At 64.2% G+C, this 53,732-nt stretch carries 59 protein-coding genes, 1 tRNA gene and 1 pseudogene (2 of these 61 running past the window's edge); 31 read left to right on the top strand and 30 right to left on the bottom strand.

All coding sequences use genetic code 11. The annotated features are described in order from the left end of the window. Window positions 1–996, top strand: partial view of a LacI family DNA-binding transcriptional regulator gene (locus tag FJ957_RS20535; protein WP_140709223.1) — the 3' portion only. 24 nt of this gene lie to the left of the window's left edge; only the last 996 of its 1,020 coding nucleotides appear in the window; its start codon lies off the left edge, out of view; the stop codon is at window positions 994–996. On the opposite strand, the gene FJ957_RS20530 is transcribed toward FJ957_RS20535, so the two are convergent. From FJ957_RS20530 to FJ957_RS20505, 5 genes are all read right to left on the bottom strand, one after another. After that, window positions 986–1,786: an inositol monophosphatase family protein gene (locus FJ957_RS20530; protein WP_140834583.1), complete on the bottom strand. Its 801-nt coding sequence runs from the start codon at window positions 1,784–1,786 to the stop codon at window positions 986–988. The two genes, FJ957_RS20535 and FJ957_RS20530, sit on opposite strands and share 11 nt — an antisense overlap. Before the next feature lie 72 nt (window positions 1,787–1,858). Further along, complete coding sequence (locus FJ957_RS20525; RefSeq protein ID WP_140834581.1) at window positions 1,859–2,857, bottom strand: LLM class flavin-dependent oxidoreductase; 999 nt, start codon at window positions 2,855–2,857, stop codon at window positions 1,859–1,861. 3 nt (window positions 2,858–2,860) lie between these two features. Then, window positions 2,861–3,682, bottom strand: a complete 822-nt coding sequence (locus FJ957_RS20520) for an arylamine N-acetyltransferase (protein WP_140834576.1) — start codon at window positions 3,680–3,682, stop codon at window positions 2,861–2,863. A gap of 89 nt (window positions 3,683–3,771) precedes the next feature. Then, window positions 3,772–4,941: an AI-2E family transporter gene (locus FJ957_RS20515; protein ID WP_140834571.1), complete on the bottom strand. Its 1,170-nt coding sequence runs from the start codon at window positions 4,939–4,941 to the stop codon at window positions 3,772–3,774. A gap of 440 nt (window positions 4,942–5,381) precedes the next feature. Continuing rightward, entirely contained in the window at window positions 5,382–6,443 is a 1,062-nt protein-coding gene (locus FJ957_RS20505; RefSeq protein ID WP_140834566.1) for an LLM class flavin-dependent oxidoreductase, read from the bottom strand. Window positions 6,444–6,674: 231 nt separating this feature from the next. Between FJ957_RS20505 and FJ957_RS20500 the strand changes: the two genes are divergently transcribed. After that, a complete protein-coding gene (locus FJ957_RS20500; RefSeq protein WP_140641967.1) occupies window positions 6,675–7,103 on the top strand; it encodes a DUF6481 family protein in 429 nt (142 codons plus the stop codon). Window positions 7,104–7,341: 238 nt separating this feature from the next. Here FJ957_RS20500 and sugE read toward each other — a convergent pair whose 3' ends face one another. Continuing rightward, window positions 7,342–7,656, bottom strand: a complete 315-nt coding sequence (gene sugE, locus FJ957_RS20495) for a quaternary ammonium compound efflux SMR transporter SugE (protein WP_140834561.1) — start codon at window positions 7,654–7,656, stop codon at window positions 7,342–7,344. Window positions 7,657–7,849: 193 nt separating this feature from the next. Further along, a complete protein-coding gene (locus FJ957_RS32485) occupies window positions 7,850–7,975 on the bottom strand; it encodes a hypothetical protein (RefSeq protein WP_095819016.1) in 126 nt (41 codons plus the stop codon). 222 nt (window positions 7,976–8,197) lie between these two features. On the opposite strand from FJ957_RS32485, the gene FJ957_RS20485 reads away from it, so the two are divergent. Further along, the gene (locus tag FJ957_RS20485; RefSeq protein ID WP_140834557.1) at window positions 8,198–9,157 is read left to right on the top strand and encodes a cation diffusion facilitator family transporter; all 960 of its coding nucleotides are present in this window, start codon (window positions 8,198–8,200) and stop codon (window positions 9,155–9,157) included. 36 nt (window positions 9,158–9,193) lie between these two features. Further along, a complete protein-coding gene (locus FJ957_RS20480) occupies window positions 9,194–9,598 on the top strand; it encodes a GFA family protein (RefSeq protein ID WP_140834552.1) in 405 nt (134 codons plus the stop codon). Between the two features lie 2 nt (window positions 9,599–9,600). Here the strand turns inward: FJ957_RS20480 and FJ957_RS20475 are convergent, their stop codons facing one another. Continuing rightward, window positions 9,601–10,854 (bottom strand): DNA recombination protein RmuC, encoded by a 1,254-nt coding sequence (locus tag FJ957_RS20475; RefSeq protein ID WP_140834549.1) that lies wholly within the window; start codon window positions 10,852–10,854, stop codon window positions 9,601–9,603. A gap of 103 nt (window positions 10,855–10,957) precedes the next feature. On the opposite strand from FJ957_RS20475, the gene def reads away from it, so the two are divergent. Then, the gene (def, locus tag FJ957_RS20470; protein ID WP_140834547.1) at window positions 10,958–11,488 is read left to right on the top strand and encodes a peptide deformylase; all 531 of its coding nucleotides are present in this window, start codon (window positions 10,958–10,960) and stop codon (window positions 11,486–11,488) included. A gap of 4 nt (window positions 11,489–11,492) precedes the next feature. On the opposite strand, the gene FJ957_RS20465 is transcribed toward def, so the two are convergent. After that, entirely contained in the window at window positions 11,493–11,750 is a 258-nt protein-coding gene (locus FJ957_RS20465; RefSeq protein WP_140834535.1) for a hypothetical protein, read from the bottom strand. 155 nt (window positions 11,751–11,905) lie between these two features. On the opposite strand from FJ957_RS20465, the gene FJ957_RS20460 reads away from it, so the two are divergent. Genes FJ957_RS20460 through truA form a run of 5 tightly spaced genes read left to right on the top strand, consistent with a single transcriptional unit; the run spans window position 11,906 to window position 14,905 of the window. Further along, entirely contained in the window at window positions 11,906–12,193 is a 288-nt protein-coding gene (locus tag FJ957_RS20460; protein WP_181180643.1) for a plasmid stabilization protein, read from the top strand. Further along, entirely contained in the window at window positions 12,190–12,615 is a 426-nt protein-coding gene (locus tag FJ957_RS20455; protein WP_140834530.1) for a type II toxin-antitoxin system VapC family toxin, read from the top strand. Before FJ957_RS20460 ends, FJ957_RS20455 begins: the two co-directional genes overlap by 4 nt. 36 nt (window positions 12,616–12,651) lie before the next feature. Further along, window positions 12,652–13,587, top strand: coding sequence for a methionyl-tRNA formyltransferase (gene fmt, locus FJ957_RS20450; protein ID WP_140834528.1), 936 nt, complete (start codon window positions 12,652–12,654; stop codon window positions 13,585–13,587). Next, on the top strand, window positions 13,584–14,090 hold the full coding sequence (locus FJ957_RS20445) for an N-acetyltransferase (protein ID WP_140834525.1): 507 nt from the start codon (window positions 13,584–13,586) through the stop codon (window positions 14,088–14,090). The genes fmt and FJ957_RS20445 overlap by 4 nt, the downstream gene beginning before the upstream one ends. A gap of 23 nt (window positions 14,091–14,113) precedes the next feature. Further along, on the top strand, window positions 14,114–14,905 hold the full coding sequence (truA, locus tag FJ957_RS20440; RefSeq protein WP_140834523.1) for a tRNA pseudouridine(38-40) synthase TruA: 792 nt from the start codon (window positions 14,114–14,116) through the stop codon (window positions 14,903–14,905). On the opposite strand, the gene FJ957_RS20435 is transcribed toward truA, so the two are convergent. Continuing rightward, the gene (locus tag FJ957_RS20435; protein WP_140834814.1) at window positions 14,902–15,507 is read right to left on the bottom strand and encodes a transporter; all 606 of its coding nucleotides are present in this window, start codon (window positions 15,505–15,507) and stop codon (window positions 14,902–14,904) included. The genes truA and FJ957_RS20435 overlap by 4 nt on opposite strands. A 2-nt stretch (window positions 15,508–15,509) precedes the next feature. Next, a complete protein-coding gene (gene dapE, locus FJ957_RS20430) occupies window positions 15,510–16,709 on the bottom strand; it encodes a succinyl-diaminopimelate desuccinylase (RefSeq protein WP_140834520.1) in 1,200 nt (399 codons plus the stop codon). 176 nt (window positions 16,710–16,885) lie between these two features. Here dapE and FJ957_RS20425 point away from each other — a divergent pair, with 176 nt between their 5' ends. Next, a complete protein-coding gene (locus FJ957_RS20425; protein WP_140834516.1) occupies window positions 16,886–17,920 on the top strand; it encodes a 2-dehydropantoate 2-reductase in 1,035 nt (344 codons plus the stop codon). Here FJ957_RS20425 and FJ957_RS20420 read toward each other — a convergent pair. From FJ957_RS20420 to dapD, 3 genes are read right to left on the bottom strand one after another with little or no spacing between them, the layout of a single operon-like run. After that, window positions 17,895–18,596 carry a hypothetical protein gene (locus FJ957_RS20420; RefSeq protein WP_140834514.1) on the bottom strand — a complete coding sequence of 234 codons (702 nt, stop codon included), beginning with the start codon at window positions 18,594–18,596 and terminating at the stop codon, window positions 17,895–17,897. The genes FJ957_RS20425 and FJ957_RS20420 overlap by 26 nt on opposite strands. 7 nt (window positions 18,597–18,603) lie before the next feature. Then, window positions 18,604–18,975, bottom strand: a complete 372-nt coding sequence (locus FJ957_RS20415) for a DUF805 domain-containing protein (RefSeq protein ID WP_140641942.1) — start codon at window positions 18,973–18,975, stop codon at window positions 18,604–18,606. 24 nt (window positions 18,976–18,999) lie between these two features. Beyond that, window positions 19,000–19,854, bottom strand: coding sequence for a 2,3,4,5-tetrahydropyridine-2,6-dicarboxylate N-succinyltransferase (gene dapD / locus FJ957_RS20410; RefSeq protein ID WP_140834510.1), 855 nt, complete (start codon window positions 19,852–19,854; stop codon window positions 19,000–19,002). A gap of 143 nt (window positions 19,855–19,997) precedes the next feature. Here dapD and FJ957_RS20405 point away from each other — a divergent pair, with 143 nt between their 5' ends. Beyond that, on the top strand, window positions 19,998–20,837 hold the full coding sequence (locus tag FJ957_RS20405; protein WP_140834507.1) for an LOG family protein: 840 nt from the start codon (window positions 19,998–20,000) through the stop codon (window positions 20,835–20,837). A gap of 23 nt (window positions 20,838–20,860) precedes the next feature. Here FJ957_RS20405 and FJ957_RS20400 read toward each other — a convergent pair whose 3' ends face one another. Both FJ957_RS20400 and FJ957_RS20395 read right to left on the bottom strand, forming a co-directional pair. Beyond that, on the bottom strand, window positions 20,861–21,199 hold the full coding sequence (locus tag FJ957_RS20400; RefSeq protein WP_181180642.1) for a response regulator transcription factor: 339 nt from the start codon (window positions 21,197–21,199) through the stop codon (window positions 20,861–20,863). Window positions 21,200–21,228: 29 nt separating this feature from the next. Beyond that, on the bottom strand, window positions 21,229–21,936 hold the full coding sequence (locus tag FJ957_RS20395) for a pyrimidine 5'-nucleotidase (RefSeq protein ID WP_140641931.1): 708 nt from the start codon (window positions 21,934–21,936) through the stop codon (window positions 21,229–21,231). A 150-nt stretch (window positions 21,937–22,086) separates the two neighbouring features. Between FJ957_RS20395 and FJ957_RS20390 the strand changes: the two genes are divergently transcribed. From FJ957_RS20390 to FJ957_RS20385, 3 genes are all read left to right on the top strand, one after another. After that, complete coding sequence (locus tag FJ957_RS20390) at window positions 22,087–22,848, top strand: GGDEF domain-containing protein (RefSeq protein WP_140834503.1); 762 nt, start codon at window positions 22,087–22,089, stop codon at window positions 22,846–22,848. Window positions 22,849–23,021: 173 nt separating this feature from the next. Beyond that, complete coding sequence (locus tag FJ957_RS31870; protein WP_181180641.1) at window positions 23,022–23,180, top strand: hypothetical protein; 159 nt, start codon at window positions 23,022–23,024, stop codon at window positions 23,178–23,180. Further along, window positions 23,177–24,616, top strand: coding sequence for a GMC family oxidoreductase (locus FJ957_RS20385; RefSeq protein WP_140834502.1), 1,440 nt, complete (start codon window positions 23,177–23,179; stop codon window positions 24,614–24,616). The genes FJ957_RS31870 and FJ957_RS20385 overlap by 4 nt, the downstream gene beginning before the upstream one ends. A gap of 45 nt (window positions 24,617–24,661) precedes the next feature. On the opposite strand, the gene phhA is transcribed toward FJ957_RS20385, so the two are convergent. Then, on the bottom strand, window positions 24,662–25,498 hold the full coding sequence (phhA, locus tag FJ957_RS20380) for a phenylalanine 4-monooxygenase (protein WP_140834500.1): 837 nt from the start codon (window positions 25,496–25,498) through the stop codon (window positions 24,662–24,664). A 135-nt stretch (window positions 25,499–25,633) separates the two neighbouring features. Between phhA and FJ957_RS20375 the strand changes: the two genes are divergently transcribed. Both FJ957_RS20375 and bchE read left to right on the top strand, forming a co-directional pair. Beyond that, window positions 25,634–26,110, top strand: coding sequence for an Lrp/AsnC family transcriptional regulator (locus FJ957_RS20375; RefSeq protein WP_140834498.1), 477 nt, complete (start codon window positions 25,634–25,636; stop codon window positions 26,108–26,110). A gap of 290 nt (window positions 26,111–26,400) precedes the next feature. Next, a complete protein-coding gene (gene bchE, locus FJ957_RS20370) occupies window positions 26,401–27,969 on the top strand; it encodes a magnesium-protoporphyrin IX monomethyl ester anaerobic oxidative cyclase (RefSeq protein ID WP_140834496.1) in 1,569 nt (522 codons plus the stop codon). 43 nt (window positions 27,970–28,012) lie between these two features. Here bchE and argB read toward each other — a convergent pair whose 3' ends face one another. Then, a complete protein-coding gene (gene argB, locus FJ957_RS20365; protein WP_140834494.1) occupies window positions 28,013–28,906 on the bottom strand; it encodes an acetylglutamate kinase in 894 nt (297 codons plus the stop codon). A 452-nt stretch (window positions 28,907–29,358) separates the two neighbouring features. Further along, entirely contained in the window at window positions 29,359–30,873 is a 1,515-nt protein-coding gene (locus tag FJ957_RS20360; protein ID WP_140834492.1) for an amidase, read from the bottom strand. A gap of 142 nt (window positions 30,874–31,015) precedes the next feature. On the opposite strand from FJ957_RS20360, the gene FJ957_RS20355 reads away from it, so the two are divergent. The 4 genes from FJ957_RS20355 (at window position 31,016) to msrB (ending at window position 33,778) form a co-directional block, all read left to right on the top strand. Then, complete coding sequence (locus FJ957_RS20355) at window positions 31,016–31,555, top strand: sigma-70 family RNA polymerase sigma factor (protein ID WP_140834490.1); 540 nt, start codon at window positions 31,016–31,018, stop codon at window positions 31,553–31,555. Beyond that, a complete protein-coding gene (locus FJ957_RS20350; RefSeq protein ID WP_140834488.1) occupies window positions 31,552–32,274 on the top strand; it encodes an anti-sigma factor in 723 nt (240 codons plus the stop codon). The genes FJ957_RS20355 and FJ957_RS20350 overlap by 4 nt, the downstream gene beginning before the upstream one ends. A gap of 208 nt (window positions 32,275–32,482) precedes the next feature. Beyond that, entirely contained in the window at window positions 32,483–33,040 is a 558-nt protein-coding gene (locus tag FJ957_RS20345) for a fasciclin domain-containing protein (protein WP_140834486.1), read from the top strand. Between the two features lie 234 nt (window positions 33,041–33,274). Continuing rightward, entirely contained in the window at window positions 33,275–33,778 is a 504-nt protein-coding gene (gene msrB / locus FJ957_RS20340) for a peptide-methionine (R)-S-oxide reductase MsrB (RefSeq protein ID WP_140834484.1), read from the top strand. A gap of 93 nt (window positions 33,779–33,871) precedes the next feature. On the opposite strand, the gene FJ957_RS20335 is transcribed toward msrB, so the two are convergent. Next, window positions 33,872–35,485: a DHA2 family efflux MFS transporter permease subunit gene (locus FJ957_RS20335; protein ID WP_140834482.1), complete on the bottom strand. Its 1,614-nt coding sequence runs from the start codon at window positions 35,483–35,485 to the stop codon at window positions 33,872–33,874. A 118-nt stretch (window positions 35,486–35,603) separates the two neighbouring features. After that, window positions 35,604–36,797, bottom strand: a complete 1,194-nt coding sequence (locus FJ957_RS20330) for an HlyD family secretion protein (protein ID WP_140834480.1) — start codon at window positions 36,795–36,797, stop codon at window positions 35,604–35,606. Window positions 36,798–36,930: 133 nt separating this feature from the next. Here FJ957_RS20330 and FJ957_RS20325 point away from each other — a divergent pair, with 133 nt between their 5' ends. Further along, window positions 36,931–37,629, top strand: a complete 699-nt coding sequence (locus FJ957_RS20325) for a TetR/AcrR family transcriptional regulator (protein WP_140834478.1) — start codon at window positions 36,931–36,933, stop codon at window positions 37,627–37,629. A gap of 221 nt (window positions 37,630–37,850) precedes the next feature. Then, complete coding sequence (locus tag FJ957_RS20320) at window positions 37,851–40,313, top strand: DNA translocase FtsK (RefSeq protein WP_140834476.1); 2,463 nt, start codon at window positions 37,851–37,853, stop codon at window positions 40,311–40,313. Between the two features lie 103 nt (window positions 40,314–40,416). Here the strand turns inward: FJ957_RS20320 and yihA are convergent, their stop codons facing one another. The 3 genes from yihA to FJ957_RS20305 all read right to left on the bottom strand — a co-directional run bounded on the left by yihA (window position 40,417) and on the right by FJ957_RS20305 (window position 42,140). Then, entirely contained in the window at window positions 40,417–41,085 is a 669-nt protein-coding gene (yihA, locus tag FJ957_RS20315) for a ribosome biogenesis GTP-binding protein YihA/YsxC (RefSeq protein WP_140834474.1), read from the bottom strand. Between the two features lie 14 nt (window positions 41,086–41,099). Then, window positions 41,100–41,738 (bottom strand): CatB-related O-acetyltransferase, encoded by a 639-nt coding sequence (locus tag FJ957_RS20310; protein WP_140834472.1) that lies wholly within the window; start codon window positions 41,736–41,738, stop codon window positions 41,100–41,102. 87 nt (window positions 41,739–41,825) lie between these two features. After that, window positions 41,826–42,140 (bottom strand): hypothetical protein, encoded by a 315-nt coding sequence (locus FJ957_RS20305; protein WP_140834470.1) that lies wholly within the window; start codon window positions 42,138–42,140, stop codon window positions 41,826–41,828. A 166-nt stretch (window positions 42,141–42,306) separates the two neighbouring features. On the opposite strand from FJ957_RS20305, the gene FJ957_RS20300 reads away from it, so the two are divergent. From FJ957_RS20300 to FJ957_RS20290, 3 genes are read left to right on the top strand one after another with little or no spacing between them, the layout of a single operon-like run. Beyond that, window positions 42,307–42,771, top strand: coding sequence for a MarR family transcriptional regulator (locus FJ957_RS20300; protein WP_140834468.1), 465 nt, complete (start codon window positions 42,307–42,309; stop codon window positions 42,769–42,771). Next, window positions 42,764–44,047, top strand: a complete 1,284-nt coding sequence (locus FJ957_RS20295; protein ID WP_140834466.1) for an efflux RND transporter periplasmic adaptor subunit — start codon at window positions 42,764–42,766, stop codon at window positions 44,045–44,047. The genes FJ957_RS20300 and FJ957_RS20295 overlap by 8 nt, the downstream gene beginning before the upstream one ends. After that, window positions 44,044–45,588, top strand: coding sequence for a DHA2 family efflux MFS transporter permease subunit (locus FJ957_RS20290; protein ID WP_140834464.1), 1,545 nt, complete (start codon window positions 44,044–44,046; stop codon window positions 45,586–45,588). Before FJ957_RS20295 ends, FJ957_RS20290 begins: the two co-directional genes overlap by 4 nt. A 548-nt stretch (window positions 45,589–46,136) precedes the next feature. Here the strand turns inward: FJ957_RS20290 and yidC are convergent. Genes yidC through rpmH form a run of 3 tightly spaced genes read right to left on the bottom strand, consistent with a single transcriptional unit; the run spans window position 46,137 to window position 48,473 of the window. Beyond that, window positions 46,137–47,957 carry a membrane protein insertase YidC gene (gene yidC, locus FJ957_RS20285; protein WP_140834462.1) on the bottom strand — a complete coding sequence of 607 codons (1,821 nt, stop codon included), beginning with the start codon at window positions 47,955–47,957 and terminating at the stop codon, window positions 46,137–46,139. Between the two features lie 14 nt (window positions 47,958–47,971). After that, window positions 47,972–48,322, bottom strand: a complete 351-nt coding sequence (gene rnpA, locus FJ957_RS20280) for a ribonuclease P protein component (protein WP_140834461.1) — start codon at window positions 48,320–48,322, stop codon at window positions 47,972–47,974. Window positions 48,323–48,338: 16 nt separating this feature from the next. Continuing rightward, the gene (gene rpmH / locus FJ957_RS20275) at window positions 48,339–48,473 is read right to left on the bottom strand and encodes a 50S ribosomal protein L34 (protein WP_008833937.1); all 135 of its coding nucleotides are present in this window, start codon (window positions 48,471–48,473) and stop codon (window positions 48,339–48,341) included. 255 nt (window positions 48,474–48,728) lie between these two features. Between rpmH and FJ957_RS20270 the strand changes: the two genes are divergently transcribed. The 5 genes and pseudogenes from FJ957_RS20270 to FJ957_RS31865 all read left to right on the top strand — a co-directional run bounded on the left by FJ957_RS20270 (window position 48,729) and on the right by FJ957_RS31865 (window position 51,631). Continuing rightward, the gene (locus tag FJ957_RS20270) at window positions 48,729–50,219 is read left to right on the top strand and encodes a HAMP domain-containing sensor histidine kinase (RefSeq protein ID WP_140834459.1); all 1,491 of its coding nucleotides are present in this window, start codon (window positions 48,729–48,731) and stop codon (window positions 50,217–50,219) included. 188 nt (window positions 50,220–50,407) lie between these two features. Continuing rightward, window positions 50,408–50,484: transfer RNA gene (locus tag FJ957_RS20265), tRNA-Arg, on the top strand. A 118-nt stretch (window positions 50,485–50,602) separates the two neighbouring features. Beyond that, window positions 50,603–50,707: pseudogene (locus FJ957_RS32075) on the top strand (LysR family transcriptional regulator); the annotation flags it as partial. Window positions 50,708–50,841: 134 nt separating this feature from the next. Next, a complete protein-coding gene (locus FJ957_RS20255; RefSeq protein ID WP_140834457.1) occupies window positions 50,842–51,372 on the top strand; it encodes a dihydrofolate reductase family protein in 531 nt (176 codons plus the stop codon). Window positions 51,373–51,457: 85 nt separating this feature from the next. Continuing rightward, a complete protein-coding gene (locus FJ957_RS31865; RefSeq protein WP_181180640.1) occupies window positions 51,458–51,631 on the top strand; it encodes a hypothetical protein in 174 nt (57 codons plus the stop codon). Between the two features lie 204 nt (window positions 51,632–51,835). On the opposite strand, the gene FJ957_RS20245 is transcribed toward FJ957_RS31865, so the two are convergent. The 3 genes from FJ957_RS20245 to FJ957_RS20235 form a co-directional block, all read right to left on the bottom strand. After that, window positions 51,836–52,732: an RNA polymerase sigma factor gene (locus tag FJ957_RS20245; RefSeq protein ID WP_140834455.1), complete on the bottom strand. Its 897-nt coding sequence runs from the start codon at window positions 52,730–52,732 to the stop codon at window positions 51,836–51,838. 41 nt (window positions 52,733–52,773) lie between these two features. Further along, window positions 52,774–53,094, bottom strand: coding sequence for a hypothetical protein (locus FJ957_RS20240; protein WP_246674299.1), 321 nt, complete (start codon window positions 53,092–53,094; stop codon window positions 52,774–52,776). Between the two features lie 96 nt (window positions 53,095–53,190). After that, window positions 53,191–53,732, bottom strand: the 3' portion of a protein-coding gene (locus FJ957_RS20235; RefSeq protein ID WP_140834453.1) for a 2-dehydropantoate 2-reductase N-terminal domain-containing protein. Its footprint extends 424 nt past the window's final position; the window shows 542 of its 966 coding nt (coding positions 425–966); the start codon falls outside the window, past its right edge — the gene reads right to left on this strand; it ends in the stop codon at window positions 53,191–53,193.

The raw sequence follows: 53,732 nt of genomic DNA, 5'->3' as shown, positions 1-53,732 counted from the left end.
CGTGTGTCCGTGGCCACCGTGTCGGCATTGCTCAACGGCACCGCCACCGTCAGTCCGGAGCTTACCCGGCGTATCGAGCAGGCGATCCGCGACATCGGCTACAAGCGCAACGCCATTGCCCGCAGCCTCAAGATGGGCACCACGCGGACCATCGGGCTCACCGTGCCGCACATCACCAACCCGTTCTTCACCGATGTCGTCTCGGTCATCCAGCAGGCGTTCGACCGCGCCGGCTATGCCGTCATGCTGTGCTGCACGGACGAGGATCTGAACACGCAGGACGAGCAGATACGCCTGCTGCTCGACCGCATGGTCGACGGGCTGATCGTGGCGCGCGTCGGCGACGGCGGCATTTTGAAGAGCATCGTCGAGGACGCCAACGTGCCGGTGGTGCTGCTCGACCGCCTCTGCGAAGGCGTCGACACCGACGCGGTGGTGCTGGACAACCAGCGCGCCGTGTTCGACGCCGTCACCTATCTGATCCACCTTGGCCACCGGCGCATCGGCTACATCACCGGCACCTCCGACATATCGCCCATGCATGACCGCATGATCGGCTACCGCGAGGCGCTGCAGGCCGCCGGCCTGCCGGTGGCTGAGGAGCTCGTTCGCTCCGGCAATTTCCACGAGATCGACGGCTACAACGCCACCATGCAGCTTTTGTCGCTGCACGACCGGCCAAGCGCGATCTTCTCGGCCAACAACCCGATGGTGATCGGCACCATGAAGGCGATCCGCGACATCGGCCTATCCTGCCCCGAGGACATCTCGGTCGCCTGTTTTGACGATTTCCCCTGGTCGGACGTGTTCGTGCCCCAGCTGACCACCGTGGCACAGCCCGTGCAGGCGATCGGCGAGCAGGCGGCGAACCTTCTGCTCGACCGGCTGGCCGGCAACCGCGACGCGCTGCCGCGCAAGCTCGTCCTCAAGGGTCGGCTGATGATCCGCAATTCCTGCCGGCCGCTGGGCGCGGTCGCGCAGACCGTCAGCGCGTAAATCCGAAGGCGGTCTCGCAAAGCAGCTGCAGCTTGGGGAAGATGTGTTTGCCGCCGGTGATCACGCGGGTGCCTTTGCCGATCACGGTCTTGGGGTCCGCTTTCAGCACCGTGCCGCCGGCCTCCTCGACCAGCAGCATGCCGGCCAGGCAGTCCCAGGCATTCATGTGCTCCTCGACATAGCCGAGCAGCCGGCCCGAGGCCGCATAGGCAAGCATCAGCGCGCCCGAGGCATTGCGGTAGAAGACACCGCCCTCCCCCAATATCAGGATGATGAGCACGACGACGTTCTTGGTCGAAGCGCGGTTGGAGAGCCCGGTCCCGACCGAACCTTCCGAAAGCGAGGTGGCATCGCTGGCCTTGATCGGCTTGCCGTTGAGGAAGGCGCCGCCGCCGAGCTGGCCGTAGAAGGTCTCGTCGGTCGAAGGCTCATGGATGACGCCGACCTCTGTCTCGCCATCCCTGGCGCAGGCGATCACCACGCACCAGGCGGGAATGCCACGCACGAAATTGGCGGTGCCGTCGATCGGGTCGATCACCCAGATATGACCGGTTGTTCCGGCCACGGCCGCGTGCTCCTCGCCGACGATGCCGTCTTGCGGATAGGCCTTGGCGATCGCCGCGCGGATGAACAGCTCGACCTCGCGGTCGCCTTCGGAAACCAGGTCCTGGTGGCCCTTGCTCTCGACGGTCAGATTGTCGAGGTCGCGAAAGTATTTGAGGCCCAGCTCGCCGGCGCGCCGCGCCAGGTCGATGGCAAAATGCATGCGGTCGTCGAGGTCGTGGGTCACGGGGAACTCTTTGTTGAGGAAAGGTCGTCCCCGCCCTTAGCAGACCGGTGTGTCATTCAAAAGCGGCCCCTCTCAGGCGGCCTTCGACATCGATTTGTGCACGTCGGCGAGGATCTCGAAGGAACGCACGCGCGCCGCGTGATCGAAGCACTGCGCCGTCACCATCAATTCGTCGGCGCCGGTGCGGCGGATGAAGGCGTCGATGCCCTGGCGCACCGTTTCCGGCGAGCCGACGACGGCGCAAGACAGCGCCTGGGCAAGCATGCTCTTCGCGACGGAATCGAGATCACGGTCGTAATTCTCGACCGGCGGCGGCAACTGGCCGGGCCGGCCGCTGCGCAGATTGACGAAAGCCTGCTGCAGCGAGCTGAACAGAAGCTTCGCTTCGGCGTCGGTCGGCGCGGCAAAGACGTTGAGGCCGAGCATGACATAAGGCTTGTCGAGCTGCGCCGAGGGCTGGAACCGCGTGCGATAAACCTCCAGCGCATGGTCGAGCTCGGCCGGCGCGAAATGCGAGGCGAAGGCGTAAGGCAGGCCAAGAAGTGCCGCGAGCTGCGCGCCATAGAGGCTGGAGCCGAGGATCCAGACCGGCACGGTCTGGCCTTCGCCGGGCACCGCGCGAATGCGCTGGCCTTCCTCGGCCGGCTGGAAATAGCCCATCAGCTCGACCACGTCCTGCGGGAAGTTATCGGTGGACTCCAGGTTGCGGCGCAGCGCTCGCGCGGTCAGCATGTCGGTGCCCGGCGCGCGGCCGAGACCGAGGTCGATGCGGCCGGGAAAAAGCGCGGCCAGCGTGCCGAACTGCTCGGCGATCACCAGTGGCGCATGGTTGGGCAGCATGATGCCGCCGGCGCCGACGCGGATCGACTTGGTGCCGCCGGCGACATGCGCGATCACGACGGACGTCGCGGCGCTCGCAATGCCCGGCATGTTGTGGTGCTCGGCCAGCCAGTAACGCTTGTAGCCCAGCCGCTCGGCATGGCGGGCAAGGTCGAGCGAATTGGCGAGCGACTGCGTTGCGGTGCTGCCTTGCGTGATCGGCGACAGGTCGAGAACCGAAAGGTCCGTCATTGGTCAAATCTCCACGATGCGTTTTTCCCGCAGCCTAGCCTCGAAGGCGGCGCGGTCGGGAACGACGATGGCGAGCTGGTTCTCCAGCACGTCGGCGAGTTCGGCGGCCGTCGCGATCTCGCGCTGCTCGCTGCGGCCGCCGGCATGATGCGTCGACAGCCGGTTGTTGCGCAGCGCATAGCGCCGGTCGGGCAAGGCGAGCGCGGCCACCAGCGTGGTCAGGAAATGCGAGCTCGGATGCGTCGACAGGAAATGGCTGGCGACCCGGCAATCGACCTCATAGGCTTGGCTCATGTCGAAGCGGTAGAGCGTGCGCCAATCACCGCCGATATTGGCCTGCAGGCGGAATTGTCCGCCGGTCTCGACGAGACGGAAGGCTTCGTGCGGCGTCCGCTGCTCCAGCCCGGCTTTCAAAAGCAACGGCGCCGTCAGCGTCAGGCCGCCGAAGCCGACATCGGCGATATAGGCACGGCCGCCGAACTCGATGCGCAGCAGCATATGGCTGCGCGCCGTAATCGCGTCATCAGGCTGGCCCCAGAGCACGCGGGCGGCAAGCCCGCCGACGGTGAAGCCCAGCGCGTCAAGCGCATGCATGAAGATCAGATTATGCTCGAAGCAATAACCGCCGCGGCCCTGGCTAAAAATCTTGTCCTGCAGCGAAGCGATGTCCAGGCCGACCGAAACGCCCATCAAGGCGTCGATGTTCTCGAACGGGATCGCCCGCGGGTGGACGGCGTGCAGCTCCTGCAGCGTGGCGAGCGAAACGTCGGTTGGCCCGTCATAGCCTATGCGGGCGAAATAGCCATCGAGATCGAAGTCGCTCATACAGGCAGGATCCGGCTTGACCGGACCGATATAGGCACTCGCCGGCGGTGCCGCAAACAATGTGCGAGGTTTGAGATTATGCCGGGGTTTCAGGGCGCGGATTTATGATTGTTCTCGGTCGCTTCCTCGTCCACGGCCATGGACTGCTGCGCCGCAAGGAAGTTGCCGACATGGCTCAAGCCCTCGAAATGGTCGCAGAAGACCTTGATCACGACCAATAGCGGCACCGCCATCAGCGCGCCGACGAAGCCCCATAGCCAAGACCAGAAGGCAATGGCGATGAAGATCGCCACCGCGTTGATCTCGAGGCGCCGCCCGACCACCATCGGCGTCACGAACTGGCCTTCGACGATGTCGCACAACACCACGAAAGCCGGCGCCAGCAGCGCATAGGCGATCGTGTCGAAGCTGATCAGCGCGATGATGGCGACGAGCAGGACGGTCATCAGCGCGCCGACATAGGGCAGGAAATTGAGCAATGCCGCCGCCGCGCCCCAGACCAGCGGGGTGGGCATGCCGAGCCCCCAGAGGCCCAGCCCGATCACCGTGCCGAGACCCGCATTGATGAGGGAGACCGTAAGCAGATAGTGCGAGATCTCGCGCTCGACGTCATAGACGACGCGCAACGCCCGCTTCTTCTGGGTCATGCTGGTGAAGGACTGGACGATCTTCTCGTAGAACAGCGTGCCCGAGGCGAGCAGGAACAGCGACAGCACGAAGACGATGGTGATCGAGGTGCCGGCTTCCAGGATATTGCTGGCCGCCGTGGACAGGATGCCGGAAGGCGCCACCGCGACCCGCTGCACGCCTGGCTCCTGCGAGGTCTCGGTCAGCGCCTCCAGCTGATGCGCGAGATCCATCACCCGCTCGAGCGGCCGCTTGAATGGTGCCAGCCGCTCGGTGAGCTGCTGGCCGATCGAATAGCTGTTGTTGATGAGGTCGATGACCGGACCGCTGAGCAGATAGCCCGCGACGACGAAAACAAAGATGGAAAGCAGCACCAGCAACGTCGCCGAAACCACCTCCGGTACGCCGTGCTTGCGCAGGAAGCGCACGATCGGCGTCAGCGTCAGCGCCAGCAGGAAGGCGAGGATCACCGGCATAAAGAAGTCACGGGCGAAGTAGAGCGCTGCGATCGTCAGCAGAATGAAAATCCCGATCACCAGCGACCGCGTCAAGCGCATGTCCGCCCGGGCGTCGGCACGCGGATCAGGGCTTTCGGCAACGCTTGCGCCCGAAGCGATCGGCTCGGCTTTCATCGGTTCCCCTTGCAGCCCGCCACCCAACAATGAATGCATGGCAGGCTTGTGCCGAAACGCGGGAGTTCCGGGCAAGGTTCCATGAGCTGGCTTTCGCCGGCATCGCTCATCCGGTCGCGCTATTACATGACGTGTAATTGAGCCGCCGCGCCGGCCGGGCCTAATACGGGCAGGCTTTCGCGACGACAGATCGAGCCGCAAACCGTCGCCGCCCAGGAACTGCGTGTCGAGTGCATGTTCCCGGCCGATGAGGCAACCGAGACGCTCCATGCCGAAATGATGGCCGTCGGCGCCGGGCATCCAGAGGCCTAGCGCATTTCACCGTTTCACGGAAACGGCGAACCGCTCTATCTCTTTGTTTCTACGCAATTCCGGACGGAAAACCGCTCACACTTTGCCTGGAATTGCTCTGGCATCTGGAGGCCGGCTTCGACTGCCGCTCAGGCGACCGGCGCCAGGATGGCGGGGGCGGCCTTCGCCGTTTCCTCGCGCACGATCGGAGCCACCCTGGTGCCGTAGAGCTCGATCGCCTTCATGATCTTGGCGTGCGGCATGGTGCCGATCGCCATCTGCAGCAGGAAGCGGTCGTTGCCGAAGATCTTGTGCTGGGCGACGATCTTTTCCGCCACAGCTTCAGGATTGCCGACGAAGAGCGCGCCGTTGGGTCCGCGTGCCTGGTCGAAATGGGCGCGCGAGGTTGGGCCCCAGCCGCGCTCGCGGCCGATGCGGTTCATTACTTCGGCCTGCGGTCCGTAGAAATCGTCGGCCGCCTGTTCGGTCGTTTCGGCGATGAAGCCGTGCACGTTGATGCTGGTGGCAAGCGTTGCCGGGTCGGTGCCGGCGCGCCGCGCCGCCTCGCGATAGATATCGAACAGCGGCGCGAAACGCGCCGGCTCGCCGCCGATGATGGCCAGGGCCAGCGGCAGGCCGAGCACGCCGGCGCGGGCGGCGGATTGCGGCGTGCCGCCGATGGCGATCCAGATCGGCAGTTTTTCCTGCAACGGTCGCGGATAGACGCCGCGGCCGTTGATCGGCGCGCGCAGCTTGCCCTGCCACGTCACGGTCACCTGGTCGCGGATGGCGAGCAACAGGTCGAGCTTCTCGGCGAAGAGCTCGTCATAGTCCTCGAGATTGTAGCCGAACAGCGGGAATGATTCGATGAAGGAGCCGCGCCCGGCCATGATCTCGGCGCGGCCGCCGGACAGGAGGTCGAGCGTCGCGAATTGCTGGAAGACGCGCACCGGATCGTCGGAGGAAAGCACCGTGACCGCGCTGGTCAGGCGGATGCGCTTCGTGCGCTCGGCCGCCGCGGCCAGCGCCACGACCGGCGCCGAGGCGGCATAGTCGGGGCGGTGATGCTCGCCGAGGCCGAACACGTCGAGGCCGACCTGGTCGGCCAGCTCGATTTCCTCGATGAGGTTGCGCAGCCGCTCATGCGGGCCGATCGCGCCGACACCCGACTCCGGGCTGACATCGGCGAAAGTGTAGAGACCGAGTTCCATCTGGTTTTATCCTGAGGTGTTCATATGGGTGTTGCTTGTCGGCATTAGAGGTAGCCATCTACCGTTCTGCCCGCCAGAGGTGCGATCTGTGAACAGTGCATCGCGCGCTGCCGAGCCGTATCCCTGCGGCAACAAGCCCGGATTTTTCATGGCTGGTATACCGTTTTGGCGCTTGAACTTGCCGCTTTCACGCGTATGTAAGCGTCGCGAATAGACTGCAGGGAAGTGCACTTGGCTATCTACAGGGAAAAAGACATTTTCGAGCGGCGCAATGCCGCGAACGAGGCAAAGAAGGCGCTGCTCGAGCGCTTCAAGGCAAAACCGGCGGCGGATGATCCGACAGTGCTGGCTCGCCAGGCCGAACGCAAGGCTATCCTTGAGGCCCGCGCCATCCGCGAGGCGGAAAAGGCAAGACTCAAGCAGGAAAAGCTGGCGCGCGAAGCGGCCCAGAAGGCCGAGCGCGAGGCGATCGCTGAAGCGGCGCGTCTTGCGGCGGAAGCCGCGGCGGCCGAAGAGGCCAAACGCCGCGAGGCCGAGGACTCCGAGCGCATCGCTTTCGAACTTGCCGATGAGGCCGCGCGCAAGGCCAAGCGTGACGCACGCTACGCCGCTCGCAAGGCACGTGTCGGCCGCACGCCTCCGGGCTTCTCCGCCCGCTAGAGCAATTCCAGGAAAATGGTTCAGGGTCGCCGAAAGCGGCCCTGAACGCGTTTGTGCTGCGGATAACGACCTAATGCATGTCGCGCAAAAGTGTGCAGCGGTTTTGCGATAACGACATGCATCAAGCAACGACCTAATGCATGTCGCGCAAAAGTGCGCAGCGGTTTTGCGATAACGACATGCATGAAAACAAAGGCTTAAAAGCGTGTCGCCTGAATCCGCTTCAGCGCGACGCGCTTTAGGCGACCAGCTTCAGCCCGACGATGCCGCAGACGATCAGGCCGATACAGGCGAGCCGGACAATCGTCGCCGGCTCGCCGAGCAGCCAGATGCCGAGCAGCGCCGTGCCGACGGTGCCGATGCCGGTCCACACCGCGTAGGCCGTGCCGACGGGCAGCGTCTTCAGCGCCAGCCCGAGCAGGCCGAGGCTGACGATCATCGAGGCAAGAGTGAGAAGGGTCGGCAGTGGCTTCGAAAAGCCGTCGGTATATTTGAGGCCGATCGCCCAGCCGATCTCGAACAGGCCGGCGAAGAAAAGAAGAATCCAGGACATCGAAGACACTCCGTCATTTCAGCATCGCTTGAGATGCTTGGTGGCGGGTCGTCCCGGCCGGTTTTCGGGGAAGCGAGGTCGTCCTCGCCCTTTGATATGGGGCGGCCTGTTTCCCGATCAACAAAACACCGGCAGCATTGTCATGCCGCCGGTTCAAAGTCTGCATTGAGCCGGATCGACCGAATTTGGCCGCTTACTTTTCCTTTATGCGCATCGCCTTGACCGGCGGCGCCTTCGGCGCCGGGGCTGCGGCGGGCTTCTTGGCGTCCTTCTTCGGCTTGCGGGCTTCCTTGCCCGCCTTCATCGCACCTTTAGCCATGATTCGCTCCTCCGATTGTGGACGTGCGAGTGAAACAAGAGAAATGCCGGACCGCAAGAGGCGGCGTCTCGCTTGCGAAGCCGTCCAGCCGGATGTCAACCGGTTTCCCGACGCCATGCTCGCTCGAGCGCGCTGTGGTAGCTTGAACTTCGGACTGCCGGGCGCATTGTCTGTGGACTTTCGCCTGGGCGGGCATCAAGCTCGGGCGCGCCGGGAGATCGAATGGCAGGACATGGCGGGTCAAGACGAGTGATCTATGCCGCGCTCGCCGGCAATTTGGCGATCGCGCTGACCAAATTCGCGGCGGCGGCCTTCACCGGTTCGTCCGCCATGCTGTCGGAAGGCGTGCATTCGCTGGTCGACACCGGTAATGGCGGGCTCCTGCTCTATGGTATGCACCGCGCCGCGCGGCCGCCCGACCGCACCCACCCGCTCGGCCATGGACGCGAGCTCTATTTCTGGAGCTTCATCGTGGCGCTTCTGGTGTTCGCGCTCGGCGCCGGCGTCTCCTTCTATGAGGGCGTCATCCACATCATGGCGCCCGAACCGGTCGTCAATGCCAAGGTCAACTACGTCGTGCTTGCCCTCTCCTTCGTCTTCGAGGGCAGCTCATGGCTGGTGGCGCTGAAGGAGTTCCGGCAGCAGAAGGGCCGCCAGGGCTGGTTCGAAGCCGTACGCCGCAGCAAGGATCCGAGCGTCTACACGGTGCTGTTCGAGGACAGCGCCGCGCTGCTTGGCCTTGTCGTCGCCTTCGCCGGCATCCTGTCGGCCGACCTTCTGGAAATCCCCGAGCTCGACGGCGTCGGCTCGATCGGCATCGCCATCATCCTGGGCGCCACGGCCATCTTCCTGGCGCGCGAGAGCAAGGGCCTGCTGCTGGGTGAACCTGCCTCGCCCGAAGTGCAGAAGAAGGTGCTGGCGATCGTCCAGGAGGATCCGGCCGTCCAGCGGGCGAACGGAATTCTGAGCGTCCATATCGGGCCGGAGGAAATCGTCGCGGGTTTGAGCATCGAATTCGAGGATCATCTCACGGCTCCCGAGATCGAGGCCTGCGTCGAGCGCCTGGAACTAAGGCTCAAGCAGGAAATGCCGCAGATATCCAGGCTCTTCGTCAAGCCGCAAACGACTGGCACATGGGAGCAGCGGCGCGAGGCCATCGCCGAGGCTTCGGACGAGAGCTAGGCTTGAAGCGGCGAAGTTTTCTAGGGAGAAAAGGCAATGAAAATCGACGGCGGATGCCACTGCGGCGCCATAACCTATGAAGCCGAGGTTGACCCCGAAAAGACTTCCATTTGCCACTGCACGGACTGCCAGAAGTTGACCGGCACAGCCTTCCGCGTGACGGTGCGCGTGCCTGAAGAGGACTACCGCATCACCAGGGGTGAGCCGAAGGTCTATATCAAGACGGGATCAAGCGGCGCAAAGCGGGCGCAGGGTTTCTGCGGCAATTGCGGCTCGCATCTTTATGCCACCTCCGTCGGCGACGGGCCTAAGATCTACGGCATCAGGGTCGGCACTTCGCACCAGCGCGACCAGTTGGTGCCCCGAACGCAATACTGGCATCGCTCGGCGCTGCCGTGGCTGCCGGAATTCGAAGGCACCAGGGTGGTCGAGGAGCAGTAGGCTCAATCGTCGCCTTCGACGACGCGCAGCCTGAGTTGGCCGGTCTTGGAATCGGCCACGCGCGCCCCGGCCTCGACCTTGGCCGGCCCGTTGCGCGGCGGCTCGGCCTCGCCCTCGGCAAACTCCAGCGCCTCGATCTTCTGGCCGCGCTTGGTCACTTTCGACGTCGACACCAGGATGTCGTCGATGTCCTTGGTCGCCTGGCCGAAATGCGTCTGCAGCCGGCGCACCCGCTCGTCGACCCGCGCCACATCCTCCATCAGCCGGATGACCTCGCCCTGGATCAGATGTGCCTGCTCGCGCATGCGGGCATCCTTCAGGATCGACTGGATGACCTGGATCGACAGCATCAGCAGCGAGGGCGAGACGATGACGACGCGGGCGCGATGCGCCTTCTGCACCACCGCCTCGAAATTCTCGTGGATTTCGGCGAACACCGATTCCGACGGCACGAACATGAAGGCGGTGTCCTGCGTCTCGCCCTGGATCAGGTATTTTTCGGCGATATCGCGGATATGCACCTCGATGTCGCGCCGAAAAGCCTGCGCCGCCGCCTTCTGCATGTCGGCGCCCTCGGCGGCACGGATGGCGTTCCAGGCTTCGAGCGGGAACTTGGCGTCGACGGCCAGCATAGGCGCGCCGTTGGGCATCCGCACCAGGCAATCGGGCCGGCTGCCATTGCTCAGACTGGCCTGGAACTCGTAGGCGCCGTGCGGCAGGCCGTCGGCGACGATCGCCTCCATCCGCGACTGGCCGAAGGCGCCGCGCGTCTGCTTGTTGGAGAGGATCGCCTGCAACTGCACGACCTGGCCGGCCAAGGACTGGATGTTGCCTTGCGCGGTGTCGATCACCGCCAGCCGCTCCTGCAGCTTGGCCAGGCTCTCATGCGTCGACTTGGTCTGCTCGGCCATGGTCTGGCCGAGACGCCCGGTCATGGCGTCGAGCCGTTGTCCGAGCGACTGGGTTAGTTCAGCCTGCCTCGCCCCAAAAACTTCGGCGATCGCGCCCATGCGCCCCTGCATCTCGGCCTGCGCCTGCATAATGTCGGCCATCCTCGCCTCGGCATCGCGGGCATGGTCGGCGGCTTCGGCGGCCGCCACCGCGCGCGCGCCGGCCGCGCGCCACAAGGCGACCACGAGCGCCACGAACAGCGCAAGCAGAAGGATTGCGCCGAAAGCCAGCGCCTGGCCAAGCGTGATGGTCGTGGCGCCAAGCCGCGCGATGGGCTCGGAAAGCATGGAGGTCATGTCGTTCATTTGGGCAGCATAACCGATTCGGCCTTCTGGCACAGATCAAAACGTGAACAAGCCAAAGATGCCCCGGTTGACGCTTTTCGAGCGAGGTCTTAGGTGAGACGCCATGTCGATCAAGCCTCTCATCATCCTTCCCGATCCTGTCCTGCGCCAGGTTTCCGAGCCGGTCGAGCGCGTCGATGCCGATTTGCGCAGGCTGGCCGACGACATGCTCGACACCATGTATGACGCGCCGGGCATCGGCCTTGCGGCGATCCAGGTCGGCGAGCCGCGGCGGCTACTGGTCATCGACCTCGCCAAGGAAGGCGAGCCGCCGGAGCCGCATGTTTTCATCAATCCGGAAGTGCTCGAAAGTTCCGACCAGCGTTCCGTCTATGAGGAAGGCTGCCTGTCGATCCCAGACTATTATGCCGAGGTCGAGCGCCCGGCCTCGGTGCGGGTGAAGTACCTCGACCGCGACGGCAAGTTGCAGGAGATGCAGGCGGAAGGCCTGATGGCCACCTGCCTGCAGCACGAGATCGACCATCTCAACGGCGTGCTGTTCATCGACCACATCTCGAAGCTGAAGCGCGACATGGTGGTGAGGAAGTTCAAGAAGCTCGCCAAGGACAAGGTGCCGGGCAAGATGGTGGGGTAGGCTATCATTCAATCAGTCCACGCAGGATCCAGTCTTTCCCCAATTCGATGGCTTTGGAGCCTAATTCCAGCGCAAGCGCGCGAGATTCGGGCGAGAATATTAGAACTGTGGCCAAGGCCCCTGCAAATAGCGGCGTGAAATAGATACGGAGCGCTCGCTCACTCCGTTTGGATAGTTCGCCTTGTGTGAATTCCTCCTCACTCGATTCAAACTCGGCGATTGGAGGACGACGTGTCCCAAATGGTTTTTGACGAGTCTTCATATGAATGGCTCCGAGGAAGCAGGCGGCTCGAATCATATGAGGAAGTTATTCGAACTTAGTTAACGATTAGTCTTCGGTGCTGCACAAACCCCTTACTGGGCTTGGTTGAGTAAGGCTCCTCGTTGTGATATCGTGATATCAAATTGGAGGTTGGCGTGAGCGATCTACTAATTAGAAATGTTCCCGAGCCCCTGAAACGCGAGATCGAGCAGGCCGCCCGAAAGGTTGGTCAGAGCCTATCGGGCAAAGCCATCGATCTTCTGTGGAAAGGTATGATTGCAGAACAGGAGACAAGGTTAGAACCTAATCTCTCAGCATGGGACAGTATTCGCTCTGCATTTGCAAATGAAAGCGCTATTGACAACGAGTTTGCTGAGATAATGGCTGATATCGAAGCTGCCAGGAAACGAGATTTTGGTCGATTGATTGAGGGCTTCGATTGATAGTTCTCGATACTAACGTCATTTCCGAAGCGAGCCGGACGACACCCAACTCGAACGTGATCGAATGGTTTGGCAGGCAGGATCTGCTCAATCTTTATCTGTGTGGTCCTGTCGTCATGGAACAATCTTTCGGCGCCGAAAGATTTCTTAACAAGACCGGTTCTGATCGTCACATTCGTGCCCTTGAACATCTGATCTCGAAACAGTTTTCGGGGCGCATCGTCGAGTTTGCAGGCGCGATCCCACGGCTTGCCGGCAGGCTCCGGGCAACTAGGGAAAGGGTCGGTCGGCCAATCAGTCTTTCGGACGCCATGATTGCCGCTATCTGTCTGGCGCATGACGCCACGCTGGCAACGCGCAATGTTCGCGACTTTGATGGGCTCGACCTGAAACTCGTAAACCCGTTTGAAGCGGTCTCCTGAGCGCACCATCGGGCACAACCAGATATTGGAAGAAAAATGCCGCTTCGCGTCATCTTCATGGGCACGCCGGATTTTTCCGTGCCGACCTTGCGCGCCATCGCCGAGGCCGGCCACCAGATCGCGGCCGTCTACACGCAGCCGCCGCGCGCCGCCGGCCGGCGCGGGCTGGAATTGACGCCCTCGCCGGTGCAGCGCGAGGCCGAGCGGCTAGGGCTCGAAATGCGCACGCCGACATCGCTGAAAGGCGAGGCCGAGCAGCAGGCCTTCGCCGCCTTGCGGGCCGATCTCGCGGTCGTCGTCGCCTACGGATTGCTGTTGCCGAAAGCCGTTTTGGGCGCGCCGAGGCTGGGTTGTCTGAACGGCCACGCCTCGCTTTTGCCACGCTGGCGTGGTGCGGCTCCCATCCAGCGCGCGATCATGGCCGGCGATGCGGAGACCGGCATGATGATCATGCGCATGGAAGAAGGTTTGGACACCGGGCCGGTGGCAATGGTTGAAAAAGTGGCCATCGCACCCAATATGACGGCCGGCGAATTGCACGACCTCCTGATGGTTCAGGGCGCTTCGCTGATGGTTGAGGCGCTCGCCCAGTTGGGGATAAATTGTCTGACATTTACCCAACAGGCGACGGCAGGGGTGACCTACGCCCGAAAGATCGATAAATCGGAGACGCGCGTAGACTGGACGCGGCCTTCTGGCGAAGTCCACGATCACATTCGCGGCCTCTCGCCCCTTCCGGGCGCGTGGTGCGAGGTCGAAATTGGCGGCCGCATGGAGCGGCTGAAACTGCTTCGCTCGACGCTCTCGGAAGGCGTCGGCGAGTCGGGAGGAATTCTCGATGACCGGCTAACGGTCGCCTGCGGGACAGGCGCGGTCCGCCTGGTCGAAGTTCAACGGGCGGGCGGAAGGCCTGCCGCCGCGCAGGAGTTTTTGCGCGGAGCCAAGATCGAAAAAGGAACGAAACTCACATGAGCATGATGTCGATACGCGCGGCGACGCCGCGGGATCGCGAGGCGATCCGCCTCGTCGAAGAGCATGCCTTTGGCCAGCAGGCGGAAGCCGGCCTGGTCGATGCCCTTGTCACCGGCGGCGATGCCGTCGTCGAGTTGGTTGCCGAGGAAGACGGCCAGGTCGTCGGCCATATTCTTTTCTCGCGGCTTTTCGTGCAGAACGGCGCCAAGCAGTTCGCCGCTGTCGCGCTGGCGCCGCTGGCGGTCGAGCCTTCTTTCCACGGCACTGGCATCGGCGGCGCGCTGATCCGCGAGGCGCATGTCCGCCTCAAGGAAGCCGGCGAGACGCTGGCCGTGGTTCTGGGCGATCCGGTCTATTACGGCCGCTTCGGCTACAGCCATGCCCGCGCCGCAGGATTCGAGAGCGAATACCAGGGCGAGGCGCTGCAGGCGCTGGCCTGGGGCGACGCGCCCGAGACCGGCAAGCTGGTCTACGCTTCAGCCTTCACCGCTTTAGCCGCCTAGGTCAAGGCGAAAGCACAGCTGGCATGCCGCGTTTTCGGCTCGATATCGAATATGACGGCAGCCAGTTCGCCGGCTGGCAGCATCAGGCCGACCAGCCCTCGGTGCAGCAAGCGATCGAGCAGGCGATCGAAAAGTTCTGCGGCGAGGCCGTGAGAATACGTGCCGCCGGCCGCACCGATGCCGGCGTGCACGCCACTGCCCAGGTGGCGCATGTCGACCTGGCCAAAGCGTGGTCGGGCGACAAGGTGCGCGATGCGGTGAACGCCCATCTGCAGGCGGCCGGCGCGCGCGTCGCCATCCTGAAAGCGGCCGTCGTCGCCGATGGTTTCGACGCGCGCTTTTCGGCCACCGGCCGGCACTATCTCTATCGCATACTTAATCGCCGGGCGCCGGCGGCGCTGGAAAAGGGCAAGGTCTGGTGGGTGCCGAAGTGCCTCGACGCCGAGGCCATGCATGAGGCTGCCAAGGTGCTCCTCGGTCGGCACGACTTCACCACCTTCCGCTCCACCCAGTGCCAGGCCGAAAGCCCGGTCCGCACGCTTGCACAGCTGGATGTCAGCCGCGTTGGCGATCTGATCGAGGTACGAACCTCGGCGCGCTCCTTCCTGCACAACCAGGTGCGTTCGATGGTCGGCTCCTTGCGGCGCGTCGGCGACGGCTCTTGGGGCGCCGCCGATCTCAAGGCGGCGCTCGAAGCGCGCGACCGCGCCGCCTGCGGCCAGGTTGCTCCGCCCGATGGCTTGTTTCTCGTCGGGGTGGACTATGCGACGGCAACCCAAGAGCCAAACGCCGCAGCCGAGGATACGGTGACCTAACCGGTCGTGCCGTCCGGTATGTCGATGCCGAGCAGTGCCTGCAAGCCGAACAGGACGAGCAGCGAGGTGATGAACATGCCGACAAAGACGGCTGTGCCCACGGCGGCGCCCTTGCCGATCGATGCATTGGTCATGCGCCAGGTCAGCACCATCGAGAGCGCGAACAGGAACAGCGACACGAGGCTGTTGACGTCGCTGGTCGAAGGCAGGAAGAGCCTGAGCAGCGCCGAGGGCAGCATCAGCCAGGCGATGATCGCCGACGTCCAGTTGGAAGCGACGACATAGTGGACGAAGCGGCCGCCGATGCCGGCGCGCGGCGCGACCAGCGCAAGCGCCACCAGCGGCAGCACCCAGGAGCCGAGATCGACGGTCGCCAGCCGTATCAGCATGCCGAGGCGTCCGGCGAAGGCGTCCGGATCGCCGATCTCATTGGCTATCCCGACCCAGCCGACGATCAGCGCCGGCGCCGCCACGACAATGGCGAAGAAGGAATTCCAGAAACCGTCGGCCGAAAGGTCGAGCAGGCGCAGGCCGTCGGCCTTGCCGAACATCAGCCGCCAGGCGCCGGCCAGCGAAGCATAGGTTTCGTCCGCCGAAAGCATGGTCACGAAAGGCCTTGTCCGAACCAGTCCTCGATGAAGCGTTCGTAGATTTGCGTCAGCGTCTCGAGGTCGGCAAGCGCTACGCGCTCGTCCACCATATGCATGGTCTTGCCGACCAGGCCGAACTCGACCACCGGGCAATAATCCTTGATGAAGCGCGCGTCCGACGTACCGCCGGAGGTGGAGAGCGCCGGCGTCTTGCCGACCACCGCCTTGACCGAGCTGCCCAGCGTATCGATCAGCTTTTCGTCACGCGTGAGGAAGACATGGCTCGGCCGATCGCGCCAGACAAGCTCGTACTCGATCGGCGCCTTCTTGCCCGGCCGGTATTTCTTGCGGCCCGCCGCCTGGTCGAGCCGGTTGTGGATCTCGGCCTGGACCGTCTCTGCATCCCAGCTGTCGTTGAAGCGGATGTTGAAAATGGCCGTCGCCTTGGCCGGAATGACGTTGGTCGCCGGATTGCCGACATCGATCGATGTCACTTCGAGGTTGGTCGGCTGGAAATCCTTGGTTCCCTTGTCGAACACCGGATGGAGCAGGGCGTCGACCAGGCTGATGAGCCCGCGCACCGGGTTGTCGGCAAGCTGCGGATAGGCGGCATGGCCCTGGCGTCCGTTGACGGTCACGCTGCCCGACAGCGAACCGCGCCGGCCGATCTTGATCATGTCGCCGAGCGCATCCGGATTGGTCGGTTCGCCGACGATCGAGGCATCCCACTTCTCGCCCTTGGCCGCCGCCCAGCCGAGCAGCTTCGTCGTGCCGTTGATGGCCGGTCCTTCCTCGTCGCCGGTGATCAGCAGCGACACCGAGCCCTTCGGCCCGCCATTCTTCGCGACATGGCGCGCCACCGCCGCGATGAAGCAGGCAATGCCGCCCTTCATGTCGACGGCGCCGCGGCCATACATCTCGCCATTGGCGATTTCGGCGGCGAAGGGCGGATGCGTCCAGGCCGCCTCGTCACCCACCGGAACGACATCGGTATGGCCGGCAAACATCAGATGCGGGCCGTTGCCCGAGCGCCGCGCATAGAGGTTTTCGATGTCCGGCGTGCCGTCCTCCGAGAAGACCGGTCGCTCGACCGAGAAGCCGAGCGGCCTCAGCATATCCTCCAGCGCGGCAAGCGCCCCGCCTCCGGCGGGCGTCACGGAAGGGCAACGGATCAGGGCGGCAAGATTCGCGGCGGGATCGGTCGGCAATGTCATGGGCAAAGCGATAGTCGAAAGCGTTTGTCGTGTCACGATGGCAGATCATCGCCGGTCATGCCGCCGACAATATGGTTTTCGTGGCGTATTAATGCATGTCGCCCGGAAGTGTGGGCAGCGGTTCCGGGAAAACGACATGCATAATAGCAAGTGGCGGGCCAAGCGAGGACGAATGCATGGCCAGTGAAACAAGCACCATCGCGATAGCCGGCGCCGGCAGCATCGGCTGCTATGTCGGCGGCTGCCTCGCGCTCGCCGGACGCAAGACCGTCTTCCTGGGCCGCGGCCGTGTCGTCGAGGCCATGCGCGAAAGCGGGCTGCGCGTCAGCGATCTTGACGGCCGCGACCGCCGCGTCGAGGCGCAAGCGATCTCGGCCACGGACGATCCGGCGGCAGCACTCCCCGACGCGGACGTCATCCTGGTGACGGTGAAGAGCGGCGCAACCGCAGAGATGGCCGGGCTGATCGCCGCCCATGGGCGCCCGGATGCCGTGGTGGTCAGCCTGCAGAACGGCGTCGACAATGCGGATAGGTTGCGCGCCGCGCTCCCTGGACGGCGGGTGCTGACCGGCATGGTCATGTTCAACGTCGTCCAGTCGCCCGACGGCGAGGCGCCGTTGCGTGCGCATCGCGCCAGCCAGGGCGAGGTGATGATCGACGATGGCGCCGATGGCCTTGCCGATCTGCTCGACGTCGACGGGCTTGCCGTCGAAGCGCGCGCCGACATGAAGGCGGTGCAGTGGGGCAAATTGCTGATGAACCTCAACAATGCCCTGGTGGCGCTCTCCGACCTGCCGCTGGCGAAGCAACTGGCCGACCGAAGCTGGCGCGTCATCCTCGCCGCCGAGATCGACGAGGCGCTCGCCGCGATGAGGGCGGCGGGCATAGCGCCGGCGCGCATCACCGGCCTGCCGCCGGCGTTGCTGCCGAAAGTGCTGCGGTTGCCCGACTGGCTGTTCGGGCTTCTGGCGCGCCGCATGCTGGCGATCGACCCTCAGGCGCGCTCGTCGATGTGGGACGACCTTAAACGCGGCCGCCCGACCGAGATCGACGAATTGCAGGGCGCGGTCATTCGCCTGGCCAGGCGAACGGGCGCCCCGACACCGGTCAACGAACGCGTCACTGCGCTGGTGCGTCAGGCGGAAGCGGCAAAGCGCGGTCCGCCTGGTCTTAGGCCGGAAGTGGTCAGCGGCGGTCCTCGATCAGCGTGATCTTCTGCCAGATCTTGCGCGACAGGTTGGAGGACAGGTTCTCGATGTCGTTGACCGCATTGACGACGACATCGTCGTTGACCGACTGCGCGAACAGCGCCGCGATCTTGCCGGTGATCGACAGCATCTCCGAGCAATAGTCGAGATAGCGGGCAAGGTCGGCGGGGTCGGTGATGCGAGCGGGCGAGTGCGAGGTCGGCTTGAAGTCGGGCGACAGCGTCGCCGGATCCTTGGTCAACTGATGCATGTCGATGACATGGATGAGCGAGCGCAGTCCGTGCAGTTGCCGGAACACTTTCTTGCGCTTGATTCGCTCCTCGGTGCGGATCAGCGCCAGTAAGCCGAGCACCGCCAGAATCACGGTGTTGATCGTCGCCTCGATGCCCTGCATCGACTGCACGGCATCGTCGGCGCCCGAAATGCGGTCGAGCGGCAGGATGGTGCCGACGAACAGGAACATCGCCACGCCGGCGATGAAGGCCGCGACGATGACGCCGCGCAGCCACCAGATCGGCGCTTCCAGCTCCTTGGCGGCCTTGGCGAGGTCCCGCGACAGCGACACCAGTTCGGCGGCGACGGCGCGCAGGCCCCTTTCCGGGAAACGCTCGGCGACACGCTCCTCCAGCCTTTGGGCGGTCTCGATGATCCGCGTCGGATCGAGCTTGCGGTAGCGCATGGCGCCCTCAGCTATCGCCCGGCGCGTTGGTGCGCCTGCCGTAGCGGTTCGGTCCGGGATCGCTGCGGAAACAGGCGAGGATGATGAGCAGGATAGGACCGATGATCAGCGAGATCAGCGCAAAATAGGTCGGCTTGCCGAAATCATGGAAGCGCTTCGCCGTCACCGCGAACGTGGCCCAGGCCGAGATCAGCAGTACGCCCCAGCATATCATCGCCCAGTTCTGGCTGGCGCTCGTGTTCAGCTCCACCCGCGCGAACTGGTAGAACGGGAAAAACTGGACAAGCACCAGCAAAATCCCGGCCAGCGCATAGGCAACCGGGCTCAGCCGCCCCGAAAGGCTGAAGAACAGCCAGAGGAATTGCGATCTTTCAGACACTGGCGTCCGCTCCGTCGTGGAGGATCAATCGCGCAGCAATTCGTTGATCGAGGTCTTGGAACGGGTCTTGGCGTCGACTCGCTTGACGATGACGGCGCAGTAGAGGCTCGGGCCCGGCTCGCCATTGGGCAGCGGCTTGCTCGGCAGCGATCCTGCCACCACCACCGAATTCGGCGGCACTTCGCCATAGAAAACCTCGCCGGTGGCGCGGTCGACGATCTTGGTCGACTGGCCGATGAACACGCCCATGCCAAGCACCGAGCCTTCGCGCACGATGCAGCCTTCGACCACTTCGGAGCGCGCGCCGATGAAGCAATTGTCCTCGATGATGGTCGGGCCGGCCTGCATCGGCTCCAGCACGCCGCCGATGCCGACGCCGCCCGAAAGATGCACGTTCTTGCCGATCTGGGCGCAGGAGCCGACAGAGGCCCAGGTGTCGACCATCGTGCCCGAATCGACATAGGCCCCGACATTGACGAAGGACGGCATCAGCACGGCGCCCGGCGCGACATAGGCCGAGCGGCGCACGACCGACGACGGCACGGCGCGGAAGCCGGCTCTCTCGAAGTCGACGGCGCTCCAGCCGTCGAACTTGGACGGCACCTTGTCCCACCACACGGCCTGACCGGGACCGCCCTTGATGATCTCCATCGGGTTCAGCCGGAAGGAGAGCAGCACCGCCTTCTTCAGCCACTGGTTGACCTGCCACTTGCCGTCGTCCCGCCGCTCGGCGACGCGGGCGACGCCGCGATCGAGCAGGTCGAGCGCCGCCTGGATGGCGTCGCGCGTCTCGCCGCGCGTCGCGGTCGAAATCGTGTCGCGCTCCTCGAAGGCCTTTTCGATGGTCTTTTCGAGGCTCGCCAGATCGGGCTTCGACATGATTTCGCTCCATTACCAAGCTGTTAAGGGCTGCGCCTTAACCTGTTTAAAAGTCGCGCGGACCCTATGTTAAGGCTCAATGGGGGTCAATCGCGCCAGCGTCACGGGACGGCGCAAGTAAGGGAATTGGACGGGTGGATTCGATGACTCCCATGGAAAAGGCGGGATGGACGCCGCTGCCGCATTCGGACGAGGACCTGGAACGCTCGAAAGGCGTGCCGGATACCCCGCAGACACGCGCCGAAACCTACCGGCTGGCTTGGAACGATCCCGACTTCATGACCAGGCGCGAATTGCGCGCCGTGCGGCTGCAGCTCGAGCTGCTCAAGCCGGAAATGATCCTGGCCGAACGCGGCATTCGCTCGACCGTCATCCTGTTCGGCGGCGCCCGCCTGCCCGAACCGGGTGGCGAGGCCTGGGCGGCGAAGAACGAGACGCAGAAGAAGAACCTCGAGGCGAACAGCAAATATTACGAGGAAGCGCGCAAATTCGCCCGCCTGTGCTCGCAGCAGTCGGCCATCTCCTATTATCGTGAATATGTCGTGGTGACCGGTGGCGGGCCTGGCGTCATGGAGGCCGGCAACCGCGGCGCCGACGATGTCGGCGCGCCGTCGATCGGCTTGAACATCGTTTTGCCGCACGAACAGGCGCCCAACGCCTATGTCACGCCGGAGCTCTGCTTCAACTTCCACTACTTCGCCATCCGCAAGATGCATTTCGTCATGCGCGCCAAGGCGGTCGCGGTGTTTCCGGGCGGCTTCGGCACGATGGACGAGTTCTTCGAGACGCTGACGCTCATCCAGACGGGACGCATGGAGCGCGTCCCGGTCATCCTGTTCGGCAAGGCGTTCTGGCAAAGGGCGATCGATCTCGATTTCCTCGCCGAGCAGGGCACGATCTCGCCCGGCGATCAGGACATCATCGATTTCGTCGACACGGCCGACGAAGCCTGGGACATCATCCGCCGCTTCTACAAGCTCTGAAAGCGCGGTCCCGGAAGCGAAACCTACCGGTTCGCCTGCACCGGCGGTTCGATCGGCCATCCATTCGAGTGCGCGAAGCGCACGATGGCGGCGCGGGAATGAAGTTCGAGTTTGTCGGTTGCCTTGGTGCGATAGGTTTCGATCGTCTTTATGCCGAGGCTGAGCCGCGACGGGATTTCCTTGTTGCTGTAACCGAGCGCCACCAACTGGATGACCGACCGCTCCCGTTCGCTGAGATTGCCCGGATCGCCCTGCGCGGCGCTCAATATGCGCGCCGCAAGCGCCGCATCGACATAGTTGTCGCCGGCCAACACGCATCGGATGGCCTGCAGCAGGTCCGTCGCGTTTCGGCCAATCTCCAAAGCATGCCGCCTGCCAACGCAAACGTGGTTCAGGCCACGACCTCGACGATCGCGGTCAGGAAGCTGGCGAGATCGTCGGTGACGAAATCGACGTCGTCCTCGTTTGCAGGGTCGCGTTCCCAGATCTCCGAAAAGGTCGGCTCGAAATTGCGCGGCACCACCAGCACGGTCGTCATGCCGAGCGTTTTCGGCACGGCCAGATTGCGCGCCAGGTCCTCGAACATCACCGCATTATGTCCGGTCACCGAGTGCAATTCGGCAAAACGCTCATAGGTCTGGCGCTCCGGCTTGGGATTGAGCCCCGCCGCGACGATGTCGAAGATGGCGTCGAAATGTTCCAGTATGCCGAGCTGCCGCGCGGTGCGTTCGGCATGCCTGCGGTCGCCATTGGTGAAGATGAATTTGCGCCCGGGAAGCTGGCGGATCGCCGCGCCCAGCACCGGATCCGGCACCAGCCGCGAATAGTCGATGTCGTGCACCTTCTCGAGGAAATCGTCGGGATCGATGCCGTGCCGCTTCATCAGCCCGTTCAGCGTCGTGCCGTATTCCAGGTAGAGCTCCTTCTGCAGCTTGCGCGCCTCGTCGCGCGAAAGCGTCAGCAACTCGCCGACATAGGCGGTCATCTTGACGTCGATCTGCGCGAACAGGTTCGAGTGATGCGGATAGAGCGTGTTGTCGAGGTCGAACACCCAGTCCGTGACATGGGCAAAGCGGGCAGGATCGGGTGTCATCGTCATACGCTTCTTATGGCATGCCGGCGCGGAGGTTATCCACAACTTATGCGCGTCACGAAGTGTGAAAATGGCGTCTCACTTCAAATTTTAAAAGTCTCGGAAAGGTCGCCTTCAGCGCTTGCTGGCACAGAGGCTATCCGTTGGGAGCAAGTGATGAGTCGCATATTTTTGAGGGCCGCTGCCGTGGCGTTCGCTTCGGTCGCTGCCTCGCTGTTGTTGACGCTGATTGTGGTTCCGGCAATGGGCTTTCCGATGAGCCGCAGCGTCTGGCTGGCGTCGACGGTTTGCCCGCTCGTGCTCGCCTGGGCCGCCAGCGCCAGCAGCTTCTGGCAGAACGACCGGTTGCAGAACGCCCATCGCGAGCTTGCCCGGGCTCACGCGCAGCTCGCCGCCGCGCACCGGCGTCTGTCGGACAAGGCAAGCCGCGACGACATGACGGGCATGCTCAACCGCGAGACCTTCTTCGCCGTGCTCGACGGGTCGCGGCGCAAGAGCGATCGCGGCGCGCTGCTCATCATCGACGCCGATCACTTCAAGAGGATCAATGACAGTTACGGTCATCTGACGGGAGACGAAGCGCTGCTTCTGATCGCCGGCGCCATCGAACGCGGCATACGCAGCGGCGACGTGCTCGGCCGCATCGGCGGCGAGGAATTCGCCGCTTTCCTGGTCGGCGCCAGCGAACCGGAAGCCAAGCATGTCGCCGAACGCATCCGCCGCGAGGTCGAGCTGATCCGCTTCCGCCCCGACGACGAGCGGACCGTGCCGCTCACGGTCTCGATCGGCGGCATAAGCTGCGGCGAGAGCGCTGCCGTTTCCGATCTGATGCGCGCCGCCGATCGCAGGCTTTACGAGGCGAAGAACCGCGGCCGCAATCTTTCGATCCTCGATCGCGAACTCCCCGAGGCGGCATGAAGCCTCGCCGCGGGGGTCAGGAAAGCCCTAACCATGTCCATGTTCAACCGCGCTGAACTTCCGGGTGTAACCCCGTTTTCACCTAGGTTTGGCATGGAATTGGCCTCCTCGGCGGCGTGCATGCCGTTCAGGAACGGCATGCGTGGATCGAGGCCCCTATCGAGAGACGTGTCATGAGCAGGTTCATAGCAAAAATGTCGCGCCGCGCGATCGTGCAGGCACTGATCGCGCTGCCCGCGCTGTCGCTGTTCGGCAACCAGCCTGCCGTGGCCGACCCCGACGAAATCGTCGAGATCAATGGCTGGATCCTGCGGCGGAGCGATCTCGCATGATCTTCGACAGCTACGAAGCCTACAAGCAGGCCGGCTTCAAACCCAAGGCCTGCATCCTCGGCTCCGGTCCGGCTGGCACCACGATCGCCAGGAAGCTCGGCGCAGCCGGCATCCCGGTCGTCGTCCTGGAGGCGGGTTCGCGCGAATTCAGCGACGAGTCGCAGGACTTCTATCGCGGCAGGACGGTCGGCGATTTCTATTTCGACCTCGACATCACCAGGCTGCGCTTCATGGGCGGTTCATCCAACCACTGGGCCGGCTGGTGCCGCGTGCTCGACAGCCAAGATTTCGAGCCCAAGGCCTGGGCGCCGGACACCGGCTGGCCGATCAGCCGCGCCGACATCGAGCCCTATCTGCCGGAAGTCCACGACATCCTCGAGCTTCCCGACTTCCGCCCCGATGTGCCGGTTTCGGACGACATCCGCTGGGTGCAGTTGATCAAGAGCCCGGCGGTGCGCTTCGGCGAGAAATTCGCCGACGAGCTCGACAAGAGCAAGAACATCGCCGTCGTGCTCAACACCTACGCGACCGAGCTCACCGGCGACGGCAAGCGCGTCACCGGCGCGAAGCTCTGGTCGAACGGGCAGGGCGCCGGCACCTTCGGCGCGGACTATTTCGTCACCTGCACCGGCGGGCTGGAAAACTCGCGGCTGCTGTTATGGTCGAATGAGCGCTCGAACGGCGGCGTGGTGCCGAACGCAACGGCGCTCGGCCGCTACTGGATGGAGCATCCGACCTTCGAGGGCGGCAACGCCATCCTCGCCAACTACTCAGAGTTTGAGGTCGACGGCTCGAACGAGGCCTTCTTCTCGCCGACGCTTGCCGCGATGGAGCGGCTGCGGATCATGAATTTCGGCATCCGCCTGATCGAGTCGCCCTATCCCAATGTCAAGAAGCTGATCGCCGACCTTGCCTGCACCGCGCCCAACATGGCGGAGTGGATGTCGTCCCAGCTCGACCAGAAGCTGCGCTGCGCTGCCCAGCTTTACGTCGCCTGGGAACAGGCGCCGCTCGCCTCGAACCAGATCGAGCTGTCGAAGACCGATGTCGACCACGCCGGCGTGCCGCGCATCGAATTGCATTGGAAGAAGTCGCCGCTCGAGCGCCGCACGCTGCTCGAAGGCCTGAAGCTTTTCGGCACGACCATGGCGCAGAAGAATCTCGGCCGCGTCCGCATCGACGACTGGATCAGCTATGGCGACGATTATCCGACCAACGAGGAAACGGCCGGTCACCACCACATGGGCGGCACCCGCATGGGCACCGATGTCTTGAAAAGCGTCGTCGACGCCAATTGCAAGGTGCACGGCATGGACAACCTCTATGTCGGCGGCTCCTCGGTGTTCTGCACCTCCGGACAGTGCAACCCGACGACGACCATCACCGCGCTCGCCTGCCGCCTGGGCGAGCATCTGGGCAAGGTGATCGTCGTCTGATCTCCCGAAAGACCGGCTTTGCGTGTCGGTTGGGCGAAACCGACCTCAGACCGTGGCCGGGTCGAGCGCCGCCTGACCCTTGAACCGCGTTACGATGCCGGCGAGATCGGCGCTGCCGAAAGCGTCGCGCAGCACGTCGAAGGACGGCAGCACGAAATAGGCGCGCTGGAACTTGTCGATCTCATAGCCGGTGCGCATCACCGTCTCGAGATCGAACGGCACATGGTGGGCGTCCTTGCTCTCGACCGCGAATTGCAGCTCGGTGAAGGACGACATCAGCCCGGCGCCGAAGGCTTTCACCGGCTGACCGGGCTCCTGGATGAGCCCGTATTCGGCGCTGTACCAGTAGAGCCTCGTGATCATCTCGTCGCCGCCCAGCGCAATGACGTCCTCGGCCTTCTCGCCATACATCTGCATGAAATCGGCGAACACCGGCTGGGTCAGGATCGGCACATGGCCGAAGAAATCGTGGAACATGTCCGGCTCGACGATATAGTCGAGCTCTTTTTTCGTCCGCAGCCAGTTGGTGACCGGGAAGCGGCGATTGGCGAGATGATCGAAGAACGGGCCGGCTGGGATCAGGCCGGGCACCGCGACGATCTCCCAGCCTGTCAGCCTAGCGAGCTTTTCGCTGACCTCGTCGAAATCGGGAATCCTATCGAGCAGGCCGAGCGCGGCGACACCATCCAGATAGGAGCGGTGCGCAAGCTTCTGTGTCAACTTCGTCTGGCGGTCGCACAGCGTGCGCCACACCGCCTGTTCCCCGGCTGAATAGTCGTAGCCCTGCGCCACGGTGAAATCGCCGCGGCAGACCGAATAGTCGCCGCGAAGGCCCTGCGCCGCGCATTCGGCGGCGTAATCGGCAACGCTGATCGTCATCATATCCTCCTCGAGATCGTGATCCGCGGATCGTGGGAGGGAGTTTAGGAGCGAACGCCGAGGTAAATCCGCCTTGTTTGTGGCTCGCCGGCTGATTTCGAGGTAAAAGCACTCAGATCAACGTGAGATCGAGAAGTCATGCCTCAATTCGACGATTTCGAGATAAGGATGCTCGATATCCTGCAACGCGACGGCCGCAAGCCGGTCTCGGAGCTGGCGCACGAAATCGGGCTATCGACCACGCCCTGCGCGCGCCGCTTCGAGGCGCTGCAGGAAACCGGCATCATCAAGGGCTTTGCCGCCGTGCTCAGCCGCCGCGCCGTGGGTCTTTCGGTCGAGGTGTTTATCCAGGTGCGGCTGGTCAGCCACAGCGACGGCTCGCCCGAAAGTTTCATCGCCGCCGTGCAGCGCATGGACGAGGTCTCGTCCTGCTGGACGATGACCGGCGACCACGATTTCCTGCTTCATGTCATGGTGCCGTCGGTGGACGATCTGAATTCCTTCGTCATGCACCGGCTGATGCGATTGCCGGGCGTCCGCGACGTCCACACGCAACTGGTGCTGCAGAACATCAAGCGCCCCGGCCACGTGCCGCTCAGCCACCTGCGACGCTGACGCATTTCCAGGAAAACTGCAACGCGGTTTTCCGCCCGGAATTGCGTCCAAGCAAAAAGCAATTCCAGGAAAAGTGTGACGCGGTTTTCCGTCCGGAATTGCGTCCAAGCAAAAAGCAATTCCAGGAAAAGTGTGACGCGTTTAGGCTCGGCGACTTCGCCGTAGCCCTCCGTCCGGAATTGCTTCAAAACAAAACTTCTCCCGAAAAGCTGCGTGGAAACTGCTGAACCGCGCCAAGGCGGCTTCGACATCGCCGACTAGCACAAGCGGACCAACGCAAGAGGTCCGTCATGAACATCGTGCTGATCAATCCGCCGCACACGGCCATCGGCAGCCGCGTGCCCGACGATCATTTGCCGCCGCTCGGGCTGCTGGCGATCGGCGGCCCGCTGATCGATTCCGGCCATCAGGTCCGGCTGGTCGATGCAGAGTTCGGGCCGATGCCGCTCGCCGCGCTGGTCGACGATGCCCTGCGCGACGATCCGGATTTCGTCCTGATCGGCCATTCCGGCTCGACCTCGGCGCATCCGACCGCCTTGCGCATCGCCGAAATGATCAAGGCGCGCGCGCCGGGCGTCATCGTCATCTATGGCGGCGTCTTCCCGACCTATCATTGGCGCGAGATCCTGGCGGCGACGGACGTCTTCGACTTCATCGTACGCGGCGAGGGCGAGGCGACCGCGACGGCCCTGGTCGAGGCCATCGAGATGCGCCAGCCGGTGGCGAGCGTCGCCGGCATCGCCTATCGCGACGACTTCGGCCTTCCCGTCGCGACCCAGGCCGCCATGACGATCGCCGATCTCGACGCCTGGCGCGTCGGCTGGGAGCTGATCGATCATCGACGCTACTCCTATTGGGGAGGCAAGCGGGCGGTGGTCATGCAGTTCTCGCGCGGCTGCCCGCATCTGTGCAACTATTGCGGCCAGCGCGGCTTCTGGACCCGTTGGCGCCACCGCGACCCCGTCAAATTCGCCAGGGAGATCGCCTGGCTCCATCGCGAGCGCGGCGTCGAGCTGATCAACCTCGCGGACGAGAACCCGACCTCCTCCAAGAAGGCCTGGCGCGCCTTTCTCGACGCCATGATCGCCGAGAACGTCCCGGTGCTGATCGTCGGTTCGACCCGCGCCGACGACATCGTGCGCGATGCCGATATCCTGCACCTCTATCGCAGGGCTGGCGTCATCCGTTGGCTGCTGGGCATGGAGAACACCGACGAGGAGACGCTGTCGCTGATCCGCAAGGGCGGCAGCACCAAATCCGACCGCGAGGCGATCCGGCTGCTCAGGCGACATAGCATCCTGTCGATGGCGACCTGGGTCGCCGGCTTCGAGGACGAGACCTTGCGCGATCTCTGGCGCGGCTTCCGCCAGCTCATCGCTTACGATCCCGACCAGATCCAGGCGCTCTATGTCACGCCGCATCGCTGGACACCGTTCTTCCGCATCGCCAGCGACCGCAAGGTGATCCAGAAGGACGTGCGCCTCTGGGACTACAAGCACCAGGTGTTGCACATGACCCGGCTCAAACCCTGGATGCTGTTCTTCGCCGTCAAGCTGATCGAGGTCGCGGTGCAGTCGCGGCCGAAGGCGCTGGCGCGCATCCTCTTCCACCCCGATCCCGAGCAGCGCCATTCGATGCGCTGGTACACGAAGATGGGGCGTCGCGTCTGGTTCCGCGAGGTCTGGGGTTTTCTCGCTCGCGACGGCCGCGTGACCGATGGCCCGACGCTCGCCGAGTTCTGGGGCGAGCCACAGGACGCCGAGGAAGAATCGATGATCGTCAGGCGGCCGGTCCGCAGGCCGGCCTTGCCTGCTATCGAAGTCCGAGCCGAGGCGGGTGAAAAAAGATTAGCCGGCTGATTATGCGAGTTCACCGCTTCACGGAAACGGTGTACTTGTCTTCCTACGGAACGATCAGCGTGCCAGCGCCGTGCTCGGTGAAGAGCTCGAGCAGAACGGAGTGCGGCGTCTTGCCGTTGAGGATGACGACTCCTTCGACGCCGCGCTCGATCGCCTCGATGCAGGTCTCGACCTTCGGGATCATACCGCCGGAAACCGTGCCGTCCTTGATCAGCGCCCTGGCTTCGGCGACGGTCAGCTCGTCGATCAGCTTCTTGTTCTTGTCGAGCACGCCGGGCACGTCGGTGAGGAAGAGCAGGCGCGAGGCGCGGCATGCGCCCGCGATTGCGCCCGCAAACGTGTCGGCATTGATGTTGTAGGTGTGGCCGTCGCGGCCCGGCGCGACCGGCGCGAGCACCGGGATCATTTCGGAGCGCGCCAGAAGATCGAGCAGCGTGCGGTCGACCTCGACCGGTTCGCCGACGAAGCCGAGATCGAGCACCCGCTCGATGTTGGAGTCCGGGTCGACCATGGTCTTGCGCGCCTTTTCGGCGAACACCATGTTGCCGTCCTTGCCGCAGAGCCCGATCGCCCACTCGCCCTCGGCGTTGATCAGCGCCACGATCTCCTTGTTGATCGAGCCTGCCAGCACCATCTCGACGATCTCGACCGTCTTCTGGTCGGTGACGCGCAGGCCGCCCTCGAACTTGGATTCGATGCCCATCTTGCTGAGCATCGCGCCGATCTGCGGCCCGCCGCCATGCACGACGATCGGGTTGACGCCGGATTGTTTCAACAGCGCGATATCGCGGGCGAACGCCTTGCCGAGCTCGGTATCGCCCATGGCGTGGCCGCCATACTTCACCACCACGGTCTTGTTCTCGTAGCGTTGCATATATGGCAGCGCGCGCGAAAGCAGCGCGGCCTGCATTTCGGCGGTGGCGGCGATGTCCGTCATCGATTGGTTCCCGGCTTCTAGGAAAGGACGGCGGCGTCTTAGCGGGAATTGCCGCAGGCCGCAAACGGCTTTGCGGTCACAATGACAAAATCTGCTAGTTCCCCAGCACAGTGATTTTGACGGGCAGGCCGTATTTGTGTTGGTAGGCGGCATGCCTTGGAGATTGGCCGAAACGGCCCAACCTCGTCATCCACGGGCGGAGCAAGGAGCGAAGCGATGCGCGCAGACCCGAGGATCCATTCCGTGACGCATGAGCGCCGCAACGGTGCGGAATTCTGCTCTGCTGCAGTCTACGATCAAGGTCACGGCATGGATTCCAGGGTCTCCGCGACGCCGCTTCGCGGCTGCTCCGCCCTGGAATGACGAGGTCGGAAGGCTTCGGCCAATTCCCAGCGTTTGCGCTGATCTCACCGAAATGACGATGACACTCTTACCGTGATAAGTGGCAGTTTTCAAAATCCCTGCGCAGAACCATCAGGCACCTTGAGCGGCGCCCGCCGCTTCAGCCAACCCGAAAGCTTCTCCATCTGCGCGGCGAAGGACAAAAGCGTCTCCTCGTCGCCGGGCCGGCCGGCCGCCTGGATGCCGAGCGGCAGCCCGTCCGCGGTGACATGCACCGGCAGCGCGATCGACGGCTGGCCGCTGACATTCTGGATCGCCGGCCAGTGGGTGAACCACAGGCTCTTGTCCATCAGCTGGCCGAACAGCGCCTTGACCTTGAGCAGGCGGGTGAGGTGCAATTTGTCGAGCAGGTTCTCGATGAGCTCGTCGGCGCCCTTGGGGTCCATCGAACCGCAGGCCAAAGGCGGATGCGCGATGATCGGCATCAGCACGGCGTCGAAGCGCGCGGTTTCTTCGATCAGCCGGCGCGCCGTGGCGTTGAGCCGCTGCACGCCCTCATAGACTTCGCCGGCGGACAGCATTTCGCCGAGACGTGCGAGAACGCGGGTCGCACGCTCGACCTCGCCGGTCACCGGGCGGCCGACGCGCTGCGCCTCGCCCCGCATCGTGCCGGCAACGGCAGAAGCGACCGTCTTGCAGAAATCGGAAATGAAATCGCGGCCGATGAAAGGCAGGTCGATCTCTTCCACCGTGTGGCCGCCTTCGCGCGCCAGCGCCACCCCGGTGTCGAGCGCCTGGAGCGTCTCAGCCGAGATCGGCAGGCCGAGCGGCGACTTGCGGTAGACGGCGAGGCTTAGCTTGCCCGGGTCGCGCGCCGCGGCGACCGCGAAGAAACCCTGCGGCGCGCGCGCCGCATAAGGCGAGAGCGGATCGGCGCCGTGGGTGAGGTCGAGCAGAAGCGCCGTATCGCGCACCGAGCGGCTGACGGCGTGGTCGACGACCATGCCGTACCAGCTTTCGCTGACGAGCGGCGTCAGGGGCACGCGGCCGCGCGAGGTCTTCAAGCCGACCAGCCCGCTGCAGGCCGAGGGCACGCGGATCGAGCCGCCGCCGTCGGAAGCGTGCGCCGCCGGCACAACGCCCGCGGCGACGAGCGCCGCCGATCCGCCCGATGAGCCACCGGTCGTGTGGCCGGTGTTCCAGGGATTGCGGGTGATGCCGAAGCGGGCCGACTCCGTCATCAGCCTCAGCCCGTGCTCGGGCGAGGTGCTGGTGGCGATCGGGATCAGGCCGGCTGCGAGATAACGCTCGACCATCACCGAGCTGAAATCGGCCGTGAAGGGCGGGATGCGGCTGCCGCCGTGGATCGGCACCCCCTTGAGGCCGATGCCGAGGTCCTTGAGCGCGAACGGCACGCCGGCCAGCGGCAGCGTGCGGTCGACGGTCTTCGCCCGTGCCCGCGCTGCCTCGTAGAGCGGCGTGGCGATGGCGTTGATGTCGGGCCGTGTCGCCTCGGCGCGGGCGATCGCCGCGTCGACCAGCTCGGGCGGCGAGATTTCATTCCTGTGCACGAGGTCGGCGAGACCGGTCGCATCCCGCTCCCAAAGCACGTGTTCAATCGACATCGCCGCCCCTCTTTTGGCGAAGACTATCTCATGAGCCTGCAAATCGGTATCGGGATTCGACAAGCCAATGGCACGACAACCCTGGGGTGGCCAAGCTCGCGGCGCCCGTTGCAAATAAATCGCAACCTTCTAATTTGCCTGCATGGCGCCGCAGGACATCAGCAAGCTGATCGTCCGGACTTCGATGAAGGACCGGGCGGCGTTCGATCTGCTCTACAAGCAGACCAGCGCGAAACTTTTCGGTGTCTGCCTTCGTGTATTGCGGGACGGGGGAGATGCGGAAGAAGCGCTGCAGGAGGTCTTCGTCAAGATATGGACGAAGGCGGATCGTTTCGCGGTTTCCGATCTGAGCCCGATTTCCTGGCTGGTGGCCGTTGCGCGCAACCATGCGATCGATCGCATCCGGGCGCGGCGCAGCCCTTCCGCCAACATCGATACGGTGCTCGACGTCGCCGATCCGACGCCGGGGCCCGAGGCCATGGCTGTGGCGGGCGGCGAGGCCGAACGCATCTACCATTGTCTTGACGAGCTGGAGAAAGACCGGGCGGCGGCCGTCCGTGGCGCCTATTTGAGCGGCGAAAGCTATGCCGAGCTGGCGGCGCGCTTCAAGGTTCCGCTGAACACCATGCGGACTTGGCTCCGGCGAAGCCTGCTCAAACTTAGAGAATGCCTGGAAAGATGACGCTGGCGGAAGACAACGGACCGGAACGTAGAGGCGACGACCTGCTCGCCGCCGAATACGTTCTCGGCGTCCTGGCCGCCGACGAACGCCAGATCGCGTCCCGCCGCATCGACGCCGAGACGGCGTTCGCCCGCCTGGTCGATGCCTGGGAGGTCCACTTCGCGCCGATGGCTGCCGCCTATGCCGCGGCCGAGCCGCCGGCTTCCGTCAAGGTGGCGCTCGACCGCCGCCTGTTCGCGTCGTCCGCGGCCACGTCCGGCGCGCCGGGTGGCAGCCTGTGGACGAGCCTGGCGTTTTGGCGCGGCCTCGCCGCGGCGGCCATCGCGGCCTTGGCCGTCTATGTCGCCCTGCCTTACGTTACCCCGCCGGCGCCGCAGCCTCAGACCAGGCTGGTCGCCTCGCTCGCCGCCGACAACAGCAACGTCAAATACCTTGCCGTCTATGACGCCGCCCGCCACGAGGTCGGCCTGTCGCTGGTCTCCGGCGATCGCGGCGCCGGCAAGGATTTCGAATTGTGGATGATCGAAGGTAAGAACGCGCCGGTCTCGATGGGCGTCATCCCCGCCGGCCCGACCGCACGCATGGCGGTTACGGCGGCCGTTCAGCAGAAGCTGGCACAAGGCGCCGTGCTCGCCGTCAGTCTCGAGCCTTCGGGCGGTTCGCCGACCGGTCAGCCGACCGGTCCGGTCGTCGCCGCGGGTGACCTGAAGGGCATCTGATCTCCGGCGACATGTTCTAAAAGACGGATTAAAGTCTATCGCTTGCCGTTTGGCAATCGGCATAAGTCCGCTATCATAACGGGCGGCGCCCGAGAAATAAATCGAACGAAGAAAAAATCTATCGACGCTCGTGAAACTAAATTTTTTCACATCCGTATCTCCTCTCGTTCCCAAAAGATGGGAAAAACAACCCGAGGAGACTGAAACCATGCGTAAATTCGCCACCCTTTTGCTTGCCTCCACGCTCGGCCTTTCGGCGCTCGGCGCCGTCGCCTATGCCGCCAATCCGATGGTCGGCGGCGCGCCGATGTATGCCAAGAAGAACATCATCGAGAACGCCGTCAATTCGAAAGACCACACCACGCTGGTCGCCGCGGTCAAGGCCGCCGGCTTGGTCGACACGCTGCAGAGCGCCGGTCCCTTCACCGTCTTCGCGCCGACCAACGAGGCCTTCGCGGCCCTGCCGCCAGGCACGGTCGACACGCTGCTCAAGCCCGAGAACAAGGACAAGCTGACCAAGGTTCTCACCTGCCATGTGATCGCCGCCAAGGCACTGGCCGCCGACGTCGCCAAGATGGCCAAGGCCGATGGCGGCGCCCACCAGGTCAAGACGGTCGGTGGTTGCGAGCTGACGCTGAAGGCCAACGGCGGCAAGGTCACCGTGACCGACGAGAACGGCAATGTCGCCCACGTCACCATCGCCGATGTCCACCAGTCGAACGGCGTCATCCACGTCATCGACAAGGTTCTCCTGCCGAAGATGTAACAAAGCGGACCTGGCCGGCGAAGACATGGCTGAGCGCCGGCCGCGACATCCAAGATCCGCGCCGCCGGCAAGGGTGTGCTCCGCGCCCGTCCCGAAAGGGGGCGCGGAGCGGCAATTCAGGAAGGCGCCAAGCGGTTTCCGTCTGGAATTGCTCAACATGACGGATAGGGCGTCACCGGCTTTTGATTTCCGGGCGGCGCTCTATCTTGGCAAAATGCGTCAGGAGGAACGGCCATGAACCGTCGCGATTTTCTCTGGAGCGGGGCTGCCGCCACCGCTCTCATCGTCGGACCCGGGGCGATGCTGCGCGTCGGCGGACCGAAACCCGCTCTTGCCGCCGAGACCTTCGAGGTCACAAAGACCGATGCCGAGTGGCACGCCATCCTTTCGGACGAGGCCTTCGATGTGCTGCGCAAGGAGGGCACCGAATATCCCGGCACCAGCCCGCTGCTCAACGAGCATCGCAAGGGCATCTTCGCCTGCGCCGGCTGCGACCTGCCGGTCTATTCGTCGGAGACCAAATTCGATTCCGGCACCGGCTGGCCGAGCTTCTACCAGGAAATCGCCAACTCCATCGGCAAGACCGTGGACAATTCTCTCGGCATGACCCGCACCGAGGTCCACTGCCGCCGCTGCGGTGGCCATCTCGGCCATGTCTTCGACGATGGGCCGCCGCCCACCGGCCTGCGCCATTGTATCAACGGCGTGGCGCTGAGCTTCAAGCCGGCCGCCGCCTGAGCAAATCCAGTCCTGCCGAAAAGAATGACCCCGGAAATCGTCGCCGATTTCCGGGGTCACGCGTTGAGGAAGCCAGGCGGGGGTTCCGGCTCCTCAATGGCCTCCGCCGCCACCGCCGCCCTGCTGGGCCGGCTTGTTGATGAACAGCACGAAGAATCCGAGCGAGGCGAACAGCACCGTCAGCATCATGAACACGTCCATGAAGGACAAAAGCGCGGCCTGCTGCTGCACCATGCCGGACAGTTTCGAGATCGCGGCACTTGTGGCGTCGAGGCCGGCGGTCTGCTCGAAATTCTGCGTCATGTTCTGCAGCTTGGCCTGCGCCGCCTGACTGCCCCACTGCACATGCTCGGCGAGCCGCGCATAGTGGAAGGCGTTGCGGTCGATCAGCACCGTGTTGATGAGCGCGAGGCCGACGGCGCCGCCGAGGTTGCGGGTCAGGTTGAACAGGCCCGACGCATTCTTCAGCCGTTCCGGCGGCAAGGTGCCCAGCGCGATGTTGTTGATCGGCACCATGCACAGCATCATCGAGCAGCCGCGCAGGATCTGCGGGATCAACAGCTCATAGAAATCCCAGTCGGCGGTGAGATGCGTCATCCACCAGGTGCCGGTGGCGAAGCCGAGGAAGCCGATCATCATCATCAGCCTGAGATCGATCTTGTTCGACAGGATGCCGGCAACGGGCGCGGTGAAGAACATCGCCAGGCCGCTGACGAACAGCGCCTCGCCGATCATCATCGAATCGTAACCGCGGATACGGCCGAGGAACACTGGATAGAGATAGGTGAGCCCGTAAAGGCCGATGCCGACGACGAAGGAGAACAGCGAGCCGAAGGCGAAGTTGACGTTGCTGAAGGCCCTGAGGTCGACAATCGGCTCCTCGGCGGTGAAGACGCGCCAGAAGAAGATGATGCCGCCGATGGTCATGATGATGGCGCAGGCAAACACCGCCGGCTCCTGCAGCCAATCATGGTTCGGGCCTTCCTCCAGCACATATTCCATGCAGCCGAGGAAGGCGGCCATGCCGGCGAGGCCCCACCAGTCGAACTTGGAGAACAGTTTCAGGTTGGGCTTGTCGAAATCGATCAGCGCCCAGGCCGCCGTCGCCACCAGGATGCCGGGCACGACATTGATCAGGAACAGCCAGTGCCAGGACATGGCGTGGCTGATATAGCCGCCCACTGTCGGTCCGATCGTCGGCGCCAGCGTCGCCACCAGGCCGATCATCGGCGAGACGACGGCGCGCCTGGAGGGCGGGAAGATGGTGAAGGCTGCCGCGAACACGCTGGGGATCATGCCGCCGCCGATGAAGCCCTGGATGGCGCGGTAGACGATCATCTGGTCGATGTTGGTGGCGGTGGCGGCCAGCGCGCTGGCCGCGGTGAAGCCGGCGGCCGCGGTGGTGAACAGCACGCGCGTCGACAGCATGCGGCTGAGGAAGCCCGACAGCGGGATCATCACCACCTCGGCGATCAGGTAGGCGGTCTGCACCCACGGGATCTCGTCGGAGCTGGCGCTCAGGCCCGCCTGGATTTCCGACAGCGAGGCCGAGACGATCTGGATGTCGAGGATCGCCATGAACATGCCGAACACCATCGCAAGGAAGGCGACGACGCGGCGTACCGGCATATGGTCCGCGGGCAGGGCCGGCGCGGCAGCGGCTGGACGTCCCGGTGCTGATCCTGCGGTGATGGTTGCGGTTGCCATGTCATGGCCTCCCTGGGCAATTCTCGAGGACAGGCGCGTGGCGGTCCCGAATTGCGTCGAAACGGATAAAGCAGGCCGAGCGGCTCGGCGCTCGAATGGCCACCGAACCGCCCCCCGATCAGTTGGTCGTCGAGGCCGGCGCGGTGCGGCTGTCGACCGCGACGACGACGCTCAGGCCGGCGCGCAGCTTGCCGGTCTTCAAGACGTCGGCCGGCACGTCGATGCGCACGGGCACGCGCTGCACCACCTTGGTGAAGTTGCCGGTGGCGTTTTCCGGCGGCAGCAGCGAGAACACCGCGCCCGAAGCCGGCGCCAGCGAAGATACGGTGCCCTCGAAGGTCTGGCCGTCGATCGCGTCGACGGTGATGCGGACCTTCTCGCCGGGCACCATGCGGCCAAGCTGCGTCTCCTTGAAGTTGCCGACGATGTAGAGCTTGTCCATCGGCACGACGACGGCGAGCTTCTGGCCGGGGCTGACGAGGTCGCCCTGCTCGACCGAGCGGTTGCCGACGACGCCGTCATAGGGCGCCTTCAGCACGGTGAAGGACAGGTCGCGCTGGGCCTTGTCGCGTGTGAGTTGCAGCGAGGCGAGCGTCGAGGCCGACTCCGCGCGCTGCGCTTCCAGAACGCCGATATTGGCCTGCGCCGCGGCGATCTGGGCGTCGGCGCCGACAAGCGCCGCCTTGGCCTGGTCGAGCGCGGTCTGGGCGTCGTCGAGCTGGGCCTGCGTGCCGACATGGGTCTTGAGCAGCTGCGCCGCGCGCACCTGGGCGCGCGCCGCATTGTCGGCGGCGGCCTGGTCCGCCACCTTCTGCGCCTCGGCCTGCGACAGCGAGGCCTGGGCCGCCTTGGTCTGGGCGTCGATGCGGTCGAGCGTCTTGCTCAATGTGGCGATCTGCGCCTCGGCCTGGGCGACCGCGATCTTGTAGTCGCCATTGTCGATGACGAACAGCGGATCACCGGCCTTGACCTGCTGGTTCTCGCTCACCAGCACCTTGTCGATGTAACCGGATATTTTCGGCGATACGAACGACATATCGGCCTGGACATAGGCGTCGTCGGTGGCGATCATGAACCGGCCGTCGGTCCAATAGTCGTATCCGTACCAGGACCCGGCGCCTAGGAGGGCAAGGCCGATGATCGGCAGAAGGAAAGAGCGCACCGAACGCTTCTTCTTGGCCGGCGCGTCGGCCGCGGGAGGCGCAACCGGGGTGACGGGCTGGACAGGCGCTTCCGGGGCTTCGGTCGAGGGCTGGACCTTGGCGTTGGGAAACGTGCGGACTTCGGCTGTGGCGGGCGCGTTCGAGGACATGGCGATCTCTCTGGAATGTCAGTCAGACTGAACCGTTCGGTTCGAATTCGCCGTTGACATAGCGCGGAAAGAGGACCATATCAAGAGGAAATCGAACCGAGCGGTTCGAAATATTTTCTAAGGAATGATTTCCATGGTCGAAACGACAGCCGATAGCGATCTGCTCGACTTGCGCAAGGGCCGTCCGGCGGCCGGGCAGGATCCTGTAAAGCGGGCCCAGATCATCGAGGGCGCCCGCCGCGTCTTCATAGACAAGGGTTTTGAAGCCGCATCGATGAACGACATCACGCGCGAGGCAGGCGTCTCCAAGGGCACGATCTACGTCTATTTCGAGAACAAGGAAGAGCTGTTCGAGGCTCTCATCGAGGAAGAGCGCGGCACCATCTTCAAGAATATGTATGAGGTGCTCGACCACTTCGATGACCTGCGCAAGACGCTGGTGAAGTTTGGCACCGTGCTTTCCGTCAAGATCACCTCGGCCAAGGTCATCCAGGCCCAGCGCACGGTGGTCGGCGCATCCGACAGGATACCCGAACTCGGCGCGCGCTTCTACGAGCGCGGCCCGAAGCGCGGCCACGACAAGGTCGTGGCTTTCCTTATTGAAGCCGTCGAACGCGGCCTGCTCAAGATCGACGATGTCGACCTTGCCGCCTATCAGTTCACCGAGCTCTGTCTCGCCGGCCTGTTCCGCCAGTGCATCTTTTCCTACCGCACCAAGGCGCCGAGCCAGGCGGAGATCGAGCACATCGTGACCTCCGGTGTCGACGTCTTCCTCAAGGCCTACGCCACGGAAAAATTTTTCGCCGAGGAAAAGGCGTTGCAATCGGCCTGACTGCCCCGGGGCACGTGGATCCCAAAGCGTGCGAAGCAAGGCTGAAGGGCCTCGCCGCGTCTTTGAGGGCGCGCGCAACGGCGGCTGAACGCGACGTCGTCGAGATCGTCCACCGGTCCTCTCAAAATATCGATCGGCATCGTCCGGAAGGCAGTTTCGGAAGGACCTGTTAACCATCGCTTCCTATGTCTCGGGAGACGTTCAATCGGCGAGTCTCGAGAATGACATCCATGCGTTTTCCCCGTGCCAATCTTTCCGGCGCTTCCGCCTATGACGGCGAAGACGATCACGGCGCGGACGGGCGCCGTGGCGGGATCTCGCAGCCGCAGGCGCAACCGGGGCAGGTGGTCGCGTTGCGCGTTGCGCCGGCAGGCGAAGCGGACGCGGCTCGCGCCAAGTCTTCCGAATCGGCCGATGGCGGCGAGTTCAGCCGCCCGGCATGGCAGGACTATTTCTTCCTTGCGCCCAATGTGCGGTTCACCCGCACGCCGGACACCGATCTCTCCAGGCGCGCCCCGCAGGTGGAAGATGCCGCGCACGGCAAGGTATCCGAGCCCGTCCGGCCCGCGACGCCGGCCCCGGCGGCCATCAATCCAGTCCGCGCGATTCCCGCCATGTCCGCGGCCCGCGCCGCGGCGCCGGCACAGGCCAAACCCGTGCGCGCACCTTCTGCCGTCACGCCCGCCGCGGCGCCCTCCCAGGCTGCTGCCGCTCCGACGCCAAAACCGCGCCCAAGCGGACTGCGCTGGTCCTATCTTTCCGACCATGCCTTTTTCGAATTCGGCATGCCCTTCCTCGCCGAGCGCCTGGCGCGGGCGCGTTTGAACGAAGCCGGTCAGGCGCCGGCCGTCTCGGCGCAACCGCCGGTCAAGCCGATGCCGGCGCATCGTCCGGCGGCCCAGTCAAGCCAAGCCCATGCCCCCTTCATGAGCGAGGCGACGTCGTTTTACCGGGTCATCGAATGGCGCTCCAACGTGTCGAATGCTGGCTCTGCCTCGACGTCCACACCGGCCTTCGAGACCATCCAGCCGGCGCCTGCCGAGCCCGTGCCGGTTCTCGCCCCGTCGAGTGCAAGGACGGCCAGGCGGACGCCTTCGCTGCCCATGGCCGGCGAGGTTGTGCCGCTATCCGCGATGGCCGGCTACGAGCTTCCCGCCGAGGACCTTCTGCAGATGCCGCCGGAAGGCCAGGGCTTCTACATGTCGCAGGAGCGGATGGAGCAGAACGCCGACCTGCTTGAAAGCGTGCTGGAGGATTTCGGCGTCAAGGGTGAGATCATCCATGTCCGCCCCGGCCCGGTCGTCACGCTCTACGAGTTCGAGCCGGCGCCGGGCGTGAAATCCAGCCGTGTCATCGGATTGGCCGACGACATCGCCCGCTCGATGTCGGCCATCTCGGCCCGTGTCGCCGTGGTGCCGGGCCGCAATGTCATCGGCATCGAGCTGCCCAACGAGACGCGCGAGACGGTCTATTTCCGCGAGCTGATCGGATCGGCCGGTTTCCGCAACACCTCCTGCAAGCTGGCGCTCGGCCTCGGCAAGACGATCGGCGGCGAACCGGTCATCGCCGAGCTTGCCAAGATGCCGCATCTGCTGGTGGCGGGCACCACCGGCTCCGGCAAGTCGGTCGCCATCAACACCATGATCCTGTCGCTGCTCTACAGGCTGACGCCGCAGGAATGCCGCCTCATCATGGTCGACCCCAAGATGCTGGAGCTCTCGGTCTATGACGGCATCCCGCATCTGCTTACGCCGGTCGTTACCGATCCCAAGAAGGCCGTCACAGCGCTCAAATGGGCGGTGCGCGAGATGGAGGACCGCTACCGCAAGATGGCGCGCCTCGGCGTGCGCAACATCGACGGCTACAACCAGCGCGCCGCAAGCGCTCGCGACAAGGGCGAGATCGTGACCATGCAGGTGCAGGCAGGCTTCGAGAAAGGCACCGGCGTGCCGCTGTTCGAGGAGCGCGCGATCGACCTCGCGCCCATGCCCTACATCGTCATCATCGTCGATGAGATGGCCGACCTGATGATGGTCGCCGGCAAGGAGATCGAAGGCGCCATCCAGCGGCTGGCACAGATGGCGCGCGCCGCTGGCATCCATTTGATCATGGCCACGCAGCGCCCGTCCGTCGACGTCATCACCGGCACGATCAAGGCCAATTTCCCGACCCGCATCTCCTTCCAGGTGACGTCGAAGATCGACAGCCGCACCATCCTCGGCGAGCAGGGCGCCGAGCAGCTCCTCGGCCAGGGTGACATGCTGCACATGGCCGGCGGCGGCCGCATTTCGCGCGTGCATGGCCCCTTCGTCTCCGACCTGGAGGTCGAGCAGGTCGTGGCGCATCTCAAGGCTCAGGGACGTCCCGAATATCTCGACACCGTCACCGCCGACGAGGAGGAAGCCGAGGAAGCCGCCGACGCCGGTCCGGTCTTCGACAAAAGCGCGATCGCCGAGGAGGATGGCGACGCGCTCTATGAGGAAGCGGTCAAGGTGGTCAAGCGCGACAAGAAATGCTCGACCTCCTACATCCAGCGCCGCCTCGGTGTCGGCTACAACCGCGCCGCCTCGCTGGTCGAGCGCATGGAGAAGGAAGGCCTGGTCGGCGCCCCCAACCATGTCGGCAAGCGCGAAATCCTCACCGGCCGGCGCGACCGTGAGCCGGAGCGCGACGAGATGGATTGACGGCTGGCGGCGTCAGAGCAATTCCAGGAAAAGTGTGCAGCGTTTAGGCTCGGCGACTTCGCCGTAGCCCTCCGTCCGGAATCGCGTCAAAACAAAGGCGGTGTCAGCCGCCGTTCGCCACCAGGGCGATGGCCGCGCGCAGCTCGTCCAGCCCGGCGGCTTTTTCCGACGAGGTGGCCAGCACTACCGGGAACGCCGCCGGCCGCTTCTTGATCTTGGCCAGCGTCTCCTCGATCAACCTCGGCACGCCGGCGGCCTTGATCTTGTCTGTCTTGGTCAGCACCACCTGATAGGATACCGCCGCCTTGTCGAGCAGGGTCAGCACTTCCTCGTCCTTGGCCTTGATGCCGTGGCGCGCGTCGATCAGCACATAGACGCGCTTCAGCGTCACGCGGCCCTGCAGATACTCGTAGATGAGTTTCGTCCACTCATCGACCTTGTCCTTCGGCGCGCTGGCATAGCCGTAGCCCGGCATGTCGACCAGCGCCATCGGCGGCAGGTCGGCGCCCTCGCCGGAAAAGCCGTCGGGCACGAAATAGTTGAGCTCCTGCGTGCGCCCCGGTGTGTTCGACGTCCGCGCCAGGCCCTTGTGCCCGACCAGCGCGTTGATCAGCGACGACTTGCCGACATTGGAGCGTCCGGCGAAAGCGATCTCCGCCGGTCCTTCCGGCGGCAGGAACTTCATCGACGGCACGCCGCGGATGAAGATCCAACCGCGGGTGAACAGCTCCGGGCTTATCGCCGTCTCATTCGTGCTCTTGTCGTTTGTCATTTTTTCGGGCGCGTTCAAACCGCCGCCTCCAGCCTGGAAATATCGGCGCCGCGGATGGCATCGAGGTTGCGGCTGATCTTGTCGGCCGGCCAGTCCCACCATGCTGCCGTCAAAAGCCGCCGCACCGTGAATTCATCGAAGCGCATCTTCACCACCTTGGCCGCATTGCCGGCGACGATCGCATAAGGCGGCACGTCGTGCGTGACAACCGATTTCGCGGCGACGATGGCGCCGTGGCCGATCTTGACGCCCGGCATGACCACCGCGTCCATGCCGATCCAAACGTCATTGCCGATGACGGTGTCGCCGCGGATCTCGTTCGACCACGTCCGCGGGTCGAAACCCTCCTCCCAGCCATGGCCGAAGATGTTGAACGGATAGGTCGAGAAGCCGGACATGGCGTGGTTGGCTCCGTTCATGATGAAGCGCGCACCCTCGGCGATGGCGCAGAACTTGCCGATCACAAGCCGGTCGCCGATGAAGTCGTAGTGATGCAGCACGCATTTCTCGGCGAATTTGTCGGGACCTTCGGGGTCGTCGTAATAGGTGAAGTCGCCGATCTCGATATTCGGCGCGCTCACCAGCCCCTTCAGGAAGCCGACGCGCGGATGCATCGCAATCGGATGCTTGATGTTGGGGTTGGGTCCGGTCATCGCGGTCCTTTGCAGGCGTGTTTGGGCGCGGTCGACGGCACCCGCGCGCGATCAAACTAACGTGATCCGTTCCGCAGTGCCAACCGTTCAATGGTTGCCGCGGCAGATCACGATCGGGTTGGAAAGAGCGCTGTCGAAACCGCTGCCCTGATAGACCTGGACGTTCGAGGCTCCGGGCGGCAGCGAGAAGCTGCCTTCGACGATTTTCTGCTCGCCGGTCGTCGTGTGCAGCGTCCAGCTGAAGGTGCAGAATTGCGGCGGCGCCTTGGGTTGCACGTGGCTGCAATTGAGCTGCGCGCCACCCAGCATCGCCGCTCCGCCGCAGCTCACAGCGTCCTTCGCGGCGGCTGGAAAAGCATATCCCGCCACCAGCGCCAGCATGATGATCTTGAGCCGGTTCATCGTCTTGTCCTTGCCGCAAACCGGGCCGGTCCGGCCGGGTTCTGGCCTATGCGATATTTTTACCAAGCGCCTTAGTCGGTCTTGCGCTCCGCGTCCAGCAGGATTATGTGCATGATGATAATAAGCATGCTCACGAAAGTTTGTCCGCAGACTCCGAAGCCCTCCCATGTCCACCTCGCCCAACATCAGCTTCGTGCTGCACGATGTCGCGCGCCTGCTCAGGAAGCGGTTCGAGCAGCGGTCGCGCGCCTTTGGCCTGACCCGCGCGCAGTGGCAGGTGCTCGCCTATCTTTCGCGGCATGAAGGCATCCACCAGAACAAGCTGGCCGACCTCATCGAGATCATGCCGATCACGCTGGCAAGGCTGCTCGACAAGATGCAGGCGAGCGGCTTCATCGAGCGTCGGCCCGATCCGGCCGACCGCCGGGCGTGGCTTCTCTATCTGACCCCGAAGGCCCATCCGCTCATCGAAGTGATGCGCAGCAACGGCCGGAACACGCGCGAGGAGGCCTTCACCGGCCTGTCCTCGGACGCGCAGCGGCAACTGCTGCAAACCCTTTGCCTGATCAAATCCAATCTGCTCGAGGCCTGCGCCCAGCCGGCCGTCGACCGGGAGAAAGTCCATGTCTGAAGGAACCTCACCCAGAAAGCCCGACGAGGAAAATGTCGGCGAAAGAGTAAGCGACCAGGTCATCAGCCTGGACAGCCAGCGTGAACAGAGGCGCGCCAACCCGCCTGTCGTCGACGACGAGCTGGAAGCGCCCGTGGCGCCGGAGCCGGTAGCCGAGGCCCCCTCGGCCCAACCGAAGCCGGCAGCCGTCACGGTGGCTCCGCCCGCTCCCGTAAAGCCGCGCCGCAGCCTGACGCGGCCGATCCTGTTTGCGCTGCTGCCCGTCGCGCTGGTGGCCGGCGGCTACTATTACATCATCGGCGGCCAGATCATGACCACCGACAACGCCTATATCCAGGCGCAATCGCTCGGCGTCTCGACCGACGTCTCCGGCACCGTGCAGGAGATCGACGTGCACGACAACCAGGCGGTGAAGAAGGGCGATGTGCTGTTCCGGCTGCGGCCCGCCTCCTTCGAAACCGCGCTGGCGGGCGCCAAGGCGCAGCTCGGCACCGTGCGCAACCAGGTGCTGACGCTGCAGGCAAGTTACCAGCAGTCGCTCGCTTCGATCGACCAGGCGCAAGCGGACATCCCCTATTACGAGTCGGCCTTCCAGCGTCAGCAGGACCTGCTCAAGACCTCGACCGCCTCCAAGGCGACCTTCGACAGCGCCCAGCACGATCTCGTTGCGGCCCGCCAGAAAGTGACCGTCGCCAAGGCGCAGGCGCAGGCGATGCTTGCCCAGCTCGGCGGCGACGCCGGCCAGCCGGTCGAGCAGAACCCGTTCTACCTGCAGGCCCAGTCGGCGGTGGACGACGCGCAGCGCAACCTCAACGATGCCGTCGTCAAGGCGCCGTTCGACGGCATCGTCACCAATGTCGACGCGCTGCAGGTCGGCAAGTACCTGCCGGCCTCGCAGCCGGCCTTCAGCCTGGTGTCGTCGACCGACATCTGGATCGCGGCCGAGCCCAAGGAAACCGAGCTCACCTATGTGCGTCCCGGCCAGACGGCGACGATCAGCATCGACGGCTATCCGGGCGAGGTCTGGCACGGCACCGTCGGCTCGATCAGCCCCGCTTCCTCGTCCAGCTTCTCGCTGCTGCCGGCGCAGAACACCAGCGGTAACTGGGTCAAGGTCGTGCAGCGCATCCCGATGCGGGTGACGATCGACGATCCGGACGGCAAGCCGCCGCTGCGCGGCGGCATGAGCGCCGTCGTCAGCATCGACACCGGTCACGCCCGCGGCCTGCCGGATTTCATCACCAACCTCTTCAAGCAATCCGGGTCAAAGTCATGACAACGGCTTCCGCGACAGGCGCGCCCGTGGTCGCCAATCGCGGCGCCATCACCGCTTGCGTGATTCTGGCGGTCATCATGCAGGCGCTGGACACCACCATCGCCAACGTCGCGCTGCCTTATATCCAGGGCAGCGTCTCGGCGAGCGCCGACCAGATCAACTGGGTGCTCACTTCCTACATCGTCGCCGCCGCGGTGATGACGCCGCCGTCGGGCTATCTCGCCAACCGCTTCGGCCGCAAGCGCATCCTTTTGGTGGCGATCACCGGCTTCGTGGTCGCCTCTGTGCTGTGCGGTTTCGCCCAGTCGCTGCCGCAGATCGTCGGCTTCCGCCTGCTGCAGGGCCTGTTCGGTGCGGCGCTCGTGCCGCTGTCGCAGTCGATCCTGCTCGACATCTACAGCGTCGAGGAGCGCGGCTCGGCCATGGCGCTGTTCGGCGTCTCGGTCATGGTCGGTCCGGTGCTTGGCCCGGTCATCGGCGGCTGGCTGACGGAGAACGTCTCCTGGCGCTGGGTCTTCTACATCAACGTGCCGATCGGCGCGTTGGCCTTCGCCGGCGTCTCGATGTTCGTCCAGGAAACCAAGCTCGACGTCAAGGCCAGGCTCGACTGGCTGGGCTTCGGCATGCTCTCGATCGCCATCGCCTCGCTGCAGATGTTCCTCGACCGCGGCGAGCAGCTCAACTGGTTCTCTTCGGCCGAGATCATCGTCGAGGCCCTGGTCTGCGCCTCGGCCTTCTACATCTTCATCGTCCATACTTTCACCGCGCGCGACACTTTCGTGAACCCGCGGCTGTTCCTCGACCGCAACTTTGCCGTCGGCATGGTGTTCATCTTCATCATCGGCATCACCTATCTCGCCTCGCTGGCGCTGATGACGCCTTACCTGCAGACGCTGATGGGCTATCCGGTGGTGACGGCCGGCATCGTCATGGGGCCGCGCGGCCTCGGCACAATGGCCTGCATGTTCATCGTCGGCAGGCTGGTCGGTAAGGTCGACACACGCTGGCTGCTGTTCATCGGCCTCGCGATCACCGCCTGGGCGATGTACGACATGACCGGATGGACGCCGGACGTCTCGCAATGGACGATCATCAGCACCGGCTTCATCCAGGGCGCCGGCCTGGGCTTCCTGTTCGTGCCGCTCACCACCATCACTTTCGCCACGCTGGCGCCGGAGCGGCGCTCTGAGGGCACCGGCCTCTACAATCTGTCGCGCAACATCGGCTCCAGCGTCGGCATCTCGGTGGTCACCGCGCTTTTGACGCAGAACCAGCAGATCAACCACGCCAACATCGCCACCTATGTGACGCCGTACAATCCCGCCTTCAGCGATCCGGCGATCTCGCAGGCGTTGAACCCCTACACCGCCGCCGGCCGCGCCGCGCTCGACGGCCTGGTGACGCTGCAGGCGACGATCATCTCCTATGTCGACGACTTCAAGCTGATGATGATCCTGTCCTTGGCCGCCATCCCGCTGGTGCTTCTGCTGCGCAAGCCGGGCACGCCGGCCAAGGTCGACCACAGCGCTGTCATGGAGTGAGGCGTCCGCCCAGCTCGGCCATCCGGCCCCCGCGACGTCGTCATACTCGGGCTTGACCCGAGGATCCATTCCGTGACCTTGCCGCAGAGTGTGACGGTGCAGAATTCTGTAACCGTTGCAACGCCTTAGCGTAACGACATGGATTCCAGGGTCTGCGCGCGTCGCTTCGCTCCTTGCTCCGCCCTGGAATGACGACCGGGAAGAGGGCCACGGCCAATCGCGAAGGTTGGCGCGGGCGCTACTGGTGCCGACGTTGGAGATTGGCCGAAACCCCCGTGACGTCGTCATCCTCGGGCTTGACCCGAGGATCCATTCCGTGACCTTGGCCGCAGAGTGTGACGGTGCGGAATTCTGTAACCGTTGCAACGCCTTAGCGTAACGGCATGGATTCCAGGGTCTGCGCGCTTCGCTTCGCTCCTTGCTCCACCCTGGAATGACGACCGGGAAGAGGGACACGGCCAATCGCGAAGGTTGGCGCTGTCCCGTCGGCATCTCCAACAAAAAACCCCGGCCAAGCCGGGGTTTTGATCTGTAACCCGTGGCGCCTTCTATTCCGCCGGCGATGGTTTCTTGCGGAACAGCGCCGCCAGATTGTCCCACAATTCGATCTTGGCGCCCTGGCGCTTCATGATGACGCCCTGCTGCAGGATCGACAGCGTGTTGTTCCAGGCCCAGTAGATGACGAGGCCGGCCGGGAACGAACCCATCATGAAGGTGAAGATCACCGGCATCCAGGTGAAGATCGCCGCCTGCGTCGGATCCGGCGGCGCCGGGTTCATGCGCATCTGCAGGAACATGGTGATGCCCATGACCACGGCCCAGGCGCCCATATGCGGGAGGAAGGCGGGCGCCGCGAAGGGCAGCAGGCCGAACAGGTTGAAGATCGACGTCGGATCGGGCGCCGCAAGGTCGTGGATCCAGCCGAAGAACGGCGCGTGCCGCATCTCGATGGTGATGTAGAGCACCTTGTAGAGCGAGAAGAAGACCGGGATCTGCAGCGCCACCGGCCAGCAGCCGGCGAGCGGATTGATCTTCTCGGTCTTGTAGAGCTCCATCATCGCCTGCTGCTGCTTCATCTTGTCATCCGCGTATTTCTCGCGGATCTCGACCATCTTCGGCTGCACCTTCTTCATGTTCGCCATCGAGGCGTAGGACTTGTTCGCCAGCGGGAAGAAGATGGCCTTGACGACGACGGTGGTGGCGAGGATCGCCAGCCCGAAATTGCCGAAGAATTTGTAGAGCGTGTCGATCAGCCAGAACATCGGCTTGGTGATGAAATAGAACCAGCCCCAGTCGATCAACAAGTTGAACTGGCGAATGTGACGGTCAGCCTCATAAGCGTTGATCTTGGCGACTTCCTTGGCGCCGGCGAAAATCTCCGTCTCGACAGTCGCGGTCTGGCCGGCATCGACATTGATCGCATCGGTGAGGAAGTCGGATTGATAGCGGTGGCGCCCGTCCTCGAAGTAGCCATAGCGCGGCTGGAAGGGCTGCTTTTCGGTGGGTACCAGGGTGACGGCCCAGTATTTGTCGGTGATGCCGAGCCAGCCGTCTGTCGACTTGCCCGGCTTCACTTCCTTGTCCTTTTCGATGGCCGTGTATTTGTATTCCGTCAGCCCTTCGGAGCCGGTGACGCCGATCAGGCCTTCATGCAGCACATAGGTGCTGGCGACTGCCGGCTTGTCGTAGCGCGTGACGCGGCCGTAGTTGAACAGGCTGACGGCTGCGCTTCCCGAATTCTGCACCGTGTCGGAAACGGTGAACATGTAGTCGTTGTCGACCGAGATGGTGCGCTTGAAGGTCAGGCCCTTGTCGTTGGTGTAGGTGAGCGTCACCGGCGTCGACGGGGTCAGCGTCGGATTGCCTTCGACGCTCCACACCGTGTCCGAACTCGGCACCGCGCCGGTCTTGTCGCTGCCGACGAAACCGATCTCGGCGAAATAGCCGGTAGGCAGCGCCTGCGGGTTGAGAAGCTGGATCTCGGGCGAGTTCTTGTCGACCGTCTCGGTATAGTGCTTGAGCCTAAGGTCGTCGAGGCGTGCGCCGGTCAGGTTGATCGAACCCTCGAGGCTGGGCGTGTCGATCTTGACGCGCTTGGTCGCGGCAACAGCCTGGTCGCGGCTGGCTGCCGTCACCGTATCGCCGCCGGGCGCGTTGGGGATCGCGCCAGCGGTGGGAGCCGGTGTTCCGGCCGCGCCGGAGTTGGCGCCGCCGCCCGCTTCTTTCTTCTGCGCCTCGACACGCTGCTGCTCGATGCGGGCTTGCTCGCGCTGCTGCTCCATCTTCGGGTTCATGTAGAACACCTGCCAGAGGGTCAGGATCAGCACCGACAGCGCGATGGTGATGAAGAAATTACGATTGTTTTCCATCGAAAGCCCTTGGCCTATCGTGTTCCGCGCAGCCGGCGGGAAAGCTCGGCCTTCAACTGGCCGAACGGGGTGGCAAGCACGTCTTCACGCCCGACGATGACATAATCATTGCCGGGCGCCATGTCATCGGCGGCATGGACGCGCACGGCTTCCCTCAGCCGCCGCCGGACGCGGTTGCGCACCACGGCGTTGCCGACCTTCTTGGTGACGGTGTAGCCGACGCGCGGCGCAAGGTCATCGCCGCGGTCGAGAACTTCAACGAGAAAAAGCCGCCCGCGGCGTTTCTCGCCGCCGCGCACAGCCAGGAATTCCGCGCGTTTCAGAAGCCGCCCGGGGGTCCCCTTTGGCTTGCCGGTTGCGGGCAACGATCTCGTCTTTCGTTCAGGCGCTGAGCCGCTTGCGGCCGCGATTGCGGCGGGCAGCAACGACGCCACGGCCACCCTTGGTGGCCATGCGGGCACGGAAACCATGCCGGCGCTTACGGACGAGCTTGGACGGTTGGTAGGTACGCTTCATTTGTTTTAATACCGCGGGGTGCGGCCCTTCTTGATTCTGTCACTCTGTAACAGGAGCTTTGCCGGGCCGGCTTAGGCGCGATCGAAACCGCGCCGGGACGAATGGCCCGAGCGTGAGCGGGCTTATAGGAAGAAGGTTTTGGGAAGTCAATCCGGGGTGCCCCCGAGAGCATTTTTGCTGGACCAAGGTTGAAATTGGCAAAAAAGCCGCAAATCGCATAAACTTGGCCGATCAAGCCTTTGTGAATGCGCGTCGATGACGAGTGAAACTCTGCCCACGAACGAGAAGGCAAGGCCGGCGGCGAATTCGACGCGCCGGGTGCCGCTGTCGCGCGGCCTGTCGACCAAGCTCCTCTTCCTCACCATCGCCTTCGTGCTTTTGGCTGAAATCCTGATCTTCCTGCCCTGGATCGCCAGCTACCGGGTCAATTGGCTGAAGGAGCGGTTGAGCACCGCCGCCGCCGTGTCGATCGTGCTCTTGCAGGGCGAGCCCAACGCGCTGTCGCATAACGCCCAGAACGACGTGCTGATGGCGATCGGCGCCAAGGCGATCGCCGTGCGCGACGGTGGCGTCTCGCGGCTGCTCGTCGTTTCCGACATGCCGCCCCAGGTCGACGAGCATATCGACATCGCCGATGTCGGCCTGGTCAACGGCATGACCGGCGCGCTCGACACGCTGTTCTTCGGCGGCAAGCGCATGCTGCGGGTCTTCGGCCCCGTCGGCGACAGCGATAAGGAATTCGAGCTGATCATGCCGGACTACAGGCTGCGCGACGCCATGCTTCGATATTCGCGCAACGTCGCCGTCGTCTCGCTGCTGATTTCGCTGTTCACCGCCATGCTGGTCTATGCGGCGATCGACCTGATCATGATCGGGCCGATCCGCACCATGACACGCTCGATCCTGGCCTTCTCCGAGGCGCCCGACGATCCCGGCCGCGTCATCCGCCCCGCCGACCGCGCCGACGAGATCGGCGTGGCCGAGCGCGAGCTGTCGCAGATGCAGGACCGGCTGCAGAAGATGCTGTCGGAGCAGAAGCATCTCGCCGATCTCGGCCTGGCCGTCTCCAAGATCAACCACGACATGCGCAACATCCTGGCATCGGCGCAACTGATGTCGGACCGCCTGCGCCTGGTGAAGGACCCGACCGTGCAGGCCTTCGCGCCGAAGCTTCTGCGCGCGCTCGACCGCGCCGTCTCCTATTCCGAAGGCGTGCTTCACTACGGCCGCACGCAGGAACCGGCGCCGTCGCGCCGGCGGCTCAGGCTGCGCCAGCTGGTCGACGACGTGCACGGCCTGCTCGACATCGAAGAGGGCATCGAATTCATCAACGGCGTCGAGCTCGCCTTCGAGGTCGACGCCGATTCCGACCATCTCTTCCGCGTGCTCACCAATCTCTGCCGCAACTCCATTCAGGCGATGGCCGCCGACACCGAAAGCGCGGTGGTGCGCCGGCTGGCGGTCGCGGCCGAGCGCCATGGCAGCGTCAGTCGCATCACCGTCACCGACACCGGCCCCGGCCTGCCGCCCAAGGCGCGCGAGAACCTGTTCGCCGCCTTCCGCGGCTCGGCTCGCAGCGGCGGCACCGGCCTCGGCCTGGCGATCGCGCACGAGCTGACTCGCGCCCATGGCGGCACCGTCGAGCTCGTCGAATCGATCGGCGGCCGCACCGTCTTCGCCGTCACCATCCCCGACCAGCCTGTCCGGCTCGACCAGGCGCGCAACGGCCTGCGCCGTCCGGCTTGAGGTTGCCACCTCCGGCTGAGCCGCCTGTCGGGGGCGGTGCGCCTCGATCAAAGCCGGCAAAACCGCCTGCGACAAAACTTTTGCCGGATCGACTTGCTTTTCGCGAATTCAGTCGTTAGGGAACACTCCACATCGCGGCCGGCCGTCTCGACCGGATCGCGGGGCCTGTGTCATGCACGGCCTGTTGCGCGCCCGTAGCTCAGCTGGATAGAGCACCAGACTACGAATCTGGGGGTCAGGAGTTCGAATCTCTTCGGGCGCGCCAAACTACGCTCCGGCCGTTAGGCAGAAATCTCGGTCGCGAAGTCGCGATAGGAGTGCAACTGGCAGCCCGGACCTTGACCAAGCGCTCGCGGCCCAGGACATCCGACCAGATCACGGCCGCGTGGCGCCTGCTAAGCGCTCGGGTATAGGCATTCCTCGATTATCTGAAACGGGCCTTTCCCAAGGGGACGCCTGATGAGTTGGCGGCCTATATCGGCGAATGAACAGGCGATCGACGCGCCGTCGAAGGCGCTCACGCGCTTCGAAAAACCAATTGCGAAATAAAATCGGCCAACTTAGCTTATAACCGATTGCATAACGCAATCAGATTGCGTGAATGCCATTTGAGGAACAGGCAATGGCCAAGCTCGTGTTCGGAATGAACCAGTCGCTGGACGGCTACGTCGATCACATGGAGTTCGCGCCAAGTCCCACGCTCTTTCGCCATTTCATCGAGGAGGCGCGCGGACAGGCCGGCAGCATCTACGGTCGCCGCATGTATGAGATCATGCGTTACTGGGACGACGATCATCCCGAATGGGATGCGGACCAACGGGCCTTCGCGACGGCATGGCGGAACCAGCCGAAATGGGTCGTCTCGCGCTCGCAGAAGTCTGTCGGTCCCAATGCCAGGCTTGTCGAGGACGATCTTGAGGGCGCGATCCGAAAGCTGAAGGCCGAGCGCGACGGGGAAATCGAAGTCGCTGGTCCGGATCTGGCGCGAAGCCTGACCGAGCTTGGCTTGATCGACGAGTATCGCATCTACCTGCACCCCGTCGTGCTTGGTCACGGCAAGCCATATTTCGCCGGAGCCCGGCCGCGGCTCCGCCTCATGGCTCATGATCGGATCGCCGAGGATGTGATCAGGCTGACCTACGGTCCTGCCTGATCTCGGGATCGAGACAGAAAACCCTTGCACCGCGCTCATCGTCGGCTGGGTAGCCTCTTCCATCAACCAGTGGCCGGAATCGGGGATGACGACTTCGGTCACATTGGTGGCGGCGTTGCGCATGACGGCCGCCGCCAACTCCGAGAAGCAGCGGCTCCAACGTCAGACCGGCTTCGCCAGCCGGCACTGCGATCTCGACGCAGGTTCCGGCTTCCTGACCGAACTCACGGTGAAAAGACAGCACGGCAGCGTGGTGTAGGTCGCCATCGCGATTGAGCCATAAGCCATTGTTGAGGCACTTCGTCGGCTCGCTCTCGCCGATATCGACCCGAGGGCGGAACTGTATGCGAGGACTACATTGCGCTGTAGTAGGGTCTCGTGCGGTGGTCTTCTTTCGAAAATGCCTAATTGGAAGATGCGCCATGAACGAGTTAGCGGAGCGGACAGAGCGTCCACAGGCCCGTCATGCCCGCTCGCCGGGAACCGGGAGAATATCAGCCTCGGCGGCGCAATAAGGCACGTGGCGGAAATCGCGGATGCGGACGACTTCATCGCCGCGCCAGTCGATCAGCACGAAGCCGCGCACCGTATCGCCGGCTCGCGGGTTACGGATCAGAATTGCCGGCCGGGCCTCGACAAAGCCGAGCGACAGCGCCCAGTCGCTCATGCGGTCGTAATTGCCGAAATAGGTCGAGGCTTCCTTCTTGCCGCGCAAGCGCGCGCGGTTGACGACGTCGACCTGGATGTCCTCGGCGATCATCATCCTCACCCCGTCGAAATCGCGCGCGTTGAACAGGTCGACATAGCGGCGCAGCCGCCGCTTCTCCTCCGGGTCGAGCTTCGGCATGGTCATGTCGTCCGGCAACGCCGCCATCGCCTTCAACTCCGCCCGGCCGCGATGCAGCGCCGCCTTGACGGCGGCAAGCGTCGCGCCCGTCACCTCGCAGGTCTCGTGCAGGCTGAGGCCGAGCACGTCGACCAGGATCACGGCGCTGCGCTGCGCCGGCGTCAGCCGCATGAAGCTGCGCAGGCTCATGGCAGTCGCGAGCCTCGTCTCGGCGCTGGCGGAGAGGTCCGCTATCGCGGTCATGTCGGCCTCGCTCATTCGCGAACGCTCCCGCTGGCGGCGGCGCAGATGATCCTGTGCCGCATTGTGGACGATGCGGAACAGCCATTGCTCGGGGCGTTCGACGCGCGCGCCGCCATCATGCGCGGCAAGCGCCTTCACCACCGCCTCCTGCACGATGTCCTCGCCCTCGATCGCCGAGCCGGCCATGCGGGCGGCGTAGCGATGCAGCTTCGGCCGCAGGCCGACGAGCATGGCTTCAAGTTCCGCGCGGCCGAACCCTGCTGAGCTCATCGTCCTCTTTCTCGCCTCGCCGATTACATGCCGTCCCCTGGTCAGGCGGGCACGGCTTCATCGGCCCCGGCCAGCATACGATAGTTGCCGACGATCTTCGCCGGCGACCTCGCCAGCGGCGTCGAACGCCGCCCGGCATGATCGGCGCCGAAGGCCTTGAACGTGTCCAGCTCGGTCAGCGCCGAACTGTCCTTGTCGTAGCCGACGAGGTGGACGAACTCGCCATTCTCCAGTTCGAGCACCAGATAGCGCACCGATTGCGGCTGCGTTTCATCCAGCGCCTCGAACACCTTTGCCACCAGCGCCCGGTTCTCGGCGATGCTGGCGTCTTTCACGCCGTAGCGGATGAGATTGTAGGTCATGGTCGTCTCCTGTTTGCGGATCTGCGTGAGGAAGACGTTCCATGGGGTCGAAAGGATTCCCGGGTGGGTTACTATCTTTCGATTCGTCTCCTGCGGTCAGCCGGTTCCGCCGACCATGGAGACGATCGTGTCGTCGCCGGCCGATTGCGGTCGCATCCGGCCGCTGGCCAGCTCGATCGACAGTTTGCACAAGGCCGAGTTGACCGGCGTCGCCATGCCGTTGAGCCGCCCCAGAAGGACGATCTCGCCATTGAGGAAGTCCGTTTCGAGCGAACCGGTCCCGCGCACGATGCTTTGCAGCGTCGAGGAGCCGACACGCGTTCGGCCGGGGATGGCGGTTATGCTCAATTCCTCGCGCGCCATGGCGTCGGTCTTGTCCCAGTCGATTCCGGCGGCGGTGAGCACCGCCTCGGCTTCGGCGCGCGCCTTGGCATACCATTTCCGCTGCAGCTCGGTCTCGGCCAGCGCCGCCTCGATGATGTTGCGAAGGTTGGCGAGCAGCTTGCGGTACTTGCTGCTCATCACATTGTCCCTGGGGTCGACGACGAAACCGGAGGCGCTCAGAACCCTGCACAGTTTCTCGACTGTGCCGTCGGTTCCGGAAGGATAGCGGCCGATATCGAAGGCGCCGATCCTGG

It is taken from the genome of Mesorhizobium sp. B2-4-6, from assembly GCF_006442775.1.
GTDB lineage: Bacteria > Pseudomonadota > Alphaproteobacteria > Rhizobiales > Rhizobiaceae > Mesorhizobium.
Note: the sequence above shows the minus strand (reverse complement) of the source record. Positions and strands in the feature narration are given on the sequence as shown.

What these genes read in the sequence shown, in the direction of transcription:
- FJ957_RS20300 (WP_140834468.1), top strand. Translation starts at nt 42,307, where the DNA reads ATGTCCACCTCGCCCAACATCAGCTTCGTGCTGCACGATGTCGCGCGC.
- FJ957_RS20355 (WP_140834490.1), top strand. Translation starts at nt 31,016, where the DNA reads ATGGCGCCGCAGGACATCAGCAAGCTGATCGTCCGGACTTCGATGAAG.
- FJ957_RS20310 (WP_140834472.1), bottom strand. Translation starts at nt 41,738, where the DNA reads ATGACCGGACCCAACCCCAACATCAAGCATCCGATTGCGATGCATCCG.
- FJ957_RS20375 (WP_140834498.1), top strand. Translation starts at nt 25,634, where the DNA reads ATGCCTCAATTCGACGATTTCGAGATAAGGATGCTCGATATCCTGCAA.
- yidC (WP_140834462.1), bottom strand. Translation starts at nt 47,957, where the DNA reads ATGGAAAACAATCGTAATTTCTTCATCACCATCGCGCTGTCGGTGCTG.
- FJ957_RS20330 (WP_140834480.1), bottom strand. Translation starts at nt 36,797, where the DNA reads ATGTCCTCGAACGCGCCCGCCACAGCCGAAGTCCGCACGTTTCCCAAC.
- fmt (WP_140834528.1), top strand. Translation starts at nt 12,652, where the DNA reads ATGCCGCTTCGCGTCATCTTCATGGGCACGCCGGATTTTTCCGTGCCG.
- FJ957_RS20505 (WP_140834566.1), bottom strand. Translation starts at nt 6,443, where the DNA reads ATGGAACTCGGTCTCTACACTTTCGCCGATGTCAGCCCGGAGTCGGGT.
- phhA (WP_140834500.1), bottom strand. Translation starts at nt 25,498, where the DNA reads ATGATGACGATCAGCGTTGCCGATTACGCCGCCGAATGCGCGGCGCAG.
- FJ957_RS20475 (WP_140834549.1), bottom strand. Translation starts at nt 10,854, where the DNA reads ATGAACGACATGACCTCCATGCTTTCCGAGCCCATCGCGCGGCTTGGC.
- FJ957_RS20245 (WP_140834455.1), bottom strand. Translation starts at nt 52,732, where the DNA reads ATGAGCTCAGCAGGGTTCGGCCGCGCGGAACTTGAAGCCATGCTCGTC.
- sugE (WP_140834561.1), bottom strand. Translation starts at nt 7,656, where the DNA reads ATGTCCTGGATTCTTCTTTTCTTCGCCGGCCTGTTCGAGATCGGCTGG.
- FJ957_RS20485 (WP_140834557.1), top strand. Translation starts at nt 8,198, where the DNA reads ATGGCAGGACATGGCGGGTCAAGACGAGTGATCTATGCCGCGCTCGCC.
- FJ957_RS20255 (WP_140834457.1), top strand. Translation starts at nt 50,842, where the DNA reads ATGGCCAAGCTCGTGTTCGGAATGAACCAGTCGCTGGACGGCTACGTC.
- FJ957_RS20240 (WP_246674299.1), bottom strand. Translation starts at nt 53,094, where the DNA reads ATGACCTACAATCTCATCCGCTACGGCGTGAAAGACGCCAGCATCGCC.
- FJ957_RS20295 (WP_140834466.1), top strand. Translation starts at nt 42,764, where the DNA reads ATGTCTGAAGGAACCTCACCCAGAAAGCCCGACGAGGAAAATGTCGGC.
- def (WP_140834547.1), top strand. Translation starts at nt 10,958, where the DNA reads ATGTCGATCAAGCCTCTCATCATCCTTCCCGATCCTGTCCTGCGCCAG.
- yihA (WP_140834474.1), bottom strand. Translation starts at nt 41,085, where the DNA reads ATGACAAACGACAAGAGCACGAATGAGACGGCGATAAGCCCGGAGCTG.
- FJ957_RS31870 (WP_181180641.1), top strand. Translation starts at nt 23,022, where the DNA reads ATGAGCAGGTTCATAGCAAAAATGTCGCGCCGCGCGATCGTGCAGGCA.
- FJ957_RS20335 (WP_140834482.1), bottom strand. Translation starts at nt 35,485, where the DNA reads ATGGCAACCGCAACCATCACCGCAGGATCAGCACCGGGACGTCCAGCC.
- FJ957_RS20405 (WP_140834507.1), top strand. Translation starts at nt 19,998, where the DNA reads ATGACTCCCATGGAAAAGGCGGGATGGACGCCGCTGCCGCATTCGGAC.
- FJ957_RS20325 (WP_140834478.1), top strand. Translation starts at nt 36,931, where the DNA reads ATGGTCGAAACGACAGCCGATAGCGATCTGCTCGACTTGCGCAAGGGC.
- rpmH (WP_008833937.1), bottom strand. Translation starts at nt 48,473, where the DNA reads ATGAAGCGTACCTACCAACCGTCCAAGCTCGTCCGTAAGCGCCGGCAT.
- FJ957_RS20290 (WP_140834464.1), top strand. Translation starts at nt 44,044, where the DNA reads ATGACAACGGCTTCCGCGACAGGCGCGCCCGTGGTCGCCAATCGCGGC.
- msrB (WP_140834484.1), top strand. Translation starts at nt 33,275, where the DNA reads ATGAACCGTCGCGATTTTCTCTGGAGCGGGGCTGCCGCCACCGCTCTC.
- truA (WP_140834523.1), top strand. Translation starts at nt 14,114, where the DNA reads ATGCCGCGTTTTCGGCTCGATATCGAATATGACGGCAGCCAGTTCGCC.
- FJ957_RS20425 (WP_140834516.1), top strand. Translation starts at nt 16,886, where the DNA reads ATGGCCAGTGAAACAAGCACCATCGCGATAGCCGGCGCCGGCAGCATC.
- FJ957_RS20465 (WP_140834535.1), bottom strand. Translation starts at nt 11,750, where the DNA reads ATGAAGACTCGTCAAAAACCATTTGGGACACGTCGTCCTCCAATCGCC.
- FJ957_RS20350 (WP_140834488.1), top strand. Translation starts at nt 31,552, where the DNA reads ATGACGCTGGCGGAAGACAACGGACCGGAACGTAGAGGCGACGACCTG.
- FJ957_RS20445 (WP_140834525.1), top strand. Translation starts at nt 13,584, where the DNA reads ATGAGCATGATGTCGATACGCGCGGCGACGCCGCGGGATCGCGAGGCG.
- FJ957_RS20345 (WP_140834486.1), top strand. Translation starts at nt 32,483, where the DNA reads ATGCGTAAATTCGCCACCCTTTTGCTTGCCTCCACGCTCGGCCTTTCG.
- FJ957_RS20480 (WP_140834552.1), top strand. Translation starts at nt 9,194, where the DNA reads ATGAAAATCGACGGCGGATGCCACTGCGGCGCCATAACCTATGAAGCC.
- FJ957_RS20395 (WP_140641931.1), bottom strand. Translation starts at nt 21,936, where the DNA reads ATGACGATGACACCCGATCCTGCCCGCTTTGCCCATGTCACGGACTGG.
- FJ957_RS20420 (WP_140834514.1), bottom strand. Translation starts at nt 18,596, where the DNA reads ATGCGCTACCGCAAGCTCGATCCGACGCGGATCATCGAGACCGCCCAA.
- FJ957_RS20320 (WP_140834476.1), top strand. Translation starts at nt 37,851, where the DNA reads ATGACATCCATGCGTTTTCCCCGTGCCAATCTTTCCGGCGCTTCCGCC.
- FJ957_RS20385 (WP_140834502.1), top strand. Translation starts at nt 23,177, where the DNA reads ATGATCTTCGACAGCTACGAAGCCTACAAGCAGGCCGGCTTCAAACCC.
- dapD (WP_140834510.1), bottom strand. Translation starts at nt 19,854, where the DNA reads ATGTCGAAGCCCGATCTGGCGAGCCTCGAAAAGACCATCGAAAAGGCC.
- FJ957_RS20305 (WP_140834470.1), bottom strand. Translation starts at nt 42,140, where the DNA reads ATGAACCGGCTCAAGATCATCATGCTGGCGCTGGTGGCGGGATATGCT.
- FJ957_RS20520 (WP_140834576.1), bottom strand. Translation starts at nt 3,682, where the DNA reads ATGAGCGACTTCGATCTCGATGGCTATTTCGCCCGCATAGGCTATGAC.
- FJ957_RS32485 (WP_095819016.1), bottom strand. Translation starts at nt 7,975, where the DNA reads ATGGCTAAAGGTGCGATGAAGGCGGGCAAGGAAGCCCGCAAGCCGAAG.
- argB (WP_140834494.1), bottom strand. Translation starts at nt 28,906, where the DNA reads ATGACGGACATCGCCGCCACCGCCGAAATGCAGGCCGCGCTGCTTTCG.
- FJ957_RS20435 (WP_140834814.1), bottom strand. Translation starts at nt 15,507, where the DNA reads ATGCTTTCGGCGGACGAAACCTATGCTTCGCTGGCCGGCGCCTGGCGG.
- FJ957_RS20360 (WP_140834492.1), bottom strand. Translation starts at nt 30,873, where the DNA reads ATGTCGATTGAACACGTGCTTTGGGAGCGGGATGCGACCGGTCTCGCC.
- FJ957_RS20270 (WP_140834459.1), top strand. Translation starts at nt 48,729, where the DNA reads ATGACGAGTGAAACTCTGCCCACGAACGAGAAGGCAAGGCCGGCGGCG.
- dapE (WP_140834520.1), bottom strand. Translation starts at nt 16,709, where the DNA reads ATGACATTGCCGACCGATCCCGCCGCGAATCTTGCCGCCCTGATCCGT.
- FJ957_RS20390 (WP_140834503.1), top strand. Translation starts at nt 22,087, where the DNA reads ATGAGTCGCATATTTTTGAGGGCCGCTGCCGTGGCGTTCGCTTCGGTC.
- FJ957_RS20525 (WP_140834581.1), bottom strand. Translation starts at nt 2,857, where the DNA reads ATGACGGACCTTTCGGTTCTCGACCTGTCGCCGATCACGCAAGGCAGC.
- FJ957_RS31865 (WP_181180640.1), top strand. Translation starts at nt 51,458, where the DNA reads ATGACGACTTCGGTCACATTGGTGGCGGCGTTGCGCATGACGGCCGCC.
- bchE (WP_140834496.1), top strand. Translation starts at nt 26,401, where the DNA reads ATGAACATCGTGCTGATCAATCCGCCGCACACGGCCATCGGCAGCCGC.
- FJ957_RS20515 (WP_140834571.1), bottom strand. Translation starts at nt 4,941, where the DNA reads ATGAAAGCCGAGCCGATCGCTTCGGGCGCAAGCGTTGCCGAAAGCCCT.